This window comes from Streptomyces sennicomposti (assembly GCF_019890635.1).
Classification (GTDB): Bacteria; Actinomycetota; Actinomycetes; order Streptomycetales; family Streptomycetaceae; genus Streptomyces; species Streptomyces sennicomposti.
In genome coordinates this window covers 1-47,241 of record NZ_JAIOAB010000060.1, presented here as the reverse complement: position 1 = coordinate 47,241, position 47,241 = coordinate 1, and the positions used below count along the sequence as shown (strand labels likewise).

36 protein-coding genes are annotated in these 47,241 nt (G+C 74.7%); 14 read left to right on the top strand and 22 right to left on the bottom strand.

Features of this window, described 5'->3' with window-relative positions; translation table 11 throughout:
* Positions 1-56 precede the first annotated feature (56 nt).
* The 5 genes from K7787_RS25945 to K7787_RS25925 form a co-directional block, all read right to left on the bottom strand.
* Positions 57-980 carry a glutaminase gene (locus K7787_RS25945; RefSeq protein WP_372456689.1) on the bottom strand — a complete coding sequence of 308 codons (924 nt, stop codon included), beginning with the start codon at positions 978-980 and terminating at the stop codon, positions 57-59.
* A 517-nt stretch (positions 981-1,497) separates the two neighbouring features.
* Positions 1,498-2,517: an asparaginase gene (locus K7787_RS25940; RefSeq protein ID WP_223003131.1), complete on the bottom strand. Its 1,020-nt coding sequence runs from the start codon at positions 2,515-2,517 to the stop codon at positions 1,498-1,500.
* A gap of 134 nt (positions 2,518-2,651) precedes the next feature.
* Positions 2,652-3,377, bottom strand: coding sequence for a FadR/GntR family transcriptional regulator (locus K7787_RS25935; RefSeq protein ID WP_223003130.1), 726 nt, complete (start codon positions 3,375-3,377; stop codon positions 2,652-2,654).
* 125 nt (positions 3,378-3,502) lie between these two features.
* The gene (locus tag K7787_RS25930) at positions 3,503-4,339 is read right to left on the bottom strand and encodes an undecaprenyl-diphosphate phosphatase (RefSeq protein WP_164391972.1); all 837 of its coding nucleotides are present in this window, start codon (positions 4,337-4,339) and stop codon (positions 3,503-3,505) included.
* Between the two features lie 257 nt (positions 4,340-4,596).
* On the bottom strand, positions 4,597-4,887 hold the full coding sequence (locus tag K7787_RS25925) for a helix-turn-helix domain-containing protein (protein WP_164391970.1): 291 nt from the start codon (positions 4,885-4,887) through the stop codon (positions 4,597-4,599).
* Between the two features lie 152 nt (positions 4,888-5,039).
* On the opposite strand from K7787_RS25925, the gene K7787_RS25920 reads away from it, so the two are divergent.
* Positions 5,040-5,429 (top strand): MarR family winged helix-turn-helix transcriptional regulator, encoded by a 390-nt coding sequence (locus tag K7787_RS25920; protein WP_027758753.1) that lies wholly within the window; start codon positions 5,040-5,042, stop codon positions 5,427-5,429.
* Between the two features lie 119 nt (positions 5,430-5,548).
* Here K7787_RS25920 and K7787_RS25915 read toward each other — a convergent pair whose 3' ends face one another.
* The 5 genes from K7787_RS25915 to K7787_RS25895 all read right to left on the bottom strand — a co-directional run bounded on the left by K7787_RS25915 (position 5,549) and on the right by K7787_RS25895 (position 10,741).
* The gene (locus K7787_RS25915) at positions 5,549-5,950 is read right to left on the bottom strand and encodes an SseB family protein (protein ID WP_019985730.1); all 402 of its coding nucleotides are present in this window, start codon (positions 5,948-5,950) and stop codon (positions 5,549-5,551) included.
* A 154-nt stretch (positions 5,951-6,104) separates the two neighbouring features.
* Positions 6,105-7,154 (bottom strand): PP2C family protein-serine/threonine phosphatase, encoded by a 1,050-nt coding sequence (locus K7787_RS25910; RefSeq protein WP_164391978.1) that lies wholly within the window; start codon positions 7,152-7,154, stop codon positions 6,105-6,107.
* Positions 7,155-7,344: 190 nt separating this feature from the next.
* Positions 7,345-8,109: a GNAT family N-acetyltransferase gene (locus tag K7787_RS25905; RefSeq protein WP_308036473.1), complete on the bottom strand. Its 765-nt coding sequence runs from the start codon at positions 8,107-8,109 to the stop codon at positions 7,345-7,347.
* Positions 8,110-8,398: 289 nt separating this feature from the next.
* Entirely contained in the window at positions 8,399-9,916 is a 1,518-nt protein-coding gene (glpK, locus tag K7787_RS25900; RefSeq protein ID WP_223003129.1) for a glycerol kinase GlpK, read from the bottom strand.
* 60 nt (positions 9,917-9,976) lie between these two features.
* Positions 9,977-10,741 carry an IclR family transcriptional regulator gene (locus K7787_RS25895; protein ID WP_223003128.1) on the bottom strand — a complete coding sequence of 255 codons (765 nt, stop codon included), beginning with the start codon at positions 10,739-10,741 and terminating at the stop codon, positions 9,977-9,979.
* 146 nt (positions 10,742-10,887) lie between these two features.
* On the opposite strand from K7787_RS25895, the gene K7787_RS25890 reads away from it, so the two are divergent.
* Positions 10,888-11,331 (top strand): ATP-binding protein, encoded by a 444-nt coding sequence (locus K7787_RS25890; protein ID WP_199293092.1) that lies wholly within the window; start codon positions 10,888-10,890, stop codon positions 11,329-11,331.
* A 141-nt stretch (positions 11,332-11,472) separates the two neighbouring features.
* Here the strand turns inward: K7787_RS25890 and K7787_RS25885 are convergent, their stop codons facing one another.
* Positions 11,473-11,988: a GNAT family N-acetyltransferase gene (locus K7787_RS25885; protein ID WP_223003127.1), complete on the bottom strand. Its 516-nt coding sequence runs from the start codon at positions 11,986-11,988 to the stop codon at positions 11,473-11,475.
* A gap of 95 nt (positions 11,989-12,083) precedes the next feature.
* On the opposite strand from K7787_RS25885, the gene K7787_RS25880 reads away from it, so the two are divergent.
* Entirely contained in the window at positions 12,084-12,890 is an 807-nt protein-coding gene (locus K7787_RS25880) for a thioesterase family protein (protein ID WP_223003126.1), read from the top strand.
* 68 nt (positions 12,891-12,958) lie between these two features.
* Here the strand turns inward: K7787_RS25880 and K7787_RS25875 are convergent, their stop codons facing one another.
* A complete protein-coding gene (locus K7787_RS25875) occupies positions 12,959-13,795 on the bottom strand; it encodes a TIGR03943 family putative permease subunit (RefSeq protein ID WP_223003125.1) in 837 nt (278 codons plus the stop codon).
* The gene (locus K7787_RS25870) at positions 13,792-14,844 is read right to left on the bottom strand and encodes a permease (RefSeq protein ID WP_223003124.1); all 1,053 of its coding nucleotides are present in this window, start codon (positions 14,842-14,844) and stop codon (positions 13,792-13,794) included. Before K7787_RS25870 ends, K7787_RS25875 begins: the two co-directional genes overlap by 4 nt.
* 157 nt (positions 14,845-15,001) lie before the next feature.
* On the opposite strand from K7787_RS25870, the gene K7787_RS25865 reads away from it, so the two are divergent.
* The 3 genes from K7787_RS25865 to K7787_RS25855 all read left to right on the top strand — a co-directional run bounded on the left by K7787_RS25865 (position 15,002) and on the right by K7787_RS25855 (position 17,660).
* The gene (locus tag K7787_RS25865) at positions 15,002-15,988 is read left to right on the top strand and encodes a TIGR01777 family oxidoreductase (RefSeq protein ID WP_223003123.1); all 987 of its coding nucleotides are present in this window, start codon (positions 15,002-15,004) and stop codon (positions 15,986-15,988) included.
* Positions 15,989-16,041: 53 nt separating this feature from the next.
* The gene (locus K7787_RS25860) at positions 16,042-17,067 is read left to right on the top strand and encodes an alcohol dehydrogenase (protein ID WP_223003122.1); all 1,026 of its coding nucleotides are present in this window, start codon (positions 16,042-16,044) and stop codon (positions 17,065-17,067) included.
* Positions 17,068-17,168: 101 nt separating this feature from the next.
* Positions 17,169-17,660, top strand: a complete 492-nt coding sequence (locus K7787_RS25855) for a lamin tail domain-containing protein (protein ID WP_019985718.1) — start codon at positions 17,169-17,171, stop codon at positions 17,658-17,660.
* 105 nt (positions 17,661-17,765) lie between these two features.
* On the opposite strand, the gene K7787_RS25850 is transcribed toward K7787_RS25855, so the two are convergent.
* Positions 17,766-18,704 carry an MIP/aquaporin family protein gene (locus K7787_RS25850; RefSeq protein ID WP_043260508.1) on the bottom strand — a complete coding sequence of 313 codons (939 nt, stop codon included), beginning with the start codon at positions 18,702-18,704 and terminating at the stop codon, positions 17,766-17,768.
* A 359-nt stretch (positions 18,705-19,063) separates the two neighbouring features.
* On the opposite strand from K7787_RS25850, the gene K7787_RS25845 reads away from it, so the two are divergent.
* The 5 genes from K7787_RS25845 to sbnA are packed head-to-tail and all read left to right on the top strand — an operon-like array spanning position 19,064 to position 28,125.
* Positions 19,064-21,607 carry a Pls/PosA family non-ribosomal peptide synthetase gene (locus K7787_RS25845; RefSeq protein ID WP_223003121.1) on the top strand — a complete coding sequence of 848 codons (2,544 nt, stop codon included), beginning with the start codon at positions 19,064-19,066 and terminating at the stop codon, positions 21,605-21,607.
* 14 nt (positions 21,608-21,621) lie between these two features.
* On the top strand, positions 21,622-24,924 hold the full coding sequence (locus K7787_RS25840) for a non-ribosomal peptide synthetase (protein WP_223003120.1): 3,303 nt from the start codon (positions 21,622-21,624) through the stop codon (positions 24,922-24,924).
* A 36-nt stretch (positions 24,925-24,960) separates the two neighbouring features.
* Complete coding sequence (locus tag K7787_RS25835) at positions 24,961-25,965, top strand: TauD/TfdA family dioxygenase (protein ID WP_043260509.1); 1,005 nt, start codon at positions 24,961-24,963, stop codon at positions 25,963-25,965.
* A complete protein-coding gene (gene sbnB, locus K7787_RS25830; RefSeq protein ID WP_164388109.1) occupies positions 25,962-27,044 on the top strand; it encodes a 2,3-diaminopropionate biosynthesis protein SbnB in 1,083 nt (360 codons plus the stop codon). The genes K7787_RS25835 and sbnB overlap by 4 nt, the downstream gene beginning before the upstream one ends.
* Before the next feature lie 55 nt (positions 27,045-27,099).
* Entirely contained in the window at positions 27,100-28,125 is a 1,026-nt protein-coding gene (gene sbnA / locus K7787_RS25825; RefSeq protein WP_009187277.1) for a 2,3-diaminopropionate biosynthesis protein SbnA, read from the top strand.
* Positions 28,126-28,218: 93 nt separating this feature from the next.
* Here sbnA and K7787_RS25820 read toward each other — a convergent pair whose 3' ends face one another.
* The gene (locus K7787_RS25820; protein WP_223003119.1) at positions 28,219-30,633 is read right to left on the bottom strand and encodes a glycoside hydrolase family 65 protein; all 2,415 of its coding nucleotides are present in this window, start codon (positions 30,631-30,633) and stop codon (positions 28,219-28,221) included.
* A gap of 80 nt (positions 30,634-30,713) precedes the next feature.
* Complete coding sequence (locus K7787_RS25815; protein ID WP_223003118.1) at positions 30,714-31,784, bottom strand: zinc-dependent alcohol dehydrogenase family protein; 1,071 nt, start codon at positions 31,782-31,784, stop codon at positions 30,714-30,716.
* Between the two features lie 264 nt (positions 31,785-32,048).
* On the opposite strand from K7787_RS25815, the gene K7787_RS25810 reads away from it, so the two are divergent.
* Positions 32,049-32,450 carry an STAS domain-containing protein gene (locus K7787_RS25810; protein WP_223003117.1) on the top strand — a complete coding sequence of 134 codons (402 nt, stop codon included), beginning with the start codon at positions 32,049-32,051 and terminating at the stop codon, positions 32,448-32,450.
* 282 nt (positions 32,451-32,732) lie between these two features.
* Here the strand turns inward: K7787_RS25810 and K7787_RS25805 are convergent, their stop codons facing one another.
* The 6 genes from K7787_RS25805 to K7787_RS25780 all read right to left on the bottom strand — a co-directional run bounded on the left by K7787_RS25805 (position 32,733) and on the right by K7787_RS25780 (position 43,365).
* Positions 32,733-33,161, bottom strand: coding sequence for a cold-shock protein (locus tag K7787_RS25805; RefSeq protein ID WP_019985708.1), 429 nt, complete (start codon positions 33,159-33,161; stop codon positions 32,733-32,735).
* 133 nt (positions 33,162-33,294) lie between these two features.
* A complete protein-coding gene (locus K7787_RS25800; RefSeq protein ID WP_223003116.1) occupies positions 33,295-34,500 on the bottom strand; it encodes a globin domain-containing protein in 1,206 nt (401 codons plus the stop codon).
* A gap of 285 nt (positions 34,501-34,785) precedes the next feature.
* The gene (locus tag K7787_RS25795) at positions 34,786-39,660 is read right to left on the bottom strand and encodes an AAA family ATPase (protein WP_223003115.1); all 4,875 of its coding nucleotides are present in this window, start codon (positions 39,658-39,660) and stop codon (positions 34,786-34,788) included.
* 21 nt (positions 39,661-39,681) lie between these two features.
* A complete protein-coding gene (locus K7787_RS25790; protein ID WP_223003114.1) occupies positions 39,682-40,569 on the bottom strand; it encodes a hypothetical protein in 888 nt (295 codons plus the stop codon).
* Positions 40,570-40,705: 136 nt separating this feature from the next.
* A complete protein-coding gene (locus tag K7787_RS25785; RefSeq protein ID WP_223003113.1) occupies positions 40,706-42,049 on the bottom strand; it encodes an aKG-HExxH-type peptide beta-hydroxylase in 1,344 nt (447 codons plus the stop codon).
* Positions 42,046-43,365, bottom strand: coding sequence for an FxsB family cyclophane-forming radical SAM/SPASM peptide maturase (locus K7787_RS25780; protein WP_282107287.1), 1,320 nt, complete (start codon positions 43,363-43,365; stop codon positions 42,046-42,048). Before K7787_RS25780 ends, K7787_RS25785 begins: the two co-directional genes overlap by 4 nt.
* A gap of 224 nt (positions 43,366-43,589) precedes the next feature.
* Here K7787_RS25780 and fxsA point away from each other — a divergent pair, with 224 nt between their 5' ends.
* Together fxsA and fxsT are read left to right on the top strand one after the other, a co-directional pair.
* Positions 43,590-43,799, top strand: coding sequence for an FxSxx-COOH cyclophane-containing RiPP peptide (gene fxsA, locus K7787_RS25775; protein ID WP_158694069.1), 210 nt, complete (start codon positions 43,590-43,592; stop codon positions 43,797-43,799).
* A gap of 42 nt (positions 43,800-43,841) precedes the next feature.
* The coding region (gene fxsT / locus K7787_RS25770; RefSeq protein WP_223003112.1) for an FxSxx-COOH system tetratricopeptide repeat protein at positions 43,842-47,241 on the top strand (3,400 nt) is incomplete at its 3' end.

The window sequence follows — 47,241 nt, the reverse complement described above, 5'->3', positions numbered from 1 at the left end:
GCGGCGCAGGAACCCGCGGTTCGGCCGTAGCTGACCGCCCGTTCCCCGCCGAGGGGTCAGAACACCGACAGTCCGGTGAGGGTGGTGAAGCGGTCCAGGGCCGCCACTCCGGCGACGGAGTTGCCCCGCTCGTCCAGGCCGGGGCTCCAGACGCACAGCGCGCACCGCCCCGGCACGACGGCGATGATGCCGCCGCCCACGCCGCTCTTGCCCGGCAGCCCCACCCGGTAGGCGAAGTCGCCCGCCGCGTCGTAGGTGCCGCAGGTCAGCATGACGGCGTTGACCTGCTTGGCCTGGCTGCGGGTCAGCAGCCGGGTGCCGTCGGCGCGGACGCCGTGCCGGGCCAGGACGGTGGCGGCCAGGGCGAGGTCGGCGCAGGAGGCCGCGATCGAGCACTGGCGGAAGTACTGGTCGAGCAGGACCGGCACGGGGTTGTCGATGTTGCCGTAGGAGGCCATGAAGTGGCCGAGGGCGGCGTTGCGGTCGCCGTGCGCGGTCTCCGAGGCGGCGACCGCCAGGTCGAAGTCCAGCTCCGGATTGCCGCTCTCGGCGCGCAGCAGCCGCAGCAGTTCGCCCGCGGCGTCGCCGGTACGGGTCTGGAGGCGGTCGGTGACGACGAGGGCGCCGGCGTTGATGAACGGGTTGCGCGGGATGCCGTTCTCGTACTCCAGTTGCACCAGGGAGTTGAACGGGTTGCCGGAGGGCTCGCGGCCCACGTGCTCCCACAGTTCGTCGCCCTCGCGGGCCAGGTCGAGGGCGAGGGTGAAGACCTTGGTGATGGACTGCGCGGAGAACGGCTCACGCCAGTCGCCCACCCCGTACACGGTGCCGTCCAGCTCCGCGACGGCCATGCCGAAGGCGCGCGGGTCGCGGGCGGCGAGCGCCGGGATGTAGTCGGCGGGCCGCCCACGACCGGGCGTCCGCCCGATCTCCTCGGCGATACGCTCCAGAACCGGCTGGAAGGCCATGGAGGACGTCATGATCCTCATTGTGCCCGGGGGACGACTGAGGCGGGCGGGCCGGTGGGCCGCTGGGGCGGAAGGGGGCGAACCCGTAGGCCGGCGGGCCGGGAGAGGACGGCCGGTGGGCCAGCGGCCTGCGGGCCGGGAGGGGGCGAGCCGGTGGGCCGGTGGCCCGTGGGCCGGGAGAGGACGGGCCGGTGGCCTGCGGGCCGGGAGACGACGGGCCGGTGGGCCGGCGGCCGGTGGACGGGCCGGTGGCCGACAGGCCAGGAGAGGGCGAGCCGGTGGGCCGGCGGGCCGGGAGGGGTGAGCCGTCGTTCCCGACGGCCCCGCCGGGCAGGCGGACGCCCCCGGCCCGCGCTCAGACGCAGGGCCTGGGGGCAAGCGCAGGGCGGGGGCAGGCGCAGACCGGAGGCAGGCGCAGGTCGGAGGCAGGCACAGGACTGGGGGGGCAGGCCCAGGCCGGAGGCAGACCCAGGCCGGAGGCAGGTGCACCCGGAGTCAAGGGCGCCCCGAGGTCACGCGCGGCGCGCGGTCACGCGCAGGCCGAAGGCAGCGTCTCGAGGCTCAGCTCCTCGACCGGGCGGACGCAGCCGACCGGTTCGCCGCCGCCGAGGAGCGGCTCGCCGGCGAACTCGGTGAGCCGGGCCGGATCGACGCCGGCCAGGGCGAGGGCCGCGGCGGCGACCGGGATGCGCGCCCGGTTCGCGCCGTCGGAGATCTTCACCGCGACGGCCCGGCCGTCCGGCAGCGCGGCGACCTCGACGCCCTCGAAACCGTCCTTGGCCAGCAGTCCGGGCACGGCCCGCATCAGCGCGGCCACGTCGCGGCCGGAGCCGGAGGCCGTCTCGGCGTGCTCGCGCATGGCGTCGGCGACCCGCGCCTCGGGGGTGCCGGGCGCGGCGGTGGTGATGCGGGCGGCGGCGCGGGCGAGGCCGTGCAGGGACACGGCGAACAGGGGCGCGCCGCAGCCGTCGACGGTCACCCGGGCCACGCGCTGCCCGGTGAGGTCCTCGACGGTCTCGGCGACGGCCCGCTGCAACGGGTGCGCGGGGTCGAGGTAGTCGTCCAGGGACCAGCCGTTGAGCCGGCAGGTGTAGAGCATGGCCGCGTGCTTGCCGGAGCAGTTCTGGGCGAGCCGGGAGGGCAGGCGGCCCGCGCGCACCCAGGTGTCCCGCACGGTCGGGTCGAACGGCAGGTCGGGGACGTTGCGCAGGTCGCCCTCGGTCAGCCCGGCCAGTTCGAGGATGCGCCGCGTTCCGGCGAGGTGGTGCTCCTCGCCGGAGTGGCTGGCGGCGGCGAGCGAGAGCAGCTCGCCCTCCAGCGGCAGCCCGGCCCGGACCATGGCGACGGCCTGGACGGGCTTGAGCGCCGAGCGCGGATAGAAGGCGGCCTCGGTGTCGCCGAGCCGGAAGCGGGTCGTGCCGTCGGCGTCGAGGACGACGACGGAGCCGTGGTGGACGCCTTCGACGACGCCGCCGCGTATGAGGCGGGCGACGGGTGCGTGGCGGGGCTCGCGGACGGGGGGCGCCGCGGCGGGGGAAGTGGTCTGCATGGCTGCCTGCGTCACTGGTGAGTGGGTGGACGGTGCTCGCGCGGGGTGTGCGCGGGGGCCTTGGTGGAGGTGCGGGCGGTCCGGCCGCGGGTGGCGTACCGGGCCGCGGGGCGCGGGGGTGTGCCGGGTGCGGCTTACGCCCCTGGTCGGTCCGGGTCGGGGCGGGGTGCGGGGCGCACGATGGCGGTGAGGGTGCTCTCGACCCGGTCGAGGTGGTGGGTCATGGCCTGGACGGCGTCGTGTTCGCTGCCGTCGGTCAGCGCCTCGACGAGGGCCCGGTGCTCGCGGTTGGACTGCTCGCGCCGGTCGCCGAGTTCGGTGAGGAAGGCCGACTGGCGGGCCAGGGCGTCGCGGATCTCCTCGATGACCCGGCGGAAGACCGGGTTGCGGGCGGCCTGGGCGACGGCGAGGTGGAACAGGGTGTCCAGCGCGACCCAGGAGGTCGTGTCGGTCTCCCGCTCCATCCGTTCCAGCAGGTGGGCCAGGTGGTCCAGGTCCTCGGGGGTGCGGCGCAGCGCGGCGTACCCGGCGACCGGGATCTCGATGTGCCGGCGTACTTCCATCAGGTCGCTGGCCACGTAGTCCCCGAAGGTGGGGTCCTCCACGGCGCCGGCCACGACGAAGGTGCCCTTGCCGGTCCTGGAGACGGTCAGGCCCATGGTCTGCAGGGCGCGCAGCGCCTCGCGCAGGACGGGCCGCGAGACCTCCAGGGAGCGGCACAGCTCCGCCTCGGAGGGAAGCTTGTCGCCGATGGCGTACTCGCCGCGCTCGATGGCGCCGCGCAGGTGGGTGAGCACCGCCTCCATGGCGCTGACGCGTCGGGGTGCCACCGCACCTGTCTGGCTGTCTGACAGGTTCACGGAGCGATCGTGCGGGGTGCGGAGGAATCCTGTCAAGCGGGGCCGCAGGACGGAGAACGGCCGTGGGGGCGGACCGGCGTCGGCGGTCCGCCCCCACGGCGGGGACGCGGCGGCGGTACGGCCGCTCAGGCGTCGAGCACGCCCGTGCCCAGCAGCCCGAAGAGGAGGGCGCCGACGGCGATCCGGTAGAGGACGAAGGCGTTGAAGGAGTGCTTGGCGACGAACTTCAGCAGCCAGGCGATGGACGCGTAGGCCACCAGGAAGGAGACGACGGTGCCGACGACGAGCGGGGCGGCGCCCACGCCCGCGCCGAGGGCGTCCTTCAGTTCGTAGATGCCGGCGCCGGTCAGGGCCGGAATGCCGAGGAAGAACGACAGCCGGGTGGCGGCGACGCGGTCCAGGTCGAGGATGAGCGCGGTGGACATGGTGGCGCCGGAGCGGGAGAAGCCGGGGAAGAGCAGCGCGAGGATCTGCGAGGCGCCGACCAGCATCGCGTCCTTGAAGGAGGTGTCGTCCTCACCGCGCTTGTGCCGGCCCATCTGGTCCGCGCACCACATCACGCCGCTGCCGACGATGAGCGAGCCGGCGACCACCCACAGCGAGCCGAGCGGCCCGTCGATCAGGGGCTTGGCGGCCAGGCCGACGAGGACGATCGGGATGGTGGCGTAGATGACCCACCAGGCGAACTTGTAGTCGTGGTGGTAGCGCTCCTCGCGGTTGGTCAGCCCGCGGAACCAGGCGGAGACGATCCGCACGATGTCCTTGAAGAAGTACACGAGTACGGCGGCGATGGCGCCGACCTGGATGACGGCGGAGAACCCGACGACGGAACTGTCGTCGACGGGGATGTCCATGAGCCCCTCGGCGATCTTGAGATGGCCGGTGGAGGACACGGGAAGGAACTCGGTCACCCCCTCGACGACTCCGAGGACGACGGCCTGACCGACGGAGATGGCGCTCATGGGATCCAGTTCTGGGGATGGTGGGTCGACAGTGGCGCAGACACGCTTGCGTCGCAGTCACTCTTACTGCGTGGAGGTGAAATTCCGGTTACCTGGGACCGGCGTACGCCTGAACGGGGGTGACGGCGGGAACGCACGTCCGATACCGTCCCGGGCGCCGCGGTGCGGGCGCCCGGGGAGAAGGCGGACGGGGCGCACCGGTGCCGGAGCGAGGCGGACCGCCCACCGTGGCGGGGGACGGGGCGCCCGCCGGCCGCTCACCAGCCCTTCTCGAACAGCCGGGCCACCTCGGCGATGCGGAACTCGTCGCGCCGGTAGTACGTCCGGTGGCACACGCGCCGGGTGCGCAGCAGACCGAGGTCCACGAGCAGCGCGAGGTGCGTCTTCGCGGCCCGGACGGGGATGCCGAGCCCGGCGGCGACGGCCCGCGCGGTCGCGCCGTGCTCGCCCCGGGCGGTACACCACCGGCTCCGGGCGGCGTGTGCGGCCGGTTCGCCCAGCCAGGCCAGGATGGCTGTGCGCGTCCGTTCGGCAGGAGTCCTCGGCATCTGCGCCCCCCGCTGTCGTCGTGGCCGCTCCGTCGCGTCGCCCCCTACTCTGGCGCGGACCGGCCCGCCGTGTCCGGGAGTCGGCGGCCCTTGTCCGGTACCGGACGCCCGGGGCCGCCGTCGCGGTGCTCGTGCCGCATTACCATGCGGGCATGGGAGTGAACGCGGCCGGCGCCCGGCTCGGGGAACAGTGGCGGGAGATCCTGGCCGTGCACGCCCGGACGATGTGCGAGATCGACCGCGTCCTGCACCCCTACGGCCTGGGGGCGAGCGACTTCGAGGTGCTGGACATCCTGGCGTCCGAGTCGCCCGCCGACGGCGACGTGTGCCGGGTGCAGAACATCGCCGGCCGGGTGCACCTCAGCCAGAGCGCGCTGTCCCGGCTCATCGGCCGGCTGGAGAAGGACGGGCTGGTCGAGCGGACGGTGTGCGCGGAGGACCGGCGCGGGGTGTGGGTCTCCCTCACCCGCCGCGGCCGTGACCTGCACGCCGAGGTGCTTCCGCTCCAGCGCGAGGTGCTGGCGCGCATGCTCGGCGGCTGACGGGGGGCGGGGCCGCTCGGCGGCTGACGGCGGGGCGGGGCCTCACGCGCACCCCGCGCGGATGCGCGCCGCCGCCTTGCCCCCTGCCGTCCTCTGCGGCTGTCCTGACCCCTGCCCTCCTACGGCCGGGCCAGCAGGGTGCGTACCCCCTCCGAGGTGAGGGTCAGGCCGTGCGGGGAGCTGGCGTCTATGGTCAGCGACAGGTCCTCGGCCGGCCACTGGGAGGCCAGGGCGCCCAGGGGCACCAGCCGGTAGCGGGAGACGAAGGGCAGCAGTTCCGACATCTCCAGTTCCGAGGTGAACACGGGCACCACCGGCACTCCGCCGGGCTGCTCCAGGACGGGCAGGGCCACCGACGCCGGGTTGGTGGCGTCCTCGTCGCTCACGTCGTCGGGCACCGGGATCAGTACGTCGCTGTGCGCGAGCGCGTCCAGCGCCGCCGCGTCCTCGGCGTTCTCGGCGAGGACGTCCAGCGCCTGCTGAGCCTGCGTGGCGGTGCGGTCGTTCTCGGGTGTGTCCATGGCGAATTCCCTGGTTGCGGCGGTCGTGCGGTCCGCCCCGGGAGGGTGATCGCCCGGGCACGGTCCTGGACGCGTACCCGATCGCCTCCGGCGCAACCGCCCACGGCCACGGCAATCGACGGGAGCCGCGAGCCCCGGTCCGTCGCGGCGGGGCTCACGGCTTCCGGCGGCTGATCGCGACGGCCGCCGCGTCGTCGCCGAGCCGGCCTCGGGTGTGGACGAGGAGGTCGTCGCGGAGCCGGCCCAGCAGCCTCTCCGGCGCCCCGGCGTCCCGGGCGGCGGCCCAGGCGGAGGCGCGGACGGCGAGCGGGAAGAACGCGCCGTGCGCGTCCCGCGCCTCCAGCACGCCGTCGGTGTGCAGCAGCAGCGTGTCGCCGGGGCGGAAGGGGAACGAGGCGACGGCGTAGGCGGTGGCCCCGGTCAGGCCGCCCAGGCCGAGCGGGGGCGCGACGGTCTCGGCGACCAGCGTGTGGGCGAGGCCCTCGGCGAAGAGGACCGGCGCCGGATGGCCGCAGTTGACGAGGCGGACCACGTCCTCGTCGTCGGGGATGTCCAGCAGCAGCGCGGTGGCGAACGCCTCGTCGGTGTCGAGCGCCTCCTCCGTCTGCCACTGCCGGGTGTCCCACCGCATCGCGCCGTCCAGGTGCACGGCCAGCTGCGGCAGCGTGGGCCGGCGGTGCGAGGCCGCGCGGAACGCGCCGAGCAGCAGCGCGGCGTGGCTGATGGCCGGCAGCCCCTTGCCGCGGACGTCCGCGAGGAGCAGCCGGGTGCTGTGCCGGGTGCGGGCGGCGGCGTAGAGGTCGCCGCCGAGCGTCGCCTCGTCCTGCGCGGCCAGGTACACGCTGGCCATCCGCAGCGGGCCGCTGCGCTCGGGCAGCGGGGGCAGCAGGACCTCCTGCACGGCCTGGGCGACGATCCGGCTCTGGCTGAGCTGGCGCTCACCGCGCTCGCGGACCAGGCAGAAGACCACTATCAGGGCGGAGACCAGGATCAGGGCGCCGATCTGGGCGATCAGGTTCTCGGTGGCGAGCACGCCGCGGGCCACTCCGATGAACACCTGGGCCGCGACGGCCAGGGCGCCGATCAGCGCGGTGCGCCGGGGACCGGAGAACGCGGCGGCGAAGGCGGGGGCGGCGACCAGCAGGGGGCCGAGGTGCACGTCGGGCGGGGCCAGGACGTCCACCACGCAGACGGCGGCGATCATTCCCAGCGGGACGAGGACCAGCGCCCGCCCGGGGTGGGAATGCCGCAAGCGCTGGAGCGGCACACGTCATGCTCTCACCCCCGCCGCCCCGCCACCACCCGCGCCGACGGCGCACCGGTCCCCCGGCACCGCGCCCGCGCGCGCCGCGCACGGCGGAGCGCCGCGCCCGCACGGGACCCGTCCGGGTGCGTCAGGCCCGTACGAGGCGGCCGTCCATGTCGTCCGGCCGAGGGCCGACGCCGCCCGGCACGGCCGCCACGGCCGCCACGCCCGTCATCGCGGCCGGGGCGGGGCCGGGCGCGGCGGGCGTGCCCGCGGCGAGGCGGAGTTCGATGACGGCCCGGGCGGTGGGCCACTCCTCGTCGAGGATCGAGTAGAAGGCGGTGCTGCGCACGGTGCCGTCCAGGCCGCGCGAGTGGGCGCGGCGCACGCCCTCGCAGCGGGCGCCGAGCCGTTCGATGGCGGCGCAGGAGCGCAGGTTGCGGGCGTCGGCGCGGAAGGAGACGCGGCGCACCCGCCAGGTCTCGAAGGCGTGGCGCAGCAGGAGCAGCTTGGCCTCGGTGTTGATGCCGGCGCCCTGGGCGCCGGCGGCGAGCCAGGTGTTGCCGATCTCGGCGGCGTCGGGCACGGCGGTGCGGGGGTCGCCGTACGGGACTCCCGGGACCGGGGGCCAGACGAGTGGTCCCTGCCAGTAGTCGAGTTCCAGGAAGCGGGTGGAGCCGACGACGCGGCCGTCGTCGGCGCGGACCACGGCGAAGGGCAGCGCCCGGCCCGCCGCCTGGTCGGCCAGGGCCCGTTCGACGTAGTCGCGGGCGGCTTCGGGGCCGTGCGGCACGGGGGTGAAGGCGTAGGAGGCGCGGTCCTCGCCGCCGGCCCGGGCCAGGCCCTCCACGTGGTGCGGAGCGAGGGGTTCCAGCCGCGTCCTGCGGCCGGTGAGAACGACGGGTGCGGGCACAGGGCCATCGGTCTTTCTGCGAACGGGGGGTGCTGCCGTCCGGGGCCGGCGGCGCGGCGCGGGACGGTGGTTCAGCATGCGCCGGGCGCCCCGCTGGATGGGAAACGGCCAGGTGAAGAACGGGAAACGGTCGGATGAAGGCCCGCAGAGGGCCCTCCGCGGAGAACCATGGCGCGGAGAGCCCGGTGGAGGCTCACTTCCGAACCCCTCGTCCTTCGGGTAACCAGGCCGCCGGGGCCGATGCGCCGCCGGCGCGGAATCCGTCCCGCCGGTGAGGCCGGCCGACGGCTCAGCGCGGTCCCCCGTCGGGCCGGACCCAGTCCAGGGACCGCTGGACGGCCCGCTGCCAGCTCTCGTACTCCCAGGCGCGCCGTTCCGGGTCCATGTCGGGCAGCCACTGGCCGGCCCGGTGCCAGTTGCCGCGCAGCACCTCCAGGTCCGACCAGTAGCCGACGGCGAGTCCGGCGGCGTAGGCGGCGCCCAGGGAGACCGTCTCGGCCACCAGGGGCCGTACGACGGGTACGTCCAGCACGTCGGCCAGCATCTGCATGAGCAGGTGGTCGGAGGTCATGCCGCCGTCGACCTTGAGCTGTTTCAGGGCGAGCCCGGAGTCGGCGTTCATGGCGTCGACCACCTCGCGGGTCTGCCAGGCGGTGGCCTCCAGCACGGCCCTGGCCAGGTGGCCCTTGGTGATGTAGGAGGTGAGGCCGACGACGACGCCGCGGGCGTCGCTGCGCCAGTGCGGGGCGAACAGGCCCGAGAAGGCGGGGACGATGTAGCAGCCGCCGTTGTCCTCCACGGTGCGGGCCAGCGTCTCGATCTCCGGGGCGGTGTTGATCATGCCGAGCCGGTCGCGGAACCACTGGACCAGGGAGCCGGTGACGGCCATCGGGCCTTCCAGGGCGTAGACCGTGGGCTGGCCGGCGATGCGGTAGGCGACCGTGGTGAGCAGCCCGTGCCGGGAGCGGACAAGGTCGGTGCCGGTGTTCATGAGCAGGAAGCTGCCGGTGCCGTAGGTGCACTTGGCCTCGCCGGGCGAGAAGCAGGTCTGGCCGAACAGGGCCGCCTGCTGGTCGCCGAGGGCGGCGGTGATGCGCACGCCGGGCAGCAGCGCGCGGGCCTCGCCGTAGCTCTCGGCCGAGGAGCGGATCTCGGGCAGCAGGTCGCGCGGCACGCCGAAGAAGTCCAGCAGCTCCGGGTCCCAGGTGAGGGTGCGGAGGTTGAGGAGCATGGTGCGGCTGGCGTTGGTGGGGTCGGTGATGTGCAGTCCGCCGTCGGTGCCGCCGGTGAGGTTCCAGATCAGCCAGCTCTCGACGGTGCCGAACAGCACCTCGCCGTCGCGGGCGCGCTGCTCCAGGCCGGGGACGTTCTCGAACAGCCAGCGGATGCGGGGGGCGGAGAAGTAGGTGGAGGGGGGCAGTCCGCAGCGGTCGAGGAAGAACTCGTCGCCGGGGCGGTCCCTGAGCGCGTCCACGAGGGGCGCGGTGCGAGTGTCCTGCCAGACGATGGCCCGGCCGACCGGGGTGCCGGTGCGCGGGTCCCACAGCACGGTCGTCTCGCGCTGGTTGGCGATGCCGATGGCGGCGATCTGTCCGGCGTCCACGCCCGCCGAGTCCATCGCCTCGGGCACGATGCGCTGCACGTTGCGCCAGATCTCGACGGCGTCGTGCTCGACCCAGCCGGGCTTCGGGAAGTGCTGCTGGTGCTCGCGCTGGGCGACCGAGCACAGCCGTCCGCGGTGGTCGAACAGGATGCACCGCGTGGACGTGGTGCCCTGGTCGATGGACATCACATACCGGTCAACCATGTTCGGGCCTGCCTTCCGATGCGTGGCGCGGCTGGGGAAGCTGCGAGGTCCTGGCGGGAACTACCAGCGGGTCGCCCCCAGGTCCCGGGAGATCGCCCGTGCGGCCTCCCGGAGCAGGGCGGTCAGGGCGGGCAGCGGCCGGCCCCTGGGATCGCAGATGCGTTCGACGGGGCCGGAGAGGCAGACGGCGCCCACCACGAGTCCGCCGTGCCCGCGGATCGGCGCGGCGATCCCGGCGTCGCCCATGGACATCTCCTGCACCTCCGCGCCCCAGCCCTGCTCGCGGATCTCGGCGAGCGCCCGGTCCAGGTCCTCGGGATCGACCAGGGTGTGCCGCGTGTACGCCGCCAGGCCCTCGGGCGGCGGGTCGAGGGTGGCGGCGCCGTAGGCGAGGAGGACCTTGCCGAGGGAGGACGCGTGCAGGGGCAGCAGCGCGCCCACGTCGAGGGTCTGCAGGGTGTCGTCGGGGCGGAAGACGTGGTGGACGACGAGGACCTGGCCCTCCAGGGGCGTGCCCAGCCGGACGGCCTCGCCGCTGCGGGCGGCCAGCGCGTCCGCCCAGTTGATGGAACGGGAGCGCAGCTCGTTGACGTCGAGATAGCTGGTGCCCAGGTGCAGCAGCGCGGCCCCGAGCTGGTACTTCCCGGTCGCCTCGTCCTGCTCGACGAAGTCGACGTGCTGGAGGGTGCGGAGGATGCCGTGAGCGGTGCCCTTGGCGAGTCCCAGGGAGGACGCGACCTCGCCGAGCCCGAGCCTGCGCGGCCCGCCGGCCAGCAGGCGCAGGATCGCCGCCGCTCGTTCGATCGACTGGACGGGTCCGGCCATGGAGCGATATTAATCCTATTTGCCCCGCTCAGGACTGCCGTTCGGCAATGCCGACCGCGATTCATTGACCGCCGCGTATACGTTCCCTAGCGTTCCTAGTCGCGCCCGACCTACGGTCGGCAGCGCCGTTCGGAGAAGGAGGCCACATGACCGCAGCGCAGCTCGACGCCGCGCCTCGCGGGGAAGCCGGCCGAGCCGACCACGCCCGGCACGCTTTCCCGCTGCCGCCCACGCCCGGAGCCGTGCCGTCCGTACGCCGTCGCGTACGCGCGGTGCTGGGCGGCTGGGACCTGCCGACCGGGGCCGCGGACGATGTGCTGCTGGTGGTCTCGGAGCTGGTCACCAACGCGCTGGTGCACGCCCGGCCGCCCGCGACGCTGCTGCTGTGGCGGGTGCCGGTGGACGGGCGCGGGGCCGTGCACGTCGAGGTGAGCGACCTGGGACCCGCCGCGCCGCCCGGCCCGGCCGCCGCGCCGGACCCGGACGAGCACGGCCGCGGCCTCGGCATCGTGACCGCGCTGTCGGCCCGCTGCGGCGTCCGCACCGGCCCTGGCGGCACCCACCGGTGGGCGGAGGTCCTGGCGGGCTGACCGTCCCCCGCACCCCGCCTTCGGAGGGTCCTGGCCGGGCTGACCGGCCCCCGTCCCCGCCTTCAGCGCACCGAGGCGCGCACCGGAGCCGACGACCCCGCACGCCGGACCGCACCGGACCTTGAGCCGCCGTCCCCCGGCTCAGCGCGGCGGCAGGTCGGCGCCCGGGTCGATCGCCCAGTGGTTGCTGCGCAGCACCCGGTCGGCGAACGAGACGTCGCGCTCCCCGAGCAGCCGGAAGCCGAGGGAGCGGCAGATGCCGTTCGAGGGGGCGTTGTCCGTGGCCGGGAACGCGTGCACCGTGCCCCAGCGATCCTCGTCGCGCGCCTGTTCGAGCAGCAGCCGGGTCGCGCGTCTGCCGAGGCCCCGGCCCTGGTACTCGGGCAGGACCATCCAGCCGATCTCCGACACGGGCCCGTCGCCGTCGTCGTGGGACCACAGGCACACCGTCCCGGCGACCTCCCCCGGGCCCGCGGCGTCGGGCACGATCATCTTGATCCAGGCGGTGTCCTCGGCCGCCGCGGCGGCGTCCCGGCGCACCTTGTCGGCCATGCCCTCGGCCGGCAGCGGCCCGCCGAGCCCGGCCGTCATCACCGGATCGCACCGCATCCGTACGTAGGCGTCGACGTCGTCCGGCGTGACGTTGCGCAGTCGCATCGGGTCCCTCCCCCGCGTCGTGGTGTTGCCCGCTCCTAGTCTGTGTAGCGTCCAACGATCCGGCGGCGCCGGAAGATCCCGAGGAGACAGACCCGTTGAACACCGGCAGTGAGGTCCCCGACAGCTACTACGTGCGCATCGACGAGCACCGCTTCAAGCCCACCGCCCACGCGAGCGGCGCCTGGGACGAGAACGAGCTGCACTTCAGCCCGCTCGGCGGGCTCGTCGCGCACGTCATCGAGCGGCACCTGGCCGCACGACCGGCCGGCGGCCTGGTCCTGTCCCGGATCAGCTACGACATCCTGGGCCGCCTCGCCCTGGAGGAGTGCGAGATCCGGCTGGAGACGGTCCGGCCCGGCCGCACGATCGAACTCGTGGAGGCGGTGGTGACCGTCGCGGACCGCCCGGTGGTCCGGGCCCGCGCCTGGCTGCTGGCCGAGCAGGACACGAGCGCCGTCGCCGGGGGCGCCGCCGACCCGCTGACCCCGCCCGAGCGGCTCGACCCGTGGCCGATGGCCGAGCTGTGGCCCGGCGGCTACATCGCGTCCCTGGACGTGCGCCCCGTCGCCCCGCCGCGGCCGGGCCGCACCGCCGCCTGGGTGTCCACGCCGCTCGACCTGGTCGCCGGGGAGACCAGCGGCCCGTACGCCTCGTACCTGGCCCTGGTCGACACCGCCAACGGCATCGCCGTGCGCGAGTCGCCGACGGAGTGGATGTTCCCCAACGTCGATCTGACCGTCCATCTGCACCGGCGGCCGGAGGGCGGGTGGACGGGTCTGGACACCACGGTCGTCTTCGGGCCGAGCGGCCAGGGCCTGACCAGCACGGTCCTGCACGATGTGCGCGGTCCGGTCGGACGGGCCGAGCAGATCCTCACCGTACGGCCGATACCGGGCGCCTGACCGGCCGGGGACCCGGGGTCCAGGGGCCGGCCGCGCCCGGCGGCCGGGAGGGGGCCGGCCCGCCGCCGTCAACGGGACGGCACCAGCGGCAGGTCGTCGGTGTAGCCGTTGATCGGCCGCTCGATCCGCCGTACGGCCCGGGCGTCGAGGTCGGCGGGCGCGGAGGCGGTGCCGAGCGTGCCGCCGGGGTGCCAGGCGCCGGTGACCGACACCCAGGTGTTCGCGGGCAGCGCCGGCGTGCCGTGGATCCGGACCTTCACCGACTGGGCGTCGGCGGCGCAGCAGGACAGGATGATCCGGGTCAGGTACCAGGTGTCCCGGCCGCCCTTGTCGGGCGTGACGAAGCCGGTCAGCAGGACCGAGCGTCCCCTGACGGCCCCCGAGGGGTCCTGCTGCACCCGGCGGGTGAAGTCGGTGAGGGTCATCGGCAGCGGCGAGGTCGCGGGCAGCGGGTCGAAGTGCCGCTGTCCGGAGGCGACGGCCTTGGGGGCCTCGCGGGAGGCGGTGTACGCGCCGAGGGCGGGCGGGGCGTAGAAGAGCAGGCTCAGCGCGGGCAGGAACAGCAGCCAGGCGACGCGGGGCACGGTGGAGTGGTCATGGCCGTGGCCGCCGTGGTCGTGCGCGCCGCCCTCGTCACCGGGGTCCTGTGCATCGCCCCCGCGGCCGAGTTCCCGTACGTCCCCCTCGTGGCCGTGGCCGCGTTCCGGGTGGTCGGCGCCGTGGGTCTTGGCGGGGGTGGCCCAGGCCTCGGCCACGCCCAGCAGGAGCAGCAGCACGCCGGAGGCGATGAGCAGCGGCCGCATGCCCTCCTTGACGTAGCGCAGGAAGAGGTCGGTGAAGAGGGAGGCGTGCAGCAGGCCGAGGCCGCTGAGGACGAGCAGGGTGACCTGGAGGGGGCGTCTCACAGCAGGATGCCTCCGACGATCGTGCTGCACAGGATCGCGACGACGGCGGTCGCGGCGGAGAAGCGGGCGGCGAAGGCCCGGCCGAAGGTGCCGGCCTGAAGGGCGATCAGCTTGAGGTCCACCATCGGGCCGACCACCATGAACGTCAGCCGCGCCAGGGGTGAGAATCCGGTGAGGGAGGCGGCGACGAACGCGTCGGCCTCCGAGCAGACCGCGAGCAGGACGGCGAGGGCGGCCAGGAACAGCACGGAGAGCCAGGGCGAGCCGGAGAAGGCGTCGAGCACCGTGCGCGGGACCGTCACGTTGAAGGTGGCGGCGGCCATCGCGCCGAGGACCAGGAAGCCGCCCGCGTGCAGGAAGTCGTGCTGGAAGCCCTGCCGGAACTCCGTCCAGCGGCTGTGTCCCGGCCGGTGCCCGGTGTGCCGCACGGTCGGCCGCAGCCACTTCTCGCGGCCGAACAGGAGCCAGAGCCAGCCCATGGCGGCGGCGGTGACCAGCGAGGCCAGCAGCCGGGCCCACACCATGGCGGGGTTGCCGGGGAAGGCGATGGCCGTGGCGGTGAGCACGACCGGGTTGACGGCGGGCGCGGACAGCAGGAACGCGAACGCGGCGGCCGGGGTCACGCCCCGGCTGATCAGGCTGTTCGCGACGGGCACCGAGGCGCACTCGCAGCCGGGCAGGACCACCCCGGCGACCCCGGCGACGGGGACGGCGAGGGCGGCCCGACTCGGCAGCAGCCGGCTGAACACATGGGCCGGCACGAAGGCGTTGATCGCGCCCGACAGCGCGGTGCCGAGCAGCAGGAAGGGCAGCGCCTGCACGGTGACGGCGAGGCAGACCGTCCGCCAGGCCTGGAAGGCCTGTCCGTCGCTCCACCGGCCGACGACGAAGACGACCGCGCCGGGCAGGACGGCCGCGCCGAGCAGGAGGGCCGGCCAGAACCGGGGCCAGCCGTGCGCGGGGGCCTCGCCGGCCCGTGCGGCCGCGGAATGGGCCGGGTCCGCCGGGGTGGCCCCCGGCTCCCCGGCCAGTACTTCGGTCTTCTGCATGGCGGCTCCGAACGTTCCGTTGTCCGCAGCGAACATAGCGGGCCGCGGCCCCGCTCCCGTGCGCGGGACGCGCGTCGGCGGTTCGCCGGAGATATTTTTGAACGCGTTCAGTTCTGGGGTTACAGTCGTCTCCTCCGACAGAGGGGGGACGAGGGCGATGAAGATCGTGCTGCCCGGCGGCACCGGGCAGGTGGGGACGGTCCTGGAGCGCGCGCTGACCGCCGCGGGACACGAGGTCGTGGTGCTGACCCGGCGGCCGGCGCGCCCGGGGCAGGTGCGCTGGGACGGGCGGACGGCCGGGCCGTGGACCGCGGAGATCGACGGCTGCGACGCGGTGGTGAACCTGGCCGGACGCAGCGTCAGCTGCCGGTACACGCCCGCCAACCTGCGGGAGATGATGGACTCGCGGGTCGAGTCCACCCGGGTGGTGGGCGAGGCGATCGCGGCCGCGGCCCGGCCGCCGGGGGTGTGGCTGCAGATGAGCACGGCCACGGTCTACGCCCACCGGTTCGACGCGCCCAACGACGAGCGCGACGGCCTGATCGGCGGCGCGGAGCCGGGCGTCCCGGACTACTGGTCGTTCAGCGTCGACATCGCGAAGGCGTGGGAGCGCGAGCAGGAGCGGGCCCGCACCCCGCACACCCGCAAGGTGGCCCTGCGTTCGGCCATGGTGATGAGCCCGGACCGGGGCGGCGTCTTCGACGTGCTGCTGCGGCTCACCCGGCTCGGCCTGGGCGGTCCGGTCGCCGGCGGCGCGCAGTACGTGTCCTGGATCCACGACCGGGACTTCGTGCGCGCGGTGCGGTTCCTGATCGACCGGGAGGACATCGCCGGGCCGGTGAACCTGGCCGCGCCGGGGCCGCTGCCGCAGCGTTCGCTGATGCGGGCGCTGCGGGCGGCCTGGGGGACTTCGGTCGGTCTGCCGGCGACCGGGTGGATGGCCGGGATCGGGGCGTTCGCGCTGCGTTCGGACACCGAACTGCTGCTGAAGAGCCGGCGCGTGGTGCCCGGCCGCCTGCTGGAGGCGGGTTTCTCCTTCGACCACCCCCAGTGGCCGCGGGCCGCCGAGGACCTGGTCCAGCGGGTGCGCGCCCGGCCGGCCGCGGCCCGCCCGGCTCGTTCGGCGCGCGGGATCGGGGGGTAGCTGGTGTGCTGGAGCCGGGGGTCCCGTGTCGTCTGCTGTTCGCGGAGGTCTGGATGAGTGCCTACACCGTCGCGCAGGTGGCCGCCGCCGGCGGGCCGTTCGAGCTCGTCGAGCGCGAGGTCCCCGAGCCCGGCCCCGGTCATGTGCGCATCGCCGTGGAGGCGTGCGGGATCTGCCACAGCGACGCCCTGTTCGTGGACGGGGCGATGCCCGGCACTCGGTTCCCGCTGGTCCCCGGGCATGAGATCGCCGGGCGGATCGAGGCGCTCGGCCCGGGCGCGGCGGAGTACGGCTGGCAGGTGGGCGACCGGGTGACGGTGGGCTGGTTCGGCGGCAGCTGCCAGCACTGCACGGCGTGTCGGCAGGGCGACTTCATCGTGTGCGAGAACCTGAAGGTCCCCGGCTGGTCCTACGACGGCGGGTTCGCCGAGCGGACCGTCGCCCCGGTCGACGCCCTGGCCCGCATCCCCGACACCCTGGAGGCGAGCGACGCGGGACCGATGGCGTGCGCGGGTGTGACCGTGTTCAACGGGCTGCGCCGCAGCGCCGCTCGGCCGGGCGACCTGGTCGCGGTGCTCGGCCTCGGCGGGCTGGGACACCTGGGCGTGCAGTACGCGGCGGCCATGGGCTTCGAGACGGCGGCGATCACCCGGGGCGCCGACAAGGCGGACTTCGCGGCGCGGCTGGGCGCCCACCACTACGTCGACAGCACGGCGGGCGTCCCCGTCGCCGAGGCGCTCCAGGCCCTCGGCGGGGCCAAGGTCGTGCTGGCCACGGTCGGCAACGCGGCGGCCGTCTCGGCGACCGTGGACGGGCTGACGCACCGCGGCGAGCTGGTGGTCATCGGGGTGGCGCCCGAGCCGCTGGGGATCAGCCCGCTCCAGCTGATCACGGGCGCCAGGGAGGTCCGTGGGCATCCCTCCGGCACCGCGCAGGACGTCCAGGACACCATGGAGTTCAGCGCCCTGCACGGCATCCGGCCGATGACCGAGACGGCGCCGCTGGCCGAGGCCGACGAGGCGTACCGCAAGATGCTCTCCGGCGCGGCCCGCTTCCGCATGGTGCTCACGACGGGCTGAGGATCGGCCACTTCACACTTCCTGCACCTTTCCGACACCTCGGCGTCACGCGTTGAGTATGATCCTCGCGGCTCATCCGCACCACCGAGGGGGGAACCTCAATGCGCATACGCGCCGCCCTGGCCGTCGCCGCCACGGCGGGCACGGTCGCCGTCGTCGCCGCGGCACCGGCCCAGGCCACCGAGTACTCGTCCGCGCTGAAGATCAAGGGCGTCCAGTACGACGCGCCCGGACGCGATTCCAACAGCTGCACCAAGGGCAACACCAAGAACGAGTACCTGACGATCAAGAACTACTCGCGCTCGACCGTCAACCTCAAGGGCTACGTCGTCAAGGACGCGACCGGCAACCGCTTCACGTTCCGCTCCAACCACTACCTGGAGCACGGCGACTACGTGAACCTGCGCGGCGGCAAGGGCACGGACTCCGACGCGAAGAACGTCGTGTACCGCCAGAACTGCAACTTCATCTGGAACAACGACAAGGACACCATCTACCTCTACAAGCCCTCGGGCGCCCGCGCCGACGTGCACTCGTACACCAAGTCCCGCGACGACCGCGACGGCAACGGCTACATCACGTACCACGGCTGAGCCCGTGACGGCTCCCCCGGCCGCCCGGCCGGGAACGCCCCCGGCGGTCCGGCAGGGCCGTCGGGGGCGCGCGACGCGGTCACCTCTCCGCCACGAGAGGTCCGGTCACTCCTCGTCCAGGGGGCGGGCGCGGCCGGGTTCGGGCAGTTCCTTCTGCTGGGCCCGGATGTGCAGGACGTCGCCGATGAACAGGTCGTAGACCAGCACCCCGATCAGACCGCCCACGAGCGGTCCCACGATCGGGATCCACCAGTAGTGGCTGAACGCGCCCGGCTCGCTGCCCGGCAGCGCCAACTTCCCCCAGCCGACGGCATAGGTGAGCAGCCGGGGGCCGAAGTCGCGGGCCGGGTTGATGGCGTATCCGGCGTTCGCGCCGTAGGACATGCCGATGGCGGCCACGGCGAAGCCGGTGACCAGCGGCCCCAGGTTGGCCTTCACGGCGGTGTTGCGCAGGTCGACGATGGCCACGATCAGCATCACCAGCAGGGCGGTGCCGACGATCTGGTCGATCAGCGGGCCCCAGTTGCCGCCGTGGAAGTAGGGCGCGGGGAAGGTGGCGAAGATGGAGAACGAGGCCACGGTGTGCCCGTTGGTCTTCGGCCCCTTCATGGCCTGGTCGAAGGTGTTGATGGCGTCGTGGTAGACGGCGTAGACCAGCGCCGCGCCGGCGAACGCGCCCACCACCTGTGAGGCCCAGTACGGCAGCACCTTCTTCCACGGGAACCCGCGGCGCGCCGCGAACGCCAGCGTCACCGCCGGGTTGAGGTGGGCGCCGCTGACGCCGCCGGCCACGTACACGCCGAAGACCACGGCGAACGCCCAGCCCCAGCAGATCAGCAGCCAGTCGCCGGCGCCCAGGAAGAAGGTCGTGGGCCCCTCGGTCCGGCCCGAGCCGGGCAGCGCGGCGACGGCCATGGCCACCACGCCGCACCCGAAGGCGATGAGGACGAAGGTCCCCAGGAACTCCGCCAGGCATTCGCCCCACAGACCTCCCCGACGCCTGAGCCGGGAGGGTTTGATCAGAGGCGGGATTTCTACGGCCATATCGGCCCCCTCGACGAACGGTCCGGCGTAAGAGCCGGGACGGCCCGGCTCCGGGGCCGCCCGCGTCACAGCCCGCCGGCGGTCCCGCGCACTGCTCAGTGTGCGCGCCCGGACCGGCTGCGGCCACTCGGCCGCATTCGGACCTCTGTCGGGTGACGTCACCGGCGTGTCGCGGGCCGCGCCACCTGCGCGCGCCCTCCATACGGGCGTACCCGAGTGGCAGGGCGGCCGGGACCGCACAAAACTGATCCATGGTTTGGTGATCAGGCGAAAAGGTTTCGTGATCAGGCGAAAACGCTCGGTCTCGGGGACCGGCCACCGCTGGCCGACGGTTTTCGACCTTTCCTCAGGGAGCTCGCATGGTGGAGAAGTCTGCCGACATATTGATGCCCGGGCCGGACGGAACCGCGGTGGCCCGGAGCACGTCCACCGCTCCGGCGCCGGCGGACACCGAACGGGAACTCGCCGGAATACTCGCGGACGTCGTCCACGCGGAACATGTTCCGCCCGAAAGCCACTTCTTCACCGATCTCGGCGCCAACTCCCTGGTGATGGCCCAGTTCTGCGCCCGGGTGCGCAAACACCCCGGTCTGCCGTCGGTGTCGATGAAGGACGTCTACCGGCACCCGACCCTGCGCGACCTGGCCGCCGCCCTCACGGCGACGGCCTCGGGCGGCGACACCGCGGCTCCTCCCCCGCCCGCCGACGCCCCGGCCCCCGCGGCCCCGGCCCCGGGCCCGGCGCCGGCCGTCCCCGCGCCGCCGGGCGCCGTGCGCCATGCGCTGTGCGGAACCGCGCAGGCGCTGGTCTTCCTCTGCTATTCCCTCGTCCTCGGAATGACCACCGCGTGGGCCTACGAATGGGTCGCCGCGGGTTCCGGTCTCCTCGACGTGTATGTGCGGTCGTTCCTGTGCGGCGGTATCGGATTCCTCGCCGTGTGCGCCCTTCCGGTGGCCGCGAAATGGATTCTCGTCGGGCGCTGGAAACCGGCGGAGTTCCCGATCTGGGGAGCGGCCTATCTGCGCTTCTGGATCGTCAAGACGCTGCTGCACGCCAATCCCATGATCCTGTTCGTGGGAAATCCGCTGTACGTGCTGTACTTGCGGGCCCTCGGCGCGCGGATCGGGAAGAACGTCACGATCCTCACCCGCACCGTGCCGGTCTGCACGGACCTGGTCTCCATCGGCTCCGGCACGGTGATCCGCAAGGACGCCTTCCTCCTCGGCTACCGGGCGCACGCGGGACGCGTCCAGACCGGCCGGATCACGCTCGGCCGGGACGTGTTCATCGGCGAGAAGACGGTCCTCGACATCGACACCGCGATGGGCGACAGCGCCCAGCTCGGCCACGCCTCCGCCCTGTACCGCGGGCAGGAGATCCCGGCCGGGGCCCGGTGGCACGGCTCGCCGGCCGAACCCACCCAGGTCGACCACGTACGGGTCCCGCCGGCCCGCTGCGGCACGCTGCGCAGGGCCGCCTTCGGCCTCACCAGCCTGCTGCAACTCTTCTTCGTCTACCTGCCGTTGGCGATCGGCGGGATCTACATGGTGTTCGCGGAGGTTCCCGCGCTCAGCAAGCGGCTGGACGCGGAGACACGGGTCGCCACGGCCGCCGAGTTCGTCACCGACACCCTCGTCGTGGCCACCGCGCTCTTCTTCGGCGGCCTCGTCCTCGGCCTCGCCGTCCTGTACACCGTGCCGCGCCTGCTGCGCCTCGCGGTCAGGCCCGACCGGGTCTATCCGCTCTACGGCTTCCACTACGCCGCGCACCGCGCCGTGGCCGCTCTGACCAACGTCCACTTCTTCCCGTGGCTGTTCGGCGACAGCTCCTACATCGTCCCCTACCTGCGCGGCCTCGGGTACGACCTGAACCGGGTCGAGCAGACGGGCTCGAACTTCGGCACCGAGGTGCAGCACGAGACGCCGTTCCTGGTCTCCGTCGGCAGCGGCACGATGGTCGCCGACGGACTGTCCGTGATGAACGCGGAGTTCTCCAGCACCTCGTTCCGGGTGAGCCGGGCGGCGATCGGCGCCCACAACTTCCTCGGCAACAACATCGCGTACCCGGCGGGAGCGAAGACGGGTGACGACTGCCTGCTGGCGACCAAGGTGATGGTGCCCCTCGACGGCGAGATACGCGAGGGCGTCGGACTGCTCGGCTCGCCCTGCTTCGAGATCCCGCGCACGGTGGAGCGCGACACCCGCTTCGACCATCTGCGCACCGGTGCCGAACTGCGCCGCAACCTCGCCGCGAAGAACCGCTACAACCTCCGCTCGATGGCGCTGCACCTGGTCCTGCGCTGGCTGCACACGGTCGTCCTCACCGCCCTCGCGCTCACCTCCGTCGATCTGTACGGCACGCTGGGACACGTGGTGATCGCCGGGTATCTGGCCCTCACCCTGGTCCTCACCACGCTCTTCCACGTCCTGGTGGAGCGCTCCCTCGCCTCCTTCCGCCGGCTGCGCCCCCGGCTGTGCTCCATCTACGACCCGTACTTCTGGTGGCACGAGCGGCTGTGGAAGGTGCCGGACCGGTATCTCGCGGTCTTCAACGGGACGCCGTTCAAGGCGCTGGTGTGGCGGCTGATGGGGGTGCGGATCGGCCGCCGGGTCTTCGACGACGGCTGCTACATCACCGAGCGGACGCTGACCGCCATCGGGGACGACTGCACGCTGAACGCCGGCAGCAAGATCCAGTGCCACTCCCAGGAGGACGGCACCTTCAAGTCCGACCACACCACACTCGGCGCGGGTGTGACCCTCGGCGTCGGCTCACACGTGCACTACGGCGTGACGATGGGCGACGGCTCCGTGCTGGCGCCCGACTCCTTCCTGATGAAGGGCGAGGAAGTCCCCGCGAACGCGGCCTGGGAGGGCAATCCCGCCGCACCGTCTGCGAACTGAGGAAGGGTCATTCGATGGGAGCGCTCGTGGCAGCGGACAGGGACTTCTGGACGGACGTGCTCACCGCCGGCGGGTTCACCCCCGTACCGCGGTGGACGCGGCGGCCCGTGCCGGGGGTCGCCGAGCACGGGGAGCCGGTGCCGGACGAGGTGGCCCGGGCGGTGCGCGCCCTGGCCGCCGAGCTGGGGGTGCCGGTGAGCGCGGTGCTGCTGGCCGCCCACGCCAAGGTGCTGGCCGCGCTCAGCGGCGAGCAGGACGTGGTGACCGGGCACACCGGGAGCGACAGGACCCCACTGCCGTGCCGGCTGACGCTGGCGCCGCCGACCTGGCGCGGGCTGGTGCGCAGCGCCCGGCGGGTCGAGGCGGACCTGCTGACGCACCGGGACTTCCCGGTCGGCGAGCTGCGCCGGGAGCTGGGGCTGACCGGGCCGCCGTACGAGGTGGTGTTCGACCCGGACGTTCCCGGGGCCGCCGAGGGCGACGCGGGTGTGCTGCCCGAGGACGTGGTGCTGGGCGTGGGGTGGAGCGACCCGGACGGGCGGACGGCGCTGCGGCTGCGGTACCGCACGGACGTGCTGGACGCGGGGGCGGCGGCCCGGATCGGCGGCTACCATCTGACCGCGCTGCGGCTGATGGCGGCCGACGCGGACGCCGAGCACACCCGGCAGAGCCTGCTGTCCACCGACGAGGTCCGCGCGCAGCTCGACGAACTGGCCGGGCCTCAGCGGGAGTTGCCGAAGGCACGGGCGCACGAGCTGTTCGAGCGGCAGGTGCGCGAACATCCCGACGCGGTGGCCGTGACGCAGGGCGGGCGGTCCTGGACGTACGGGGAGCTGAACGCGCGGGCGAACCGGCTGGCGCGGGCGCTGCTGGCCCACGGGGTGGGCCGCGAGGACGTGGTGGCGGTGGTCACCGAACGCGGCCTCGACTGGCCGGCCGCCGTCCTGGCGGTGTTCAAGGCCGGTGCCGTCTATCTGCCGATCGAGCCGCACTTCCCGGCCGGCCGGATCCAGGCGACGCTGGCCCGCTCCGGATGCCGGCTGGCGCTGACCGAGTCCGGCAGCACCGCCACCCTGGACCAGGCCCTCGCCGCGCTGCCCGGGGACGTCGAGAGGCTGCTGGTGCGGGACGCGTACGCGGAGGGGCACGATACGTGCGACCTCGGGGTGGAGGTGACGCCGGAGCAACTGGCGTACATCTACTTCACCTCCGGCTCCACGGGGGAGCCGAAGGGCGCGATGTGCGAGCACGCGGGCATGCTCAACCATCTGTTCGCCAAGATCGACGACCTGGGGATCGGGCCGGGGACGGTGGTGGCGCAGACGGCGCCGCAGTGCTTCGACATCTCGCTGTGGCAGTTGCTGGCCGCGCTGCTGGTGGGCGGCCGCACCCTGCTGGTGGAGCAGGAAGCCGTCGTGGACGTGGAGCGGTTCGTCGACACGGTGACGCGCGGCCGGGTCGGTGTGGCGCAGCTGGTGCCCTCCTATCTGGAGGTGGTGGTGTCGTACCTGGAGCGGCATCCGCGCGAACTGCCCGATCTGGCCTGTGTGTCGGTGACCGGCGAGGCCCTCAAGCGTGAGCTGGTGCAGCGGTGGTTCGCCCTCGAGCCGGGCATCCGGCTGGTGAACGCCTACGGGCTGACCGAGACCTCCGACGACACCAACCACGAGGTCATGGAGGCGGTCCCGGACCGGGTGCTGCTGGGCCGCCCCGTCAACAACGTCAAGGTCCTGGTCGTGGACGAGCAGTTGTCGCTGGTGCCGCTGGGCGCGCCGGGGCTGATCGCGTTCTCCGGGGTGTGCGTGGGACGCGGCTACGTCAACGATCCCGAGCGCACCCGGGAGGCGTACCGGCAGGACCCGTACCGGCCGGGTGAGCGCCTGTATCTGGGCGGCGACTGGGGGCGCTGGCATCCGGACGGCAAGCTGGAGTTCCTCGGCCGCCGGGACAGCCAGGTCAAGATCCGCGGGTTCCGGATCGAGATCGGCGAGATCGAGAACACGCTGCTGCGGGTCGGCGGGGTCCGTGACGGCGCGGTCGTCGTGGCGGAACTCGGCGGCGGCGGCACGCACTTGATCGCCTACTACAGCGGCCGCCGGCTGACCGACGAGGAGCTGCGGCGGGCGCTGGGCGCAGCGCTGCCCGCCTACATGGTACCGACGGCGTTCCACTGGCAGGAGAGCCTGCCGCTGACCGCCAACGGCAAGATCGACCGCAAGGCGCTGACCGCGGCGGCCGAGCGGACGGCGCGGGCGGACGCCGAGGCGTCCGGGGAGGGCGGGCCGGCCGCCGGTGAGGAGCACGAGGACGCGCCGCGCACCGCCACCGAGCGCCGGCTGGCGGACGCGTGGGCGGAGTTGCTGAGCGTGCCCCGGCACCGGATCGGCCGCCGGGACCACTTCTTCGACCGGGGCGGCACCTCGCTGACGGCGGTGAAGCTGACCATCGCCCTGAACCGCGCGGTGTCCCTCAAGGACATCACCCGCCATCCCGTGCTCGCCGATCTGGCCGCGCTGCTGGACGGCGCGTCCGGGCGGCGCACGGAACTGCTCCAGCCGCTGTCGGGAGGCAGGGGCGGTCGGGACTGCGCGCTGGTGTGCTTCCCGTACGCGGGCGGCAACGCGGTCAACTTCCGGCCGATGGCGAGTGCCCTGGCCGGCAGCGGGCTGGCGGTGTACGCCGTCGATCTGCCCGGGCACGATCTGGCGGCGGCCGAGGAGCCGTTCGCGCCGCTGGAGCGGGTGGTGGAGGACGTCGTCGCCGAGATCGCCGGGCGCGGTCTGCGCCGGGTGATGCTGTGGGGCCACTCCTCCGGCGCCGCGCCCGCCGTGGCGACGGCCCGGCGGCTGCACGGGAGCGGCGTGGAGGTGGTCCGGGTGTTCGTCGGCGCCCAGCTCCTCGGCACCGCGGAGCAACGACGGGCGGCAGCCGAGGAGTTGGCGCGGCTGAGCAACGCGGAGATCGCCGCGCGGCTCGGCGCGGACAGCGGGTACACCGAGCTGGGCGAGCTGAACGCGGCGCACGCCGAGCACATCGGGGCCGCCTACCGGCACGACTGCCTGGCCGCCCACCGCTACTTCGCCGACGCGCTGGAGCGCCCGCCGGCCGAGCCCCTGGCCGCGCCGGTCACCGTGGTCGTCGCCGCCGACGACCCGCACACCGACGGCTACCGCGACGGCCACCGCCGGTGGCGGCTGCTGGCCGAGCGGGTGGAGCTGCGCGAACTGACCGACGGCGGGCACTACTTCCCGCGCACCCGGCCGGCCGAGGCGGCACAGGCCGTGCTGGGCGCCGCCGAACTCCTGGCGTCCTCCTAGGGCTTGCGGGCCACCCTGCGAACGAAAGGAAACCACATGTCGTTCTCGTCCCCGGCGTCGCTGCTGGAGGTGGAGCTGCACCCGGACCGGCCGCCGGTCCTGCGCGTGGAGCAGCCGCTCGATGTGACCGGCTGGGCGGCGCAGTACCGCGAGGCGGTCCGGGCGCAGGTCGCCGAGCACGGCGCGCTGCTGGTGCGCGGCCTGGGGCTGCGGGAGCCGGACCAGGTGCGGGCCGTCTTCACCGCGCTGGGCGGTGAACTCATGGCGGAGCGGGAGGCGTTCGCGCCGCGGACCTCGTACGGCGCGGGCCTGTACTCCTCCACCGCCTGGCCGGACAACCAGCCGATGTGCATGCACCACGAACTGAGCTACGTCCAGCGGGTGCCGGGTCTGATGCTGTTCGCCTGTCTCACCGCGCCCGACCGGGGCGGGGCGACCGCGGTGGCGGACGCGGAGGAGGTGCTGCGCGCGCTGCCCACCGCGCTGACCGAGCGGTTCGAGCGCGAGGGCTGGCTGCTCACCCGCAGCTACAACGACGAGATCGGGGCCTCGCTGTCCGAGTCGTTCGGCACCGAGGACCGTGAGACGGTGGAGAACTACTGCCGCGCCCACGCCATCGACTTCGAGTGGCAGCCGGACGGGTCGCTGCGCACCCGGCAGCGCCGCGGCGCGGTGGTGCGGCACCCGGTCACCGGCCGCCGCTGCTGGTTCAACCAGATCGCGTTCCTCAACGAGTGGACGCTGGCGCCGGAGGTGCGCGAGTACCTGGTGGACGAGTACGGCCCGGACGGGCTGCCGTTCAACACCCGCTACGGCGACGGCGGCCCGATCGACGAGGACGTCGTGCGCACCCTCAACGCCACCTACGAGGACCACACCCGGCGCGAGCCCTGGCAGGACGGAGACCTCATGCTCGTCGACAACATCCGCAGCGCCCACAGCCGCGAGGCCTTCACCGGGGAGCGCGAGGTGCTGGTCGCCATGGCCGAGCCCTGGCATCCGGCCGACGGCCGCCCGAGCCCGGAAGGGAGCCGTCGATGACCTCCGTGACCTCCCCCGCCACCGGCGCAGCCCCCGCCGGCCGGCCGCCCCGGACGCCGTCCTTCGCGGTGATCCCCGGCGCCCAGGTGCACCGGGCGCTCCAGGGCCGCGAGCAGGAGATCGTGGACCTGGTCGAGGCCACCTACCGGCTGCACGGCGCGGGCCGGACGGTGAACCCGCCGTCGTACTTCCTGCGCTTCCCGGACCGGCCCACCTCGCGGATCATCGCGCTGCCGGCGTCGGTCGGCGGCCCGGTGGGCGTGGACGGCCTGAAGTGGATCTCCAGTTTCCCGGAGAACGTCGCGGCCGGGCTGCCGCGGGCCTCCGCGGTGCTGATCCTCAACGACCACGAGACCGGCTACCCGTTCGCCTGCCTGGAGAGCTCCATCATCAGCGCCTCCCGGACGGCGGCGTCGGCGGCGCTGGCCGCGGACCGGCTCAGCCGCGGCCGGACCCGGCCCACCCGGGTCGGGTTCTTCGGCACCGGTCTAATCGCCCGCTACATCCACACGTATCTCGCCGCCACCGGCTGGGAGTTCGACCGGATCGGGGTGTACGACCTGTCCGCCGACAGCGCGGCCGGCTTCAGCGGCTATCTGCGGCAGGCGGACGCGGCCGGTCAGCGTGCGGACGTGACCGTTCACGACAGCCCCGAGGAGCTGATCCGCTCCAGCGATCTGGTGGTCTTCGCGACCGTCGCGGGCGAACCGCACGTCACCGATCCCGGCTGGTTCGACCACCGTCCGCTGGTCCTGCACGTGTCGCTGCGCGACCTCGCTCCCGAGGTGCTGCTCGCCTCGGCCAACTTCGTCGACGACGTCGAGCACTGCCTGAAGGCGAACACGTCGCCGCACCTCGCCGAACAGCTCACCGGCGGCCGGGACTTCCTGGACGGCACCCTCGACGACGTCCTGTCGGGCCGGGTGCAGGCGCCGGCCGACCGGACCGTGATCTTCTCCCCTTTCGGCCTCGGCGTGCTCGACCTCGCCGTCGGCGGTTACGTCCACGACGAGGTGGCCCGGGCCGGAGAACTGCGCGTCATCGACGACTTCTTCCACGAACTGCGGCGGTACGGCTGATCCTCCTTCCGGCTGATCATCCGCTTACTCGGCCCGAGCGCGTCAGGAGGCCAGCGTGCCCGTCATCTCCGCCCCCCACGCCTTCAACGAAGGCCAGCTCTATGTCGATCTGCGGCCGATATTCGGGCGCTCGCTCTTCCTGAAGTGCGAGGGCTTCAACTTCGCGGGCTCGATCAAGCTGAAGGCCGCGATCGAGATGGTGGAAGCCGCGGAACGCGACGGACTGCTGACGGAGGACTCGATCCTGGTCGAGTCCTCCTCCGGCAACCTCGGCGTCGCGCTCAGCATGATCGCGGCCAGCAAGGGCTACCGGTTCCTGTGCGTCACGGACTCCCGCTGCAACCTGTCCACCAGACTGCTCATGGAAGCGCTCGGCAGCGAGGTCCAGGTCATCGCCGACCTGGACGCCAACGGCGGCTTCCTCGGCGCCCGCATCGACTACGTGCGCGCGCTGTGCGCCTCCGACGACCGGTACGTGTGGCTCAGCCAGTACACCAACCCGGGCAACTGGGGCGCGCACTACCGCAGGACGGCCCCGGAGATAGCCCAGCAGTTCCCGCGCCTTGACGTGCTGTTCGTGGGCGCGGGCACCACCGGCACCCTGATGGGGTGCGCCCGCTGGTTCCGCGAGTGGCACCGGCCGGTGCGGATCGTGGCGGTGGACACCGTCGGCTCGGTGGCCTTCGGCGGCGAACCGGGCCGCCGGATGATCCCCGGGCTCGGGATGAGCATGCGCCCGCCGCTGCTCGACGAGTCCTATGTCGACGAGGTCATCCGGGTGGAGGAGGCGGACACCATCCGCGCCTGTCACCGGCTGGCCCGGCGCGGTTTCCTGTTCGGCGGCTCCACCGGCACGGTGGTCAGCGGCGCGATGAAGTGGCTGGCCGAGCACGACGCACGCCATCTGACGGCGGTGGCCATCGCCCCGGACCTCGGCGAGCGCTATCTGGACACCATCTACCAGTCGACCTGGCTGGAGGACCTGTACGGCGCCGAGGTGCTCAAGTCCCTGGAGGAGTCCAAGGGTTCCCGCGGCGCGGAACGGGTCGCCGGTGCGCCCGACCGCCGGCAGGAGCCGTAGGACGGGAGACGGGTACGGGCTCCTCGCGATCGCGGGAAGCCCGTACCCGTCCGTGGTGGCGCGGCCGTGCGGCGGGGCCGGGCGTGCGCGGGCTCACTCGGGCAGGACGAGACGGCAGGTCTCCCCCGGCTCGACGCAGACGGCCCGGCCGGCCAGGCGCACGTCGATCGGGGTCTGGTGGGAGCGCGGCAGGGTGATCTCCAGCCGGCCGTGCGCCAGCCGCAGCCGCACGCCCCAGTGGCCCCGGTAGCGGATGTCGAAGCCGTAGGAGGACAGTTCGGGCAGCGGGGCCGGGTCGAGCCGGAGCGCGCCGTCCCTCGCCTCCAGGCCGGTCAGCCCGCGCTGGACGAGGTCCAGGGTGCCGCCCATGGCGCCGAGGTGGATGCCCTCGCCGGTGGTGCCGCCCTGCACGTCGGCGATGTCGCCGCGCAGCGCCTCCTGCACGAAGGTCCACGCCTCGGCGCGGCGGGCCCGGGCCAGCACCCAGCCGTGCACCACGCCGCTGAGCGTGGAGCCGTGGCTGGTGCGGGCCAGGTAGTAGTCGACGGTGCGGCTCCACAGCTCCTCGTCGAGGTGGTGGCCCAGCCGGCCGAAGAGGGAGCGGAGTTCGGCGGGCGGAAAGAGATAGCCGAGCATCAGCACGTCGGCCTGCTTGGACGCCTTGTACCGGTTGACGGTGTCGTCCTCCGCCTCCAGGATCCGGTCCAGGCGGCGGATGTCGCCGTAGCGGTCGCGGTAGCCGGGCCAGTCGAGTTCGGCGAGGTCGCCGTAGCCCGCGAACTGGCTGATGACCCCGTCGTGGAAGGGGACGGCGAGGGTGCGCGAGACCTCCTCCCAGCGCTGGAGTTCGCCGCCGTCGAGGCCGGTGCGCTCCAGCAGGTCGCGGTGGCGCGGCTCGGGCAGCAGGCGCAGCGCCTCCAGGGCGCGCTGGAGCACCCAGGCGGCGGTGACGTTGGTGTAGGCGTTGTCGTCGAGGCCGGGCCGCTCGGCGTCCGGGTAGGCGTCGTGGTACTCGTCGGGGCCCATCACCCCCAGGATGCGGTGGCGGCCCAGCCGCGCGTCCCAGGTCGCCGAGTCGGCCCAGAAGCGGGCGATGCGGACCAGCATCTCGGCGCCCTTGGTGTGCAGGAACTCGGTGTCGCCGCTCGCCTCGCAGTACTGCCACACGTTGTACGCGACGGCCGAGCCGACGTGCCGCTGGAGGTGGGAACGGTCGGGCAGCCAGCGCCCGGAGCGGGGGTTGAGGTGCAGCCGCTGGGTCTCCTCCCGGCCGTCGCTGCCGCTCTGCCAGGGGTACATCGCGCCGCGCCGGCCGGCCGCCCGCGCCGCCGAGCAGGCCTGTTGCAGCCGCCGGTGGCGGTAGTCGAGCAAGGCGCGCGCCACCTCGGGCAACCGCAGGTTCAGGTACGGCAGGACGAACAGCTCGTCCCAGAACACGTGCCCGCGGTACGCCTCGCCGTGCAGGCCCCGCGCGGGCACGCCGACGTCCAGGTCGGCGGTGTGCGGGGAGAGCGTCTGCAGGACATGGAACAGGTGCAGGCGCAGGATGCGGCCCGGCTCCCCGGGCACGTCGATGCCGGCCCTGCGCCACAACTGCCCCCAGGCCGTGCGGTGGTCGGCCAGCAGCGCGTCGAAGGCGGGCGCGGCGGCCACCCGCAGGGTGGCGGCGCACAGCGGGTCGCTGATCGCGCGGTCGTGGGAGGTGTGCAGGGCGGCGGTCTTGTCGAGGGTGAGGGTGCGGCCGGGTGCGAGGCGCAGCCGGGTCTCCTGGAGCGCGCGCGGCGGCTCGTGCCGGGCGGTGATCCCGCCGTCGCCGGTGAGGCGGGTGGCCAGGCCGATCTCGATGCCGGAGGTGCGGGTCCGGCAGCCCAGCCACACCGTGCCGGGCGCGGCGGTGCCGGTGCGCACACCGGTGAGGTGCCGGCCGTCCAGGTCGCGGTACCGGGCCACGCCGGAGTTGGTCACTCCCCCGTCGATCGCCGCCTCCACCTCCAGGTCCACGCCGGCGCCCTCGACGGTGAACTCGGTGCGCAGGGCGGCGACATACGGGTCGGCCATGTGCACGATCCGTAGCTGACGGACCATCAACACGCGGTCGCCGTCCAGCCCGTAGCCGGTGCGCCGCTCCAGTACGCCGTCGTCGAGGTGCAGGGTCTGGCGGTGGCCGAGGACCCGGGTGGTGTCCGGGGTGAGCCAGTCGCCGCCGGGGAGCCGGAACCGCAGGGGCAGCCAGTTGGGCAGGTTGACCATGTCCTCGTTCTCGACCTCGCGGCCGGCGACCCGCGAGACGAGCCGGTTGTAGCATCCGGCGAGATACGTGCCGGGATAGTGCACGTCGTCGGCATCGCACTCCGGGAGCGCGCCGCGGGTGGCGAAGCGGCCGTTGCCGAGGGTGCACAGCGACTCCCGCAGCCGTTCGGCCGCGGGGTCGTAGCCGTCGTACACCCAGGTGCCGGCCGTCGTGGACGCACACCTGCCGCGCCCCGACGGCCGCGGGGGCAGCTCCATCCCGCACCGCCTTCCGTCTCGCGGGTCACGGCAGCACGGGTGTGCCGGGCCGCGGGCTTCCTCGGGTCGTGCCGTGCGGGTCAGGCCGTGGCGACGGGGACCACCTCGCGCTGCGGTCCGCCGAGGACGACCTTGAGCGCGCCCGTCTCGGCGGCGTGCCCGAAGACGTCGTACGCCTCCTGCATGCGCTCCAGCGGGAAGGTGTGCGTGAGCAGCTGCGAGGTGGGCAGCCGGCCGGCGGCGGCCATCTTCAGCAGGGTGGGTGTGGAGTGGGTGTCGACCAGGCCGGTGGTGATGGTCACGTCCTTGATCCACAGGTCTTCGAGGTGCAGCGTCGCGGGTCTGCCGTGCACGCCCACGTTGGCCACGTGTCCGCCGGGGCGCACCATGCGGGTGCACATCTCGAAGGTCTCCGGCAGGCCCACCGCCTCCACCACCACGTCCGCGCCGAGCCCGCCGGTGAGGTCCGCGACCAGTTGCTCGGGGGCCTCACGGGCGTCGGCCACCGCCTCGGCGCCGAGCGCGCGGGCGGCCTCCAGCCGGGCCGGGGCCACGTCCACGGCGATGATCCGCTCGGGGGCGAACAGCCGGGCGGTGGCGATCACGGCGAGGCCGATGGGTCCGGCCCCGACCACGGCCACGGTGTCCCCGGGCCGTACCCGCCCGTTGAGCACGCCCACCTCGTAGGCGGTGGGGAAGATGTCGGCCAGCAGGACCGCGTCCTCGCTGGGGACCGCGGCGGGCAGCGCGTGCACGGACAGGTCGGCGAAGGGGACGCGGACGTACTCCGCCTGGGTGCCGTCGATCAGATGGCCGAGGATCCAGCCCCCGCCGCCGAGGCACTGGCCGTACACGGCCTCGCGGCAGTAGCGGCACCGGCCGCAGGCGGTGACGCAGGAGACCAGGACGCGGTCCCCGGGCCGTACGGTGCGCACGTCCGAGCCGACCTCGACGACCTCGCCGACGGCCTCGTGGCCCAGTACGGTGCCGGGCCGCACCTCGGGCACGTCGCCCTTGAGGATGTGCAGGTCGGTGCCGCAGATGGTGACGGTGTCCACCCGTACGACGGCGTCGGTCGGGTCCTTGATGTCCGGGTCGGGCACGTCCTCCCAGGCGGACTGCCCGGGGCCGTGGAAGACATAGGCTTTCATGCCGGTCCTCACCCTCTCTTCTCGGGCTCTTCTCGGGCGGATGCCGGGGGCCGGGCGGCACGCGGCCGGCCGGGCCGGCCCGAGGGGGCGTACCGCCGGGAGGTCCCTCGGTTCCCTCTTGTCCTCGGTTCCATCTTGTCCGCTGACCGGAGGTTCCGCTCGGGCCGGACGGCGCCGGTCGCGGGACCTCGGGCCCAGGGGTACGGTCCGGCCGGGGCCGAACGGCCCTACCGCCCGCCCTGCCCGCCGGGCTTTCCTTGCGGTATGTCCACGAGCCAGACCCGGCCCCTGACCGGTCACATCGAGCGCACGGCCGGCGGGACGACCGTCGTGACGCTGAGCGGCGACGTCGGCTTCGCCACCCGGCTGTGCCTCGGCGGTCGCCTGGACGCGCTGAGCGCGGGCCCCCGCCCCGACCTGGTGCTCGACCTGCGTCACGTGCCGTTCATCGACTGCGCCGGGCTGGGCCTGCTGTGCCGGGTGCGCAACCGGGTCACGGCGCGTGGCGGGCGGCTGCGTCTGGTGAGCGACAGCGCGTCGTTCCGGCGGATCCTGCGCCGCACGGGTCTGGCGGGCGTCTTCCTGGTGCTGCCGGAGTTCACCGGCGCGCCGGCCGGCCGCCCGGTGCGCGAGGAGCACCCGGCGGTTGCGGCCGTGCAGGTCTGACCGGTCCGCCCGGCGGTTCCGGCCGCGCGTGTGTGACCGGTCGCCCGGCGGTTGCGGCCGTACGGGTCCGAACGGTCCCCTCGGCCGCACCCACAGGTCCCACCGGCCCCACCCCGGTCCGTCCGGCGGGCGGGGCCGGGTGAGCCGGTACGCCGGTTCTCGTCCGGGGCGAGGAGTGGTCCCGAAGCCCGGACGAGAAGTGGTCCCGGAGCCGGCACGGAGCGGGGCCCGGCGCCACCAGGCGCCGGGCCCCGCTCGGGCTGATCGGGCCTTCCGCCTCCGTCAGCCCTCGATCCAGCCGCGCTTCGTGGCGAACTCCAGCAGCCCGGCGCGCACTTGCAGGATCTGACTGCCCGTCAGCGTCGGTGCCGAGGACAGCAGGATCTCCGTCACCTCCGCGACGAACTCGTCGTGGCGGAGCACGTCGCACAGTCCGTCGTCGCCCGCGGCCCGCGCGCCCGCGGCGGCGGAGGCGGTGGCCGGCGGCGTCACCGGGCTGCCGTCGGCCTTCGTGGCGAGCCGCACCGACGACGCCTTCGGGCCGCGGTCCCCCTCCTCGATCTCGAACTCCACCACGACCCCGGAGCGGACGTAGGACTCCGGGATCAGCATGTCGTTCACATGGAGGAAGACGTCCTCCCCACCGTGATCGGGCGCGATGAAGCCGTAGCCCCGCGCGCTGTCGAACCGGACCACCTTGCCAGTGACCACACCACACCCCCAGCACCATCCCCGGGCGACCTGCCCGGGCCAACTGAAAGAAGGGTAGTACGGCGTCGTCGCCGTCGGTCCCGGTCCGGCGGGGCGGGGCCGCCGGACCGGCGGGTGGACGGCCGCCGCCGCTTCAGCCCTCGGCGTGGGCCAGCCACAGGTCCGGGCCGAACACCTCGTAGCGGACACGGCGGGCGGGCACGCCGAGCGCGAGGAGCTGGGCGCGGACGGCGCGCATGAACGGCAGCGAGCCGCACAGGTACACATCGGCGTCGGCGGGCGGTTCGAGCCCCTCCAGGTCCATCAGGCCGCTGTGCGCCCCGGGTTCGCGCTCGGCGTCCTCCTCGTACCAGAAGTGGGCGCGGGCGTCGGGCAGTTCGTCCACCAGGCGGCGTACGTCGGCGCGCAGGGCGTGGTCGGCCGGGCTGCGGTCGGCGTGCAGGACCCACACCTCGCGGCCGGAACCGGTGGCGGCGAGGTGTTCGAGCATGCCCGCCATCGGGGTGCAGCCGATGCCGGCGGAGACCAGCAGCAGCGGTGCGTCGGAGTCGTCGAGGACCACGTCGCCGAACGGGGCGGACAGGGTCAGTTCGTCGCCGACGCCGACGGTGCGGTGCAGCAGGTTCGAGACCTCGCCGTCGGGCGCCTGGGCCTCGCCCGTCACCCGCTTGACGGTGATCCGGCGCAGCTCGTCGCCGGGGGCGCCGGAGAGGCTGTACTGGCGCAGCTGGTGGACGCCGTCGGGCAGCAGGACGCGGACGCTGACGTACTGTCCGGCGCGGGCGGGCGGCACGGGTCCGCCGTCGGCCGGACGCAGCAGGAAGGACACCACGTCGTCGGTCTCCTCGTGGCGTCCGACGACGGTCCACTGCCGCCACGGGTGGCGCGGATCGACGCCGGAGCGCTGGTAGAGGCGGGCCTCGCGGGCGATGAGCGCGCCGGCCATCAGCCAGTACACCTCGTCCCAGGCGCCGGCCACCTCGGGGGTGACCGCGTCGCCGAGGACGTCGGCGATGGCGCGGAAGAGGTACTTGTGGACGATCGTGTACTGGTCCTCCGTGACGCCGAGGGCCGCGTGCTTGTGCGCGATCCGGGACAGCAGCGCGTCAGGGCGGGCGTCGGGGTCGGCGAGCAGCGCCTGGGCGAACGCGGCGATGGACCCGGCCAGGGCCCTGCGCTGTTCCCCGTTGGCCTGGTTGCCGCGGTTGAACAGGCCGTCCAGCAGCTCGGGCTGTTCGGCGAACATCGTGCCGTAGAAGCGCGTCGTGATCTCGTCGAGGGCTCCGCCCACGGCGGGCAGGGTCGCGCGGACGACGGCGGCGGACTCGGGCGAAAGCATGGTTCTCCTCGGGAGTACGGGAGTACGGCAGTCGGGGGTGGCGGACTGACGCGGGCACTGTCCTTCGTCTATCAGCCGGGCGGGCCGCCGCGGGCGGCCGAGCGCACGATCGAGGCCGAACGGCGGGGAAGCCGGGCCGGGCGGTCCCGGCCCGGCGGACGGATCGGGGCCGTACGGCCCTGGCGGCCGGTACCGGACGCCGCCACTCCCACGGGCGGTTCCGCCCCGTGACGCGGCCTGGTCCGCGCGGTCGGCGCGCAGGGGTCGCGCCGACGCGCGCTGTCGTCAACTGCCGGTGTGCGGCGGCCCGTCGGGGAGCGGTCCCTCGGCGAGCGGTGCGCCCCCGCCGAGGGCCGGGTTCCAGGTGAGGCAGGCCGTGCCCGCCGCGTGGGCGACGACGAAGCCCGTGGCGCACGCGGCGAGCGCGCACACGGCCGCGGGCAGGTGGTACGTCGCGGGCAGGCGCGTACCGTCCGCCGGGTCCCAGGCGAGGACGCGGCAGTCGGCGCCGCCGCCGAGGACCACGGCCCGGCCGTCCGGCAGCCGGGCCGTCGCGAGGGCGGTCACCGGGAGCCGTGGGCCGTCGAGCCGCCGGACCGCCGCGCGCCCGCCGAGGTCCCACAGCCGGGTCTCGCCGGTGGCCTCCCCGGACACGGCCACGGTCCGCCCGTCGGGCAGGGCGGCGGCGGTGACCGCGTCGACGCGTCCGCCCGCCCGGGTCAGGGCCGCGATCTCCTCCCCGGTGTGCGCGTCCCACAGCAGCAGGCCGCCGGCGTCGTCGCCGCTGACGACCGCGCCAGGTGTGCCGGGTACGACGGCGAGGGCGAGGATGCGGGCGCCGTCGTGGCCCGCGAAGGCCGCCACGCGGCGGCCCGTCGCCGGGTCCCAGACCGTCGCCGTGCCCTCGTCGCCGCCCGCGACGACGACCGTGCGCCCGTCGGTCAGACGCCCGGTCGCCATGGTCCGGACGCGTCCCGTCCCCGAGTCCCAGGCCCGCAGCAGCGTTCCGCCGGCCAGGTCCCACACCCGCAGCCGGCCGTCGCGGCTGCCGGTGGCCGCGACGCGGCCGGTTCCCGGCAGCTCGGCCGTGGCGACGGCCCGCGCCAGCAGCGGCCGTTCGGGGTCCAGCAGCCGGCGCACGATCCGGCCGCCGGCGAGGTCCCGCACCTCGGCCGTCCGCTCCCCGCCGACGGCCACGAGCAGCCCGCCCGTGCCTCGCGGTATCTCGCGGCCGTGCGGGCCGCCGCCGTGTACCGCACACCCGCCGTCCGGCGCTCCCCCGACGCACACCGCGCCGCCGCCGTCCGCCGCGTCCCCGGCGCCCGCCGCAGAGCCGGCACCCGGCCCGCACGTGCCGCTGGCCGCGCCCTCCGGGACCGGCGCACACGTATCGCCGAGCGCACCACCGCCACCGGACACACCTCCGGCATGCACAGCGTCGCCACGACCCGACACACCCGGGTCGTCCGCCGCGCCCCACACCACTCCCCCGTCGGCCGGCACACCCCCGGCACACCCAACAGTGGCCGTGGCGACCGCCAGCGCCGTGACCGGTTCCTCGTGGGCGGTGTCCGGCGTTTCCGGGCCGGAGGACGTGACGTCCCAGACCACGGCGCGTCCGTCCGCGCCGCCGCTGACCGCGACCACCCGCTCGCCGATGCGGCCCACGGCCACGTCGTGCACGCCGTCGGCGTGGGCGGCGAAGTCATGGGTGCGCCCGCCGGAGGCCAGGTCCCACACGGCGACCCGTCCGTCGGCGCAGCCCGTGACCGCCATGCCCGTGCCCGCGCCCTCGGCCAGCGCCGCCCGGGTGATCACCCCCTGCTGTTCGTCCAGGTCGTAGAGCCGGTCCCCGGTGTCCAGGTCCCAGACGACCACGCGGCCCGAGCGGTCGCCGCTGACCGCCAGGCACCGGTCGCCGACCCGGCCGGCGGCCACCGCGGTCACCCAGTCCGTGTGCCGGCGCAGCGCGTGCACCGGCGCTCCGTCGGCCAGGTCCCACACGCGCACGGCGCCGTCCCGGTCGCCGGTCACCGCGAGGTCGGCGCCGTCGGCGCGGCGGACGACGGCGGCGGCGCGGACGAAGTCCCGGTGCGGGCCGAGGGGGTGCAGCCGGCGGCCGGTGCGCAGGTCCCACACCATGGCCGTGTACTCGTCCCCGGCGGCGAGCACCACCGCGTCCCCGCCGGTCAGTTCGGCCGCGGCCAGGGTCCGTACGACCACGGCGGGACTGTCCTCCTCGCGGAGCAGCCGTCCCTCCTCCACGTCCCAGACGAGGAACTCCTTGCCCTTCCCGGCGGTGACGGCGCGCGCGCCGTCCGGCAGGGCGAGCGCGGTGAGCAGGCCGACCGGACGGCCCCGGGGGTCCGCGACGGAGTGGATCAGGGCGCCGGTGCGCAGGTCGTGCACGCTGATCCCGCCGTCGTCGCCGCCGGAGACCAGGACGGTCCGGCCGTCGGACAGCCGGACCGGGGCGAGCGCGCGGACCGGTCCGCCGGACCGGACGGGCGGGTCGGGAACGCGCGGGCCGGGCAGGCCGGGGACGCGCGGGCCGGGCGGGGCGGTCGGGTCGTGGCCCTGCGGGCCGGGCGGTTCGTGGCCCTGGAGGGCGGGCAGCGGGTGGCCGCGCAGGGCGTCGAAGCGGCGCACCCGGCCGTCGTCCGCGACGGTGACGACGAGGTCCGTTCCGCCGCCGCCCGGGGCCGTGGCGGCCAGCGCGACCCGTGTGACGTGGCCGCCGTGCGGTGCCAGGGTGTGCAGCCGGGCCGGGGAGGCGGTCCGGCTGACGGCCCAGCGCGGCCGGGCGAGCGCCTCGGGCGGGGCGCCGAGGCAGGCGGCGAGGTCGGGGCGGCGCCACACGGCCGCGTCGAGGTCCAGCAGGTCGCGCCGTACGGCCGGGTCGTGGCGGCGCGGGTCGTGGGCGGTGCTGTGCCGGTACACGTCGGCGTGCGCGCGGGCGCGGGGGTCGCGGGCGCGGTGCAGGTGCCGGGTGAGGCGGTCGGGGTCGGCGTGCAGCAGGTAGCCGGGGTCGGCGACGAGCCGGTCCAGGTCCGCCCGGCCGGAGTCGGCCGCGTGGTCGGCGAGGTGGCGCAGCAGATAGGGGTCGGCGTCCGTCCAGTCGCGTATCCCGCCGGTGGCCGGGACCTGTTCCAGGAGCGCCCGCAGCACGTCGGCGGCGTCGGCCCGGGGTGCGAGGTGCTCGGCGAGGGCGCGGTGGAAGAAGCGGTAGAGCCTGCGGTCGCCGTCGGCGGTGACGCGCAGGTAGAACCGGCCGCGGCGCAGCGCCCGCCGGGTGTCCTCGGGCGTGGGCGCCAGCGGGCCGCGGGGCGTTTCGGGGGCGAGGGCGAGCGCCACGGCGTGGATGGTCGCCAGGGGCATGCCGGCGCCGGCCGCGCGGGCCACGGCGGTCAGCACGGGGCCGGTCCAGGGGTCGTCGGCGAGCAGGGTGCGCAGGTTCAGGTCGAGCATGCCGGGCAGGTCCGCGGGCAGCTCGGCGAGGACGCGCTCGGCGGGCGGCGGGGTGTCGGCGGCGGCCAGGGCGCGGACGTGGGAGCCGTAGAGGAAGGCGGTCAGGAACGCGCCGTGTTCCAGGGAGTACGCCAGGCGCCGGCCGAGCGTCCGCGCGACCTCGGAGGGGTAGCCGGGGCCGAGCATGCGGTCGAGGTAGGCGGCCAGGTCGCGGGCGAGGACGTCCGGGCGTTCGGTGTCGAGGTCGATGCGGTCCCGCGGCCGGCCGGCCAGGGCCGTGTGCAGGGCGGGCAGGGTGTCGGGCCACAGCCGGGCGCCGATGAGCACCCGGCAGCCGGGCGTCCGGTCCTCGGGCGTGCGGCCGGCCAGCGGGAGCAGCACCTGGCGCAGCAGTTCCTCGGGGTCGGCGGCCTCGTCCAGGGCGTCCACGGCGACGGTCACCGGGCCGCGCGCGCCGAGGGCGTCCAGCAGCCGGTCCGCGGTGACCTCGGTCGGTGCGGGCCCGGCGGCCGGATCGCCGTGCGTCTGCCGGTACAGGGAGGCCACGACCTGCCGTGTGGTCAGGCCGCTGGCGTGCACGGCGACGAAGTCGGGGTTCTCGCGGGGGCGGAAGCCGTCCACGGCCGTCTCCGTGCGCAGCGCGGCGAACTTCGGGTGGACCGCGCAGACGGCGGCGCCGAGCAGCGCGGACTTCCCGGCGCCGGGGCTGCCGGTCACCACCAGCAGCCGGCCGGCGTCCCCGGCGGGGTCGTCGAGCCAGTGCCGCAGGTGTGCCAGTTGCCGGGCGCGGCCCCGGAAGAAGGAGGGGCCGCCGTGGCCGGTGCCGGTCACGCGGGTGACGAAGTGGAACGCGTCGAGCCGGGGGTCGAGGGCGGCGGCGAAGTCCAGCAGGCCGGAGTCGTAGGCGGCCCACAGGCGTTCGGCGCGGCTCGCCCCGTGCCAGGGGTTGGGCAGGATCGGCGCGGGCGGCAGCGCGGCCTCGTCGTGCGGGGTGCGGACGACGTCCTGTTTGGGTTCGCCGCGTTCGCGGTCCGCGCGGGCCAGCGCGGCGTCCGTCTCCCGGGCCAGCAGGTCGACCGGGACGTGGGCGTACTCCGGCGGGACGACCAGTTCGCGCCGGGCGATCCGGTCCAGGACGCCGGCGGCGGCCGTGCTGAACCGGGCGCCGTAGGTGATGGCGCGGGTGTCGCAGGCCGCGACGACCCAGGTCCTGCGGTCCGTGACGCCGAGCAGCCGGGCGGTGAGCTGGGGGCGCAGCGCGGCGCCCGCGTGGCACACGTCCAGCAGGAACAGCACCGGTCCGCCGTCGCCCTGGCGGACGTCCTTGAGCAGCGCCTCCACCTCGACGGCGGTGGCGCGGATGCGGCTGCGGGCCGGGTCGGTGCCGGCCACGGCGAGGTAGAGGTCGTTCTCGACGAGGAGGCCGTGGCCGCAGAAGTGGACGATCAGGGGGTCCTGGCCGGCCCGTTCGCGCGCGGTGCGCCAGGCCGTGTCCCACTCCAGGCGGGTCGGGTCGGTCAGCACGGGGGCGACCTGCGCCCCGGCCGCCGCCAGCGCCCGGGCCACCTCGGCGACGGCGTCGGCGACCCGGGGCAGGGAGCGCAGCGCGACGACGCCGGCGGCCCGCTCCTCCTCGGTGAGGGTGCGCTCCGGGAAGGTTCCGGCGCCCGCCACGAGCGCGTGCAACGTCACTGGCCGGCTCCCTCCCCGTCCTCAGGAGCCGTCGAGGTACGGGGCGAGCGCGGCGGCCGTGAGTCCGTCGGCGAGGTAGCCGCCGAGGGTGTGCGGGTCGAACAGGCCGATGTCGGTGGTGTCGTGCCGGTCGACGGGGAACGCCCCGCCGAGCCGCGGCGGGATCGCCACGAGGTCGCCGAGGTCGGCGATGTTGGTCCAGTGCCGTACGCCCGGCGGCCGGGAGCCGCGTCCGGCCACGGGTTCGGGGTCCAGTTTGCGCAGCATCGCGGGCAGGCCGAGGGGCGAGCCGAGGGTCAGCAGCAGGTCCAGTTCGAGGTCGGGGTGGGCGTGCAGGGTCTCGTACGCCACGACGCTGCCCAGCGAGTGGGCCACGACGACGCGGGCGCCGCTGGCGCGGATCGCGTCGGCGACGGTCTGCCGGATCAGGGTGCGGCGGCCCGGGCGCGAGGTGTAGGAGTCCAGGTCCCGGACGGTGGCGACGACCAGCCGTGACAGCAGTTCGGTCAGTCGCTGCCGGGCGCCGGGCGGGGCGTCGGGGGCCCGCTGCGCGACCAGCCGGCCGAGCGTCCAGCGCAGGGGGGCGAGGAACGCGGCCTGGGAGTCGTCGGGTTCGCCCGCGCCGGCCGCGCGCAGCCACTCCAGCGCCTCGGCCGTCTGCGCGGGCGACAGGTCCTCCAGGGTGTCCTCGTCGGCGGACTGCGCGTCGTCGGGCCGGAACCCGTCGGTGAGCTGGTGCGCGTAGTAGGCCATGACCAGGGGCGGTACGGCGACGTGGGTCAGGTGTGCGGCGTCCAGGCCCTGGCGCAGCCGCTTCGCGGCGTCGTCGGCCTTGTGCCGGGCCGCCTCCCGCGGGGGCACGCCCCGTTCCTCGTTCCAGATGCCGTGCACCAGAACCACGGTGCCCATCCCCACCACCCCCATGGCCGAGCCGCTGTGCGTGTCCCCTACCCGGTCCGTGCCCGTCCGACGCACCTCGGGTCATCCGCAACAGCCGCTCACACGTGTCACACTCTCGTGAGAACTGACGGCCCGTCAAGGGTGCTCAGCGGACGGGGTTGTCGTCCGCCCGGTGTCGTCCGCGGCGTTCTCCGGCCGCCCGGTGCCGCTCCCGGTGCTCCGCGGCCTGGCGGTCCGCCTCGCGTACGGCGCTCGCCGGCAGCGGCGTCGCGTTCAAGTCCGCCAGGGCGTGCGCCATCGCGGTGACGAACCGGCGGCCGGTCGGCGTCAGCCGGTCGGCGCCGTCGGTGAGGATCACGTCGGCGGCCCGCGCCGCGGCCCCGCGCCAGCGCGCGCACCGCACCTGTGCCCGGTAGCGCTCCTCGGGATCGCGTTCCGCGGCCGCCTCCACGGCCCAGAACCGGGCCACGGACAGGAAGGCGTAGGTGCCGTGCAGCAGGCCGGGCAGCGGTCTGGGGTCGTCGCGCCAGGGCGCGTAGTGCAGGCGCGGCGGCTCGTCCGGGCCGGCCGGGGTCAGCAGGTCGACCAGGTGGGTGACGGCCAGCAGCTTGCTGTGCTGCATCTCGTGCACCAGGGTCTCGGCGAAGGCGCGGGCGCAGACGGGGCGGCTCAGGGCGACGCCGCCGAACATCTCCGCCGAGCTTCCGCTGTGGTGGGCGCCGTCGCCGTCGTCCACGGGGACCGGCATCAGCGACCGCAGCCCGGCCGCCAGTTCGCCGGCGTGTCCGGCGTGCCGGGCGCGCAGCAGCCGCAGCGCGAAGGCGGCCCCCGTCCGCCAGGACCGCACCTCGGCGGCGGACAGCCGGGCCGGGGCGGGGCCGTCCGTGGTGTCGGCGTCGTCCAGGACCACTCCCGGGGCGGCCACCGGGCGCAGCGGCCACCAGCCGGGGCGCTCGCGGTACAGCTCGGCCGGCGGCGGCAGCCTGAAACGCGTGCCGTCGCCGTACTCCAGGTCCCGGCCGCGCAGCCGTACGACGCCGTCCGGGCCGGGGCCGGGCAGCGGCACCGTTCCGAGACCGGGCAGCACGGCGCCCCGCCCGGTGGCGCCGAAGGCGACCGGGAGGTCGAGTCCGGCGGCGAGGGCGGCCGCCGCGGCGACGGACGCCAGCGGCAGCGCGGCCCCCTGGCCGGGCCGCTCCAGCGCCCGCCAGGTGGTCACCAGCCGGGGTCCCGTCGAGGGGTGGGCGAGCACCCGGCGGGTGGCCGTGGGCGCGGTGCGCCGGGCCTCGGCGAGCACGCCGAACAGGTGCCGCACTTCGGCCTGGGTCGCCCCGCCATGCTCCCGCGCCCGGTCCAGCACCGCCCGCAGGAGCAGCAGCCGGCGGCCGTACTCGGCGTCCGCGAGCAGCCGGACCGCCGGCGCGCCGCCCCCGCCCCGGGCCAGCGCCTCGAAGACCGGGTCGCTCAGGCGGTAGGGGCGCAGGGTCATGGGCAGGCCTCCGGCACCGGTGAGAGGCGGCGCAGCCGGGCGGTGTCGGCGGCGACCCGGCGGTGCACGTGCCGGACGAGTGAGGCGAGGTCGGGGCAGTAGACGCTGGGATTGCGGAAACCGCTGCCGTCGGCGCGGTAGCGGTGGACGTGGTGGCCGCCGCCGCACACCGGCAGCAGCGAGCAGGCCCGGCACACGGCGCTCAGGGCCGCGGCCCCCGACTGGCGGGCCCGGACGTCGGGGTGGGCGAGCGCCCGGTCGAAGGAGTCGCGGGCGACGTGCAGTCCGGTGCGGGTGGCGCCGGCGCGGGCCACCCGCAGGGTGTCGTCGAGGGCTATGGAGCCGTCGGTCTCCACGACGACGTACCGGACGGGTTCCAGGCCCAGTCCCTCGGTGCGGGAGCGCCCGCCGAGCACCAGGGAGACCAGGTTGTGCAGCACGCGTACGTCGGTCTCGCGCACCGGAGCGGCGTACCACTGGTCGAACACCGCGGCCAGCCAGTCGCCGTACGGCGTGTCGGGGCGGCCGGCGATCCGGCCCGGCGGCGGGGCGGCCCAGGTGCCCAGCGGGAGCAGGAAGTCGATCATCGGGGGCCGGTAGCGGAGCAGTTCCCGGTAGGTGGCCAGGGGGTCGTTGCGCAGGTCCACGGTGCACAGCAGGCCGGCGAACAGGCGCCGGTGGGGGCCGTCGGCGAGCCGCCGGAGGGCCGCGGCGACCCGCCCGTGGCTGCCCCCGCCGCCGGGGCGCACCCGGTGCCGGTCGTGGGCGGCGCGGTCGCCGTCCAGGCTCACCCCGACGCGTACGTCCAGTTCGCCCAGCGTGTCGAGCCAGGCCTCGTCCAGCCGCCACGCGTTGGTCTGCACACAGGTCTCGACCCGTACGCCCGGGCCCGCCGCGCGGGCGATCTCGGTCACCGCGCGGCGCAGCAGCCGGGGTCCGGCGAGCAGCGGCTCGCCGCCGTGCAGCACCACGGTCACGGCGCGCAGTCCGTGCGCGCGGACGTGTTCGGCGATGCGGTCGGCCGTCCAGGCGATGACGGCCGGGGACATCGAGCGGGGCTGGTGCCGCCAGCTCTGGTCGGCGGCCCGGTACATGTAGCAGTAGTCGCACGCCAGATCGCATCTGCTGTGGAACTTGAGGACGAAGGTGTGGAACGGGAATTTCCCGTGACCGGCCGGTGAAGAAGGTTCGGCGACGGCCCGGGAAGAGGGTTCTCGGCGGTCCGTGGAAGAGGGTTTCGCGTCGCTCGGGGAACAGCGTCCGCCGTTTTGCGAGCGAAGGGCCGCCCGCCCGCACTCACCCGTTTCCGCGCCCATGGATCTCCCGTGTGCGAACGTATTCGCGTCCCGTCCGGGCCCGGAGGGTCGCGTGGCGCGCCGCCCGTCACTGAGCGCTCCGCGCGCCGTCGTTGCCAGTAGACTCAGCAGTGTGGCAGCAAGTCGGTTGTTTGGCAGCCGGGTTCACCGGCCAAACCACAACTGTCCGGCAGTCCTCCACACCGTGGCGGATTCTCGACGGAAACGGGATGACGGGGCTCCGTATGGATGATCAGACCGAAGCGCGGAACGTCGTGGAATCGCCATTGGTCGACCTGTCCGAATTCCCCTTCGAGGAAATCGCCGCGCTGCCGGAATCCGCGCTGGTTCTCGCGCTGCGCCGGGTACGGGACGAAGCCGCCCGCCCGGAGGCGCTGTTCCACACCAACTACACCCAGCAGCCGGATCCCCCCGCCCTGCCCGAGGCTGATTAGAGCCACGCGGACGCACCCACCCCGAAGCGAAGCGGAGCCGAGATGTCCGAGGCGGACGGCCGAAACCAGCGCCCCCGCGTGACGGTGTTCTGTTCCACGGCGGAGAACATCGGCCAGACCACGACCCTGCTGAACACCGCCGTGCTGCTGGCCCGTTCCGGCCGCCGGGTGCTGGTGCTGGACGCGCGCAACGCGGACGCCCGCACCCGCTCCTACGTCCGGTCCGTCACGCCCGGCCCCGCCCTGCTCGCCGACAGCGAGGGCGGTCCGGCGGTGGAGGAGTGGCAGCCGGCCGGCGCCGTCCGGCCGATCGGCATCGTCACCCTCAAGGGGCACGACGCGCTGCGGGCGCTGCCCGCGCCGGAGGACCCGGCCTTCGGCGGCTACGACGACGTCCTCGTGGACGCCCCGCTGATCCGCACCGACCGGCAGGCCGCCGATCTGGCCCGGCTGCCGTCGGTGCTGGTGATGTGCTTCACCGCGGCCTCCTCCTTCATCGAGTCCGCCGTCCTGCTGGCCGAGCGGCTGCGCGCCCACGCCGAGCGGCCCTTCGAGGTGCTGGCGCTCGCCCTGCAGACCGACCCGGCCCACGAGGACCAGTTGCGGCTGGCCCGCGACCGGGCCCGCGAGCGCTTCGCCCCGCTCGGCGACGGCCGGCCCGCCCGCTACCTGGAGATCCCCTACCACGCGCTGTCGGAGCGCAGCCCCCGCCTCGGCATGGAGCTGGAGCCCGGCAACGGCTTCGCCGAACGCGTCCGCCCCGCGCTGGAGCGGCTGGCGCGGGCCCTGGACCGGCCCCGCTTCACCCGGCCCGCCAAGGCGCTGCTGGTCTGCGCTCCCAGGCACGCGGTGTGGGCGGAGTGGATCGAGGACCGGCTGCGCGGCACCCGCGTCCAGGTGGTCCGCCGCTCCTACGACGACTGGACGGTCCAGCCGCCCGGCCCGGACGAGGTGCTGCTGCTCCTGCCGCCCACCGCCCCCGGCCCCGAGGACCGGCAGGCGCTGCGGGAGCTGTCCGACCCCGGGGTGCGGATGGTCCTGGTCGACGACGAGGCGCTGCCCCGCGAGTTCGCCCACCACCAGCGCGTCGATCTGCGCCGGCTGTCCGAACAGCGCGCGGCCGAGCGGCTGCTGCGCGCTCTGGACCTGCCCGCCGACACGGTCCGCCCGTCCCGGGGCCGCCGCTTCCCGAGCCTGCCCAACAGCACCAACCTGGTCGCCCGCAACGTCGCCTTCGTCGGCCGGGACGCGCTGCTCGGCGAGATCCGCACCGAGGTCGCCGAGCTGGCCCGCGAACACCGCCCCTGCCTGGTCGCGGGCGCGCCGGGCATCGGCAAGAGCGAGGTGCTGCTGGAGTTCTGCCACCGCTTCGGCGGCTCCTACGACGTGGTGTGGTGGCTGGCCGGCGACGACCGCAGCGAGATCCTGTCCGGTCTCACCGCACTCGGCGGCGCCCTCGGCGAGCCCACCCGGCAGGACGCCGCCGCGCACGTGCGCGCCCTGCGCTCGCGCGCCGACGCCCTCGGCGAGCGATGGCTGCTGGTGTGCGACGAGATCGACGACGCCGCGGGCGCGGAGCGGGCCGCCGCTCTGCTGCCCGAGCCGTCCGAGCACTGCCATGTGCTGATCGGCGCCCGCACCCCCGCCGAGGAGGCCGACCGCAGCGCCCTGGAGGTGCCGCCGTTCACCCGGGCCGAGAGCGAGGCGCTGCTCACCACGATGGTGCCGGGACTGACGCCGCTGTCCGCGCGGACCGTCGCCCAGCGGGTCGGGCCGCTGCCGCTGGCGCTGTGGCTGGCCGCCTGCTGGCTGCGGGTGGCCGCCGAGCGGGCCGAGGCGGTCAACCAGTCGGGGCCGCAGGCGCTGCTGACCGCGGTGGACGACTTCAGCCGGGCCTTCGACCCGCGCCGCCAGGCGCACGGCGCGGGTCCGACGCCGAGCGTCGAGGTGCTGCTGCACCTGGCCCGCGCCTCCCTGCTGCGCACCCCGGCGGCCGAGGCGTGGGCGCGGGAGCCGGTGGGCAGCCGGGCGCTGGTGTGGCTGCTGGAGGCGTGCGCCCTGCTCACCGGGGCCGGCGCGGATCTGCGCCTGCTGCACTCCCGGCAGTTGGCCACGGCGCTGGCCCGTACCGCGCCGGACCCGTCCGGCGGCCGGACGGGCGATCCGACCGCGCCGGTGCGCTCCGGCGACCAGTTGCTGATCGACGCCTCGCTGTGGGCGATGAACCGGCACGGTCTGCTGGACTTCGACTTCGCCCGCCCCGACCAGCCCGTCCGCCAGCACCGGGTGCTGCGGGACCTGATCGTCGCGGAGCTGAGCGGCGCCGACCGGGCCGACCGGGAGGAGGAGCTGCGGGCCGCGATCGGCGACACCCTGCTGGTGACCGACCAGGACCGGCCGGCGCCCGCCCCGCAGACGATCGTGCGCCGCGGCCGGCAGATCGACGCGCTCAGACTCTGGGCGGACCGCCGCCCCGAGGTCCGCCAGGCCCTGCTCGCCCATCTGTCCGACCTGATCGTCAGCCAGGAGGAGCAGCACCTCCAGGACGCCCGGCGGCTGGCGGAACTGGCCGAACCGTACTGGGAGCCGGACTCCCTGGAGGGACTGCGGCTGCGGTCGATGCTGTCGCAGACCCTGCGCCACCTCCAGGTCTACGGGCCGTCCGCGCGGATGGCCCGCAGCGTCCTGCAGAGCTACCGCACCCGGCTCGGCCTCGGCCATCCCCGCGCCCTGCTGGCGGCCGACGGCTACGCCGCGAACCTGCGCACCTTCGGCCGTTTCGGCGACGCCCTGGACGAGGGGCTGCACGCCGCGCGCGCCATGACCCGGCTGCTCGGGCCCCGGCACTGGACCACCGAGCAACTGCGCCGCAACCTCGCCTGGCGCTACGCCGTGCTCGGCAACTACCCCGAGGGCCTGCGCATCCTGCGCCTGCTCTACGACCACCGGCGCGCCGTCGGCGGGGACGACGACCCGGTGGTGGAGGGCATGGTCCCGAAACTGGCCGAGATGCACCGGCTGCTGGGCCAGAACATCGAGTCCTACCAGTTGCTGAAGAAGGCCCGGGTGCTGGGCGGGGCGCAGCCCCGGATCAGCCGGGTGCCGCTGGTGGTGCAGGCCGAGAACGGGCTGGCGGTGAGCGAGCGCCGGCTCGGCGGCCACGAGCGGGCGCAGGAGCGCGATCTGCGCACCCTGGACATGGCCGCGGCCATGCTGGGCGAGCGCAGCATCGCGGCGCTGCGCTGCCGGTTCAGTCTCGCCGCCGACCATCATCTGCTCGGCGACCACGACGGCGCCGTGGCGGAGACGGAGCGCTGTCTGGAGGGGCTGGAGGCGACGCTGGGGCCCGAGCATCCGTACGCCGATCTGTGCCGGGTGCGTCTGGGCGTGCATCTGCGCGGCGCCGGCCGGCTGCCACAGGCCCGCGACGTCGGCCGGGCCG

Bases quoted from the DNA above. Each gene is read 5' to 3' on its own strand.
- sbnB (WP_164388109.1), top strand. From the start codon at position 25,962: ATGACCTCCGTGACCTCCCCCGCCACCGGCGCAGCCCCCGCCGGCCGG.
- K7787_RS25815 (WP_223003118.1), bottom strand. From the start codon at position 31,784: ATGAAAGCCTATGTCTTCCACGGCCCCGGGCAGTCCGCCTGGGAGGAC.
- K7787_RS25785 (WP_223003113.1), bottom strand. From the start codon at position 42,049: ATGACCCTGCGCCCCTACCGCCTGAGCGACCCGGTCTTCGAGGCGCTG.
- K7787_RS25850 (WP_043260508.1), bottom strand. From the start codon at position 18,704: ATGGCCGTAGAAATCCCGCCTCTGATCAAACCCTCCCGGCTCAGGCGT.
- K7787_RS25885 (WP_223003127.1), bottom strand. From the start codon at position 11,988: ATGCGACTGCGCAACGTCACGCCGGACGACGTCGACGCCTACGTACGG.
- K7787_RS25895 (WP_223003128.1), bottom strand. From the start codon at position 10,741: ATGGCCGGACCCGTCCAGTCGATCGAACGAGCGGCGGCGATCCTGCGC.
- K7787_RS25920 (WP_027758753.1), top strand. From the start codon at position 5,040: ATGGGAGTGAACGCGGCCGGCGCCCGGCTCGGGGAACAGTGGCGGGAG.
- K7787_RS25810 (WP_223003117.1), top strand. From the start codon at position 32,049: ATGTCCACGAGCCAGACCCGGCCCCTGACCGGTCACATCGAGCGCACG.
- K7787_RS25800 (WP_223003116.1), bottom strand. From the start codon at position 34,500: ATGCTTTCGCCCGAGTCCGCCGCCGTCGTCCGCGCGACCCTGCCCGCC.
- K7787_RS25855 (WP_019985718.1), top strand. From the start codon at position 17,169: ATGCGCATACGCGCCGCCCTGGCCGTCGCCGCCACGGCGGGCACGGTC.
- K7787_RS25820 (WP_223003119.1), bottom strand. From the start codon at position 30,633: ATGGAGCTGCCCCCGCGGCCGTCGGGGCGCGGCAGGTGTGCGTCCACG.
- K7787_RS25870 (WP_223003124.1), bottom strand. From the start codon at position 14,844: ATGCAGAAGACCGAAGTACTGGCCGGGGAGCCGGGGGCCACCCCGGCG.
- K7787_RS25910 (WP_164391978.1), bottom strand. From the start codon at position 7,154: ATGATCGCCGCCGTCTGCGTGGTGGACGTCCTGGCCCCGCCCGACGTG.
- K7787_RS25915 (WP_019985730.1), bottom strand. From the start codon at position 5,950: ATGGACACACCCGAGAACGACCGCACCGCCACGCAGGCTCAGCAGGCG.
- fxsA (WP_158694069.1), top strand. From the start codon at position 43,590: ATGGATGATCAGACCGAAGCGCGGAACGTCGTGGAATCGCCATTGGTC.
- K7787_RS25925 (WP_164391970.1), bottom strand. From the start codon at position 4,887: ATGCCGAGGACTCCTGCCGAACGGACGCGCACAGCCATCCTGGCCTGG.
- K7787_RS25780 (WP_282107287.1), bottom strand. From the start codon at position 43,365: ATGGGCGCGGAAACGGGTGAGTGCGGGCGGGCGGCCCTTCGCTCGCAA.
- K7787_RS25940 (WP_223003131.1), bottom strand. From the start codon at position 2,517: ATGCAGACCACTTCCCCCGCCGCGGCGCCCCCCGTCCGCGAGCCCCGC.
- K7787_RS25890 (WP_199293092.1), top strand. From the start codon at position 10,888: ATGACCGCAGCGCAGCTCGACGCCGCGCCTCGCGGGGAAGCCGGCCGA.
- K7787_RS25790 (WP_223003114.1), bottom strand. From the start codon at position 40,569: ATGGGCACCGTGGTTCTGGTGCACGGCATCTGGAACGAGGAACGGGGC.
- K7787_RS25845 (WP_223003121.1), top strand. From the start codon at position 19,064: ATGGTGGAGAAGTCTGCCGACATATTGATGCCCGGGCCGGACGGAACC.
- K7787_RS25945 (WP_372456689.1), bottom strand. From the start codon at position 980: ATGACGTCCTCCATGGCCTTCCAGCCGGTTCTGGAGCGTATCGCCGAG.
- K7787_RS25835 (WP_043260509.1), top strand. From the start codon at position 24,961: ATGTCGTTCTCGTCCCCGGCGTCGCTGCTGGAGGTGGAGCTGCACCCG.
- glpK (WP_223003129.1), bottom strand. From the start codon at position 9,916: ATGGTTGACCGGTATGTGATGTCCATCGACCAGGGCACCACGTCCACG.
- K7787_RS25865 (WP_223003123.1), top strand. From the start codon at position 15,002: ATGAAGATCGTGCTGCCCGGCGGCACCGGGCAGGTGGGGACGGTCCTG.
- K7787_RS25840 (WP_223003120.1), top strand. From the start codon at position 21,622: ATGGGAGCGCTCGTGGCAGCGGACAGGGACTTCTGGACGGACGTGCTC.
- K7787_RS25860 (WP_223003122.1), top strand. From the start codon at position 16,042: ATGAGTGCCTACACCGTCGCGCAGGTGGCCGCCGCCGGCGGGCCGTTC.
- K7787_RS25930 (WP_164391972.1), bottom strand. From the start codon at position 4,339: ATGAGCGCCATCTCCGTCGGTCAGGCCGTCGTCCTCGGAGTCGTCGAG.